The following is a 54,250-nucleotide window of genomic DNA, read 5'->3' on the forward strand; positions in this document are numbered from 1 at the left end:
TCGGGGCGCAATGATCCCGGCACGAGGCGCAGGAATTCGGGTATGTCGGGCAGGACACCCATGCATGTTGCCGTCCTCATGGGCGGCCCTTCGGCAGAACGAGAGGTCAGCCTCTCGACAGCACGCGGCTGCGCGGACGCCTTGCGGGGTGAGGGGTTCAAGGTGACCGAACTGGACGCCGGGGCAAATGGTGGCCCAGAATTGGTGGCGCGGCTGCAACAGGTTGCACCCGATGTTGTGTTCAATGCGTTGCATGGCCGTTGGGGCGAAGATGGCTGCATTCAGGGTCTGCTGGAGTGGATCCGAATTCCCTACACCCATTCAGGCGTGCTGGCATCGGCCCTTGCGATGGACAAGGCCCGGACCAAGGACGTGTATCGCAGCGCCGGCTTACCGGTGATGCAAAGCCGGATCGTTTCCAAGTCCGAGGCGATGGCCGGGCATATCCTGCCGTTGCCCTATGTGGTGAAGCCGAACAACGAAGGCTCCTCGGTCGGGATCTACATCGTGACCGAGGGCGAACCGCCGGTTCTGGCGGACACGATGCCGGACATGGTGATGGTCGAGACCTACGCACCGGGACGCGAACTGACCTGCACAGTACTGGGTGAGCGCGCTCTGGCGGTGACCGAGATACACATGGACGGCTGGTACGATTACGAGGCGAAATATGCCCCCGGCGGCAGCCGCCACTCGGTTCCCGCCGATCTTCCACCGGACATAACCGCCGCGTGCCAGTCCTTCGCTTTGCGGGCGCACAAGGCACTTGGCTGTCGGTCGATCAGTCGGACGGATTTCCGCTGGGACGACACGCGCGGGCTGGACGGCCTCATCCTGCTGGAGACGAACACGCAACCGGGCATGACGCCCACCTCTTTGACGCCCGAACAGGCCGAGCAGGCCGGTATCAGCTTTGGGGCGCTTTGTGCGCAACTGGTGGCGGAGGCGTCATGCGACCGGTGAAGATGCCCGCCCCCAAAGCCACGCGCGCAACCACGGACCCCGCGCCGTCACGTTGGCAGTACCGGATGCAGCGGCTGTGGCTGACCCCGTTGTTCCGGGCGATGGTTCGGACCGGAATACCCAGCTTTGGTTTTGTCATCCTGGTTACCTGGTACATCAATGACGACGCGCGCATCATCGCCATGGTCGATTGGTACGAAGGCACCGTGAGTGCGGTGCAGGATCGGCCCGAGTTCATGGTTTCCCTTCTGCGCATAGAGGGGGCTAGCGTAGACCTGCAGGACGATATTCAGGAGGCTTTGGCCATCGACCTGCCGCTGTCGCAGTTCAAGCTCGACATGGATGCCCTGCGCGACAAACTGGTCAGCCTGGACCCGGTTCTGGACGCCGAGGTGCGGGTTAAATCCGGGGGCGTGCTGCTGCTCAAGGTGACCGAGCGGACGCCCGCCGTCGCATGGCAGACCGATGGCGGGGTCGAGGTGCTGGACGCGACGGGCCACCGGGTCGCAACGCTTCAAAGTCTGGAAGCCGCCGGCGCGCTTCCCTTGATTGCGGGTCGCGGTGCGCAAGAGGTCGTCCCCGAGGCGTTGACGCTGATCGACGCCGCACGCCCGATCAATGACCGGCTGGTCGGTTTGAACCGGATTGGCAACCGCCGCTGGGATGTTGTGCTGACCGATAATCAGATCATCGCCCTGCCTGAAACGGCCCCCGTCGCCGCGCTTGACCGTGCGCTTGCGATGCATGCCGCCAAGGAGGTGCTGTCGCGCGACGTCCGTGTTGTCGACTTGCGAATTTCCGATCGCCCCGTCCTGCGTCTTTCGCTCGAAGCCCGCCAGGAGCTAAAGGGCATCCAGGATTTGGAACGTCTTTCACTTGACCATTCGGAGGGGGACCAATGAGCCGTCTGTTCCACGCACAGCGCGCGATGCGCCGCAAACGTCAGGCCGCCCTTCAGCGAGGCGTCGTTGCCATTCTGGACGTAGGCACCTTCAAGACCGCGTGCCTTGTCCTGCGCTTCGAGGAAAACACACCGCAGGGGGAAGGCGTCGGCCACATGGCCGGGCAGTCAAACTTCCGCGTCATAGGGGCCACCACGACCCGGTCGCGGGGCATTCGCAATGGCGAAGTAGATGCCATGCCCGAGACGGAGCGCGCGATCCGCACCGCGGTCCAAGGCGCGCAGAAGATGGCCAATGTCCGCGTCGACCACGTCATCGCGTGTTTTTCCGGCGGACGACCGACGTCCTGGCCCCTGTCAGGGGAGGTGATGCTGGATGCGGGGCCCTGCACCGTGCACGACGTAGGCCGTGTCCTGTCGTCGATCGACGCGCCTGACATCGGACCTGGGCGCGAGGTGCTGCACGCGCAGCCCGTGAATTTCGGCATCGATCACCGGACCACCTTGCGCGACCCGCGGGGCCAGACCGGAGAAATGCTGCGTGCCGACATGCACCTGCTGAGCGTCGACGCCCACGCGATCGAGAATCTGCTGACCTGTATCCACCGCTGCGACCTGGAACTGGCGGGCCTGGCCTCTGCGCCCTATGCCGCCGCCACCTCCGCGTTGGTCGAGGACGAAAAGGAACTGGGGGCCGCCTGTATCGACATGGGGGCGGGCACCACCGGCATCTCCATCTTCATGCGCAAGCACATGGTCTTTGCCGACACGGTGCCGTTCGGCGGCGCGCATGTGACCTCCGATATTTCGCAGGGCCTGCGGATTCCCGCTCAGATGGCCGAGATGATCAAGTGCCGCTACGGCGGGGTCCACGCCACGGGCATGGACGACCGGGAGTTGATCGCGTTGGAGGCCGACACCGGCGATTGGCACCATGATCGCCGATCCGTCACGCGAACGGAGTTGATCGGGATCATCCGCCCTAGGGTCGAGGAAATCCTTGAAGATGCCCGGGTACGCCTTGATGCGGCCGGGTTCGGTGACCTGCCTAGTCAGCGCATCGTGCTGACCGGCGGGGCTTCGCAGATACCGGGTTTGGACCAATTGGCGGGACGTATCCTGGGGAACCAGGTCCGTCTGGGTCGGCCCTTGCGTGTGCACGGATTGCCCGAGGCGGCCAAGGGGCCGGCCTTCGCGGCCTGCGTTGGCCTTTGTATGCAGGGGGCCGAACCGCAAGATGAATTCTGGGACTTCGATGCCGTGCCGGAGCGGACTTCTGGCCGGTCGATCCGCCGCGCGATGCGGTGGTTCAAGGACAATTGGTAGGCCGCTTCCAGGTGATTGCCGCATTTTTGCCGCAATTGGACAGTGGCGATTCGTTTTTTGGGTGACGTGCTGAATCAAAGGCGTTACATTCGCTGTAACAACGCGGGAAACGCGAAAACGGCCTGAGGCGGGCCCCAAGTACAGGTGGACAGAGCTATGACATTGAATCTCACCATGCCCGGCACGACCGCGGAGGCCGACTTGCGTCCGCGCATTACCGTTTTCGGTGTGGGCGGCGCGGGCGGCAATGCCGTTAACAACATGATCCAGAAGGACCTGGAGGGTGTCGAGTTCGTCGTGGCGAACACCGATGCGCAGGCGCTGGCCCAGAACGCCGCGCAGTCCCGCATCCAGCTTGGTGCCCGCGTCACCGAAGGTTTGGGCGCAGGTGCCCGCCCGCAGGTCGGCGCATCCGCAGCCGAGGAAACGATCGAGGAAATCGTAGACTGTCTTGCTGGCGCGCACATGTGCTTCATCACTGCCGGCATGGGCGGCGGTACCGGCACGGGTGCTGCCCCGATCATCGCGCAGGCGGCGCGTGAACTTGGCATCCTCACTGTCGGCGTCGTGACCAAGCCGTTCCAGTTCGAGGGCTCCAAGCGCATGCGTCAGGCCGAGGAGGGCGTCGAAGCCCTGCAGAAGGTCGTGGACACGCTGATCATCATTCCCAACCAGAACCTGTTCCGCCTGGCCAACGAGAAGACGACCTTCACCGAGGCGTTCTCCATGGCCGACGACGTTCTGTACCAGGGCGTCAAGGGTGTGACCGACCTGATGGTCCGTCCGGGGATGATCAATCTCGACTTTGCGGACGTCCGCTCGGTCATGGACGAGATGGGCAAGGCCATGATGGGGACCGGCGAAGCCGAGGGCGAGGATCGCGCCGTCGAAGCCGCCGAGAAGGCCATCGCCAACCCGCTTCTGGACGAGCTGTCGCTGTCTGGTGCCAAGGGTGTTCTGATCAACATCACCGGCGGTCACGACCTGACCCTGTTCGAGATGGACGAAGCTGCCAACCGCATCCGCAAGGAAGTGGACGAAGACGCCAACATCATCGTCGGCTCTACGCTGGATCCCTCCATGGAAGGCATCATGCGTGTCTCGGTCGTCGCGACCGGCATCGACGCGCAGGCCTCCAGTGCGGCCGAGCCGATGCCCCGCCGCCGCATGTCTGCCGAGCCTGTTGCCCGGACCGAGGCTCCCGCACCCGCTGAGGCTCCGGCCCCCGTTGTGGCCGAAAACCGTGTCGACGCCCCCGTCGCCCGCACCGAGCCGGAAGCACCAAGCTTTTTCGATGCGGTTGATCAGCACGAAGCCGAGGAGGCCGAGGCCGCAGATGATTTCTTCGGCCAACAGGATTCTGATGACCTTCCGGCTCCGGCTTATACACCGGCCTCGGCTCCTCCGCCCGTTCACGCGGCCGAGGCACCGCAAACCGCCTTCACCGCGCCGCGCCCCGCCGGTGGGCCGTCGCCCGAAGCCATGGACCGTTTGCGCGCCGCCGTCAGCAAGGGCGAGCGCGGCATCGCCGCAGACGCGCCGCGTGCGCCGCAGCATGGCGAAGGTCGCTTTGGCATCGGATCGCTGATCAATCGCATGACGGGTACCGCCGCTGACACGCCGGTTCATCGTCCTGCCGCCGGGCAACCTTCGGCCCGCGCGCCCGAAACTCAGGCTGCGCCCGAGGAAGATGAGCGCATCGAAATTCCCGCTTTCCTGCGCCGACAGGCCAACTGAAGCGGTTCCGAGGCCCAAGACGAAGCTGACGGCGGCCCTCCGGGGCCGCCGTTTTTCGTTCGGCTTCTGATATTTCTCGTCAACGTGTCTTCACTCTTGCCGGACAGTATAGGATTTTTCGCTGGTTTGACGGACTTCCAAGCGTCAGAAAGTATTGAATAAATATCGGAATTACGCCTTCTAGGCAGGTTTTCGCCCACGTGTGTTGCATGGCTGTTTCAGCCCGTAACAGGCGTTGAATTGCAGTGACGCGGCCTGTCGCATACCCAAAAATTGAGCAGAGGACCGTCCCTCTCGGGGCGCATAAATCGAACCAAGCTTGGGTGTAACCATGCAGACCACGATCAAGGACATCGTCCGTTTCGAAGGCACGGGCTTGCACGCCGGTCAGCCTGCGCGCCTGTCGGTACATCCAGCCCCTGCGCATCATGGTATCTGGTTCCGGCGAACCGACCTCGACGGCAATACGATGATTGCCGCGCGCCACGATGCCGTCGAGGCATCACCGCTTTGCACGCTTCTAGTGAACGAGGCCGGGGTGTCTGTATCCACGGTGGAACACGTCATGGCGGCGCTTGCCGGGTGCGGTATTCACAATGCAATCATCGATATCGACGGCCCTGAGGTTCCCATTCTTGACGGCTCGGCCGCGGGGTTCGTGCGCAAATTTCTATCGACCGGCGTGCGCCGTTTGAACGCACCCGTTCACGCGATCGAGGTGCTGCGCCGTGTCCACGTGGCCGACGGCATGGTTTCTGCAACGCTGACGCCGGCGGAAGAACTTGAGATCGACTTCGCGATCGATTTCGCCGATGCCGCCATCGGCCGTCAGCATAAGGTGCTGCGCCTGTCGAACGGGACGTTCGTGCGCGAACTTTGCGACAGTCGCACCTTTTGCCGCCAGGCCGATGTCGATGCGATGCGCGCTGCAGGCAAGGCGCTCGGTGGATCACTCGCCAATGCGGTGGTCGTTGATGGGGCCCGCGTGGTAAATCCCGAAGGCTTCCGCCACACCGATGAGGCCGTGCGCCACAAGATGCTCGACGCATTGGGCGATCTGGCGCTTGCCGGCGCGCCGATTCTTGGTCGCTATACCGGCGTCCGCGCGGGCCACGCGATGACGAACCGGGTTCTGCGCGCGCTGTTTGCCGACCCGCTGGCCTATCGAATCCGCACGTTGGCACCCGAAGAATGCCGTATCCTGCCCGGTGCCGGGTTGGAGCGTGATGTGTTCGCCCACCTCTAGGACCGGATTTCGCCGGTGCGGTGCTTCACAGCCCCCGGTTGCTGCACTAAGGTGCGCAGAGGTGCCTGCAAGGCACGGGGCAGGGAATGGAACGCATGACGGACCGGCAACGATTTCGCATCGGTAAATCACTGGCAACGCTTACCCTTTGTGGGGCGTTGGCCGCCTGTGGTGGAAGCGATGAAAAAGCCCTTGAAGACACCTCCGCCGAGACGATCTTCACCCGCGCCGAACTTGAACTGGCAAGCGGAGACGCGGACGACGCCGCGCGGCTTTTCGCGGAGATCGAGCGGCTCTATCCTTATTCCGAGTTTGCCAAGCGTGGCCTGATCATGCAGGCTTTCGCCTATCACAAGGATCGGGACTACGAGAATGCGCGCTCTGCTGCGCAGCGGTTCATCGATTTCTATCCCGCGGACGAAGATGCGGCCTATGCACAGTATTTGCTTGCGCTGTCGTACTACGATCAAATTGATCAGGTCGGGCGTGACCAGGGGCTGACCTTCCAGGCGCTACAAAGCCTGCGTACCGTAATTGAGCGGTATCCCGAGAGCGAGTACGCTCGCTCCTCGATCCTCAAGTTCGATTTGGCCTTCGACCATCTCGCCGCCAAAGAGATGGAGATCGGACGTTATTATCTCAAGCGACGCCACTTTCCCGCCGCCATAAACCGGTTTCGCGCCGTGGTGGAAGAATTTCAGACCACAACCCACACGCCCGAAGCGCTGCTTCGTCTGGTGGAGGCCTACCTTTCACTTGGCCTGACTGACGAGGCACAGACTGCCGGGGCAATTCTGGGGTACAACTTCCAGTCGTCGCCCTTCTATGACGATGCCTTCCGTCAACTGTCGGGGCAGGGACTCGCGCCCGAGGCGCGGGGAACCGGCTGGCTCAGCGATGTTTATCGCCGCACGATTCAAGGTCGTTGGTTGTAGCGGGTATGGCTGACCAGTCTCGCCAATCCGGTCTGTGGGCGTTAACTGAACGATATGCTTCGCAGCCTTGAAATTCGTGACATGCTCATCATCGACCGGTTGTCGCTGGACTTCCGGCCCGGTCTGAACGTTCTGACCGGAGAGACGGGCGCGGGCAAATCGATCCTGCTGGACAGTCTGGGCTTTGTGTTGGGGTGGCGTGGCCGGGCAGAACTGGTACGACAGGGTGCGGCGCAGGGCGAAGTTACTGCCAGCTTCGATCTACCTGCCGATCATCCAGCGCGCGCCGTTCTAACCGAGTACGAGATTGGTGCCGATGACGACGAACTGCTGTTGCGCCGCGTGAACAGCCGCGACGGGCGCAAGACGGCCTGGGTCAACGGCACTCGCGTGACAGGCGAGGTGCTGCGCGCCTTGTCCGACACTTTGCTGGAACTGCATGGGCAGCATGATGACCGCGGTCTGCTTGATGTTCGCGGACACCGGTCACTGCTTGATGACTTCGCCGGGTCCGACCTGACAACCGTGTCGCAAGCATGGTCGAGGTTGAGCCTTGCCCGGCGGACCCAGAAATTGGCTGAAGCCAAGCGCGACGAAGCCAAGAAAGAGGAAGACTTCCTGCGCCATGCCGTCGCCGAATTTGACGCGCTGGAGCCGGAGGCCGGCGAAGAGGCGGAACTTGATGCTCGTCGTCGGCTGATGCAGGGGGCCGAGAAGATCCGTGCCGATGTGGCCAAGGCACTGAACGCCATCGGGCCGCAGGGGGCGGAGGGGCAGATGCTCGATGCGACCCGTTGGCTGGAAGATGCAACGGACGATGCAGCCGAGACGCTAACCCCGGCCATTGACGCGCTGAACCGCGCGATGGTCGAATTGGGCGAGGCGCAGGCCGGGGTCGAAAGCTGTCTTGATGCGCTTGCTTTCAATCCAAGCGATCTTGAAGATGCAGAGGAACGGCTCTTCGCGATCCGCGCCATGGCCCGCAAGCATGGGGTGCAGCCCGATGACTTGCCGACGTTCGCGGCGGACCTGCGCGAGCGGCTCGACCTGCTGGACGCCTCCGAAGGCAGCCTGCCAAAGCTGAAGGCCGCCGCCGAAGCCGCGCAAGCCGCGTATGATGCCGCCGCCGCAGATCTGAGCGCAAAGCGCACCAAGGCGGCCAAGGCACTTGATGCCGCAATGGCAGGGGAACTGGCTCCACTCAAAATGGACCGCGCCACGTTCACGACCAATGTCACCCCCGCCACAGCCGGTCCCGAAGGGGCGGACGAAGTTGCATTCGAAGTCTCTACCAACCCCGGCGCGCCGTCCGGGCCGTTGAACAAGATTGCCTCTGGTGGCGAACTCAGCCGCTTTTTGTTGGCGCTTAAGGTCTGCCTGACGGGCGGTGAGCGCGCGCTGACGCTGATTTTCGATGAGATTGACCGTGGCGTGGGCGGGGCGACTGCGGACGCGGTCGGGCGCCGGCTGAAGGCATTGGCCGATGGCGGGCAGGTCCTTGTGGTGACCCATTCGCCGCAAGTCGCGGCCCTCGGGGCGCATCACTGGAGGGTGGAGAAGCGCGTGGAGAAGGATATCACCACCTCCACCGTTACTCCGGTTGCTGAAACCGAACGCCTGGATGAAATCGCCCGTATGCTGGCCGGTGACACGATCACCGATGCCGCCCGCGGGGCGGCACAGGCGCTTCTGGACGCGGCGGCCTGAAGGGGTGTTGCTCCAGCTGATCCTTGGCAGTGCACTCATCGTGGCGACGGCGGTGATGGTCGCCCCCGCATGGTGGGCGCTGGAGCTTATGCTGATCCGGATGAAGCCGTGGATGGCGCGCCCGCCGCATGGGATCAAGCTGATGGCGACGCTTTGCCTGACAATGCTCTGGTCGATGCTGATGGTCACCGGGGCGGTCTGGATCTGGGCTCTTGCACTGCTCGGGCTCGGTGTCTTCTCGACCCTCGAACTTTCGATCTATTTCGCGCTCGTGTCATTCACCACGCTGGGGTTCGGCGATGTCCTGCTGCCGGTGGAGTGGCGTATCCTGGGGGCTCTTTCGGCGGCGAACGGCCTGCTGATCTTCGGGATTCTGACCGCGATGCTGGTCGAGACGATGCGCCAGGTTCGTCAGTCGCAGCGTCTCGTGAACCTGCGGCGCGATCAGGCAGTCGACTAGACAAACACCGCGCGCGTACCCGCTCAGAGCAACCAGAGCGCCGCCAGACCTAGGAACGCGAAGAACCCGACGACATCCGTCACCGTGGTCACGAAGGCACCGGACGCCAGCGCGGGGTCGATTCCGACCTTTTCCAACGCCACGGGAATACCGACCCCGGCCAACCCCGCGACACCAAGGTTGATGACCATCGCCACGCCGATCACCACGCCGAGCATCGGGTTGCCGAACCAAACCACGCCGACGATCCCCATCACGATGGCGAAGGCGACGCCGTTGATCAGACCTGCAGCCACCTCTCGACGGATCACGCGCCAGACGTTTGCACCGGTCAGGTCGCGCGTCGCCAGCGCCCGCACCGCCACGGTCAGCGACTGCGTGCCAGCATTCCCGCCCATCGAGGCCACGATGGGCATCAGGACGGCAAGGGCCACGATTTCGGCGATGACCGCATCGAACTGCGCGATAACCAGCGATGCCAGGATCGATGTGATCAGGTTCACGCCCAGCCAAGGGAAACGCCGCCGCACGGTGCCCAGTACACGGTCCGACAGCGACCCTTCGCTGTCGACGCCGGCGAGGCGCAGGATGTCTTCCTCGGCTTCCTCGTCCAGCACGCTCATCGCGTCGTCGATCGTGATGACACCCAAGAGCCGGTCGTCCTCGTCCACGACCACGGCGGAAATCAGGTGGTACTGGTTGAAGGCATAGGCCACCTCGCTCTCGGGATCGGTGGCATAGAACGTCCGGAAGCTGTCTTCCTCGATGTCAGACAGCGGCACCTCACGCGCGGTCGACAGGATCTTGCCCAGAGTCACGTGCCCCACAGGCCGCATTCGCGGATCGGTCAGGATGACGTGGTAGAACTGCTCCGGCAACTCTTCGGCGGAGCGCAAGTAGTCGATGGCCTGGCCCACGGTCCAGAAAGACGGCGCGATCACCACCTCGCGCTGCATCAGACGGCCGGCAGAATACTCGGGGAAGGTCAACGCCCTTTCCACGGCAACCCGGTCGGCGTCGTCAAGTGCGCCGAGGATGGCCCCGGCCTGGCTTTGGTCGTCAAGGTTCTCGATCAGGTCGACGACGTCGTCGGTGTCCAGTTCGCGAACCGCTTCGGCTACGTCTTCGGCGGGCAGGGACGACAGGATCTCCTCGCGCAGACCCTCGTCCAGTTCCGACAGGATTTCGCCGTCGATATGACCGGACCACAGCTCGATCAGGGTCTGGCGCTCGAACTCGGTAATCTGTTCCAGAAGGTCGGCGATGTCCGCGCCGTGAAGTGGCTCCAGCAGATCGTCCAGCGCCATCGCGTCGCGGTCTTCCAACGCGCCCCGGACCAGTTTCAGGCGCGGCTGATCCAGCACGACTTCTTCGTCGAGCGTGTCGTCGTCCTGCACCTGGTCAACCTGATCCATTCGTCACCTCCGCGTTGGATTCAGATAGCGCGAGCAGGGGGCAAGGGGTAGCGGCGATTTCGCACGCGCGCTAAGCCCGTCGCATGACAACGCTCCTCCTTGGCCAGACGCTGGCCTTCACCGATGACCCGTTTCGCGCCGACCCCGTCGGATCGGTCACGCACCACACTCATGGGGCCGTGGCGGTGGACGCCGGGCGCATCACCGCCGTCGGTCCGGCAGAAACGGTGCGCGCGGCCTATCCGCAGGCGCAGATCATCGACCACGGTGACAACCTGATCCTTCCCGGCTTCATTGACGCACATGTGCATTACCCGCAGACGGCGATGATTGCCTCTTGGGGCAAGCGCCTGATCGATTGGCTGAATACCTATACCTTCCCGGAGGAAGCGCGCTTTCGCGACCCCGCCTATGCGGCCCGGACCGCCGATACCTATCTCGATCTGGCGCTGGACCATGGCACCACGTCGATGTGCAGCTTTGCGACTGTTCACCCTGTCAGTGTCGAAGCCATCTTCGAGGCGGCAGCACCGCGCGGCATGGCCGTCTGGGCGGGCAAGACCTGCATGGACCGCAACGCGCCCGATAAACTGCGTGACACGGCGCAGTCAGCCTATGATGACAGCAAGGCGCTGGCGGCGAAATGGCACGGGCAGGGGCGTGCGTCTTATGTCATCACACCTCGGTTCGCGCCCACGTCGACGCCGGAGCAGCTTTCTGCCCTTGGCGCGCTCTGGTCCGAACTGCCTGATTGCCTGATGCAGACACACCTGAGCGAGCAGGCGGACGAAATCGAATGGGTCCGCGATCTGTTCCCCGAGGCGCGCGATTACCTTGACGTCTATGAAACCCACGGCCTGCTGGGCGCGCGCGGGCTCTATGGTCATTCCATCCATCTGACCGACCGCGAAATCGCGCGCCTGACCGATGTGGGCGCGGCGGTCATCCATTGCCCCACCTCCAACACGTTCATCGGATCGGGGCTGTTCGACATGGGGCTGGCACGAACGATCCGCACTGGCCTCGCGACCGACACGGGGGGCGGCAGCAACTTCTCGATGTTGCGCACAATGGCGGCGGCCTATGAGATCGCGCAATTGCGGGGTCAGGCGCTGCACCCGGCGCAGTTGCTCTATCTGGCCACCGAAGGGTCGGCCCGCGCGCTTCATGCGACCGACATCGGACGGCTGATTGCGGGTGCCACGGCCGATCTCGTGGTCCTGGACCTCGCCTCAACCCCGGTGATCGCGCAACGACACGCGCAGGCCGACACCCTGTGGGAGGCGGTCTTTCCGACGATCATGATGGGGGATGATCGCGCCGTGGCCCAAACGTATGTCGCCGGCCGCGCGATGCTATAGGGTCTCTGGGGAGGGCACCCGGATGCCCACCCGCGTCTCGTCAGCTGCTGATGACCGCCACGCAGCTGTTCGTCTCTGCATCGAAACTTGTGCCCGGCGCGCAGGACTGCGTGATCTTCTCGGTCTTCATGCCCCCGCATTCATAGGCCTGTGCCAGACCGGGTGCTGCCACCATAACGGCTGCAAGAATCAATTTGTTTACCTTCATTGCGTCGTCTCCCTTTGGTTTCAGGCAACGCGACGATACCCCGAGAGTCGAAATCGACCAAATGCCAATAGGTCGCAGGACGTCAGCCCGTTACCACGGGCATGCACCCGCCGATTTCCGCGTCCCATTGCGTACCGCTTGTGCAGGTCATGTACGGATCATCGCGAATGACGCAATTCGGATGCTCGGCAAACGCGGCAAAGGGTGGGGCGAGCAGCAGCGTGGCAAGGGTCAAGGTCTTGAGCATGTGGTCCTCCGAAGCCGGTCATCCGGATCGTAGCACATTGCGTCCGTCCATCAAAAGGCGGCATCCCGAGATCGGGTCGTGGCAGTTCGTGATGCGAATTTGGTGACCTCCAGACGAAGATAGCCAATAGTCATTGCAAGCGAGAAGCAGTCGCGTCTCTTTTGCCGGGCGATTTCATAGTGCAGAAAGAATGAGTGCCGCTGATCCCAAAAACGTACCACCGACCAGAACCATCGAAGGCCAGTCGGGGACGTCGAGGTAAGATTTCTGTGGCTTCCTGGGGTTGAAGTAAACGGACACTGACGTTCCCCCATGCCGCTTTATGCCACGAAACTGCAATTGCAAAAGGCTGCGCAGATTGTGGGTAACGGAAATAATCCACGGGTTGAGGCAATCGTTTTCGTAACTCAACCCGTCGACGGAGTAGCTGTAGCGAACCACTGCTTTGTATTCGCGCTCATCAGGTGAAATGCCCCCGAATCCTGTGAGTTTGACCCCTTCCTCATGCAATTCGCCGATAACGCTTGGCCAACGGCTGAGACGGAACATGTGCACCAGCGAACACACACCGGCCAAAGCAAAATAAGCAGCAGCTGCGACAAGTATCGCATCCCTCTCACCCGAGAAAAGACGCTCCAGAAATGTATTCATGAGGTTGAGAAAGGAATTGTCATTGGATGATTGAAACCCCAAATGAAAAATGACTGCCGTTTCTTGAATTTTGCACCATTGGCGCTGCACAAGCGAGCTAATGCTACGATGCTGCGGATAAATTCGCCGTGAACGAGAATTACAGCTCCATTCTCTCTTGTGACTATAGCAAGGCAGGAATTCTTGGACCATGCCGGATTTGTCGAAGAACTCTCACGGGTTTCATGGTTCTTGAAACCGCAGATGCGATCTGCACCATCAAATGCAAAGGGGCACCCGAAGGTGCCCCGTTCGAAACCGTCCCGACGGGGGGCACGCGGCCTTAGCCGAAGACCCGCTTGAAGATCGTGTCGACGTGTTTGGTGTGGTATCCCATGTCGAACTTCTCCTCGATCGCCTCGACGCCCAGGGCCGCAACCACGTCCGCGTCGGCCAGCAGTTCCTCGCGGAAATCGGTCTTGTGCTCCCAGACCTTGAGCGCGTTGCGCTGTACCATGGCATAGGCGTTCTCGCGGCTTACCCCGGCCTGCGTCAGCGCCAGAAGCACGCGCTGCGACATGACGAGACCCGGAAACTTGTTCATGTTGTCCAACATGTTGTCCGGGAAGATCAGCATCTTGTCGATGACGCTGGTCAGGCGGGACAGCGCGAAGTCCAGTGTAATCGTGGTATCGGGGCCAATGTTGCGCTCGACGCTCGAATGGCTGATGTCGCGCTCGTGCCAGAGGGCGACGTTTTCCATCGCGGGGATCACGGCCATCCGCACCAGACGCGCCAGCCCGGTCAGGTTCTCGGTCAGAACGGGGTTCTTCTTGTGCGGCATCGCCGAAGAACCTTTCTGCCCCATGGAGAAGAACTCCGCCCCTTCCAGCACTTCAGTCCGCTGCATATGGCGAATTTCAGTGGCGACATTCTCGATCGAACTTCCAACCACGCCAAGCGCCGCGAAAAACGCTGCGTGACGGTCGCGGGGGATGACCTGGGTGCTGATCGGTTCGGGCTCCAGGCCCAGCTTGGCACAGACATGCTCCTCCACGCGCGGATCGACGTTAGCGAACGTGCCGACGGCACCTGAAATCGCACCGGTCGCAATCTCCGCGCGGGCCGTTTTCAGGCGTGTCAGGTTGCGGTCCATCTCGGCGTAGAAGCGCGCGAAGGTCAGGCCCATTGTCGTCGGCTCGGCATGGATTCCGTGCGACCGGCCTACGCGCAACGTGTCCTTATGCTCCATCGCACGACGCTTGAGCGCGGCCAGAAGCCCTTCCACATCTGCGATCAGGATGTCGGCTGCGCGCACCAGTTGAACATTGAAACAGGTGTCCAGAACGTCGGACGACGTCATGCCCTGATGCACGAAGCGCGCTTCGTCTGACCCGACATGTTCGGCCAGGTGGGTCAGGAAGGCGATGACGTCGTGCTTGGTCACAGCCTCGATCTCGTCGATGCGGTCAACATCGAACTCCACATCCTTGGCCTTCCACACGGCCTCGGCGTTTTCGCGCGGGATGACGCCCAAGTCGGCCATTGCGTCGCAGGCATGGGCCTCAATCTCGTACCAGATGCGGAACTTGGTCTGGGGGGACCAGATCGCAACCATTTCGGGGCGGGAATAACGGGGGATCATGGCGGCATCCTATGGCAACGGCATCGCGCGCGTCATAGGCTGCGCGCGACCTGCCCGCAAGGAAGCCCCGCAATGCGCCCGATCCCTGTCCGATGACCCCGCCCGAACGTCTGGCCGGCCTACTTGGCGACTGGCGCACGATGCGTGTCATCCGGCACCGAAACGGACCCACGGCGCGCTTTTACGGGATCAGCATCTGGACCCCGGAGGGCAGGGCACTTCGCTGTACCGAGCAGGGCACCCTGACCCAAGACGGCACATCGTTCGAGGCGCACCGCGAAACCCTGTGGCGGGCGACGCCGAAGACACTGGAAGTGGCCTTCGCCGACGGGCGTCCATTCCACACGATCGATGGGCCGGCGGCGCACCACGACTGCGCACCCGACACTTATGTGTTGTACTACGATTGGAGGAACTGGCCGCGCTGGACCGTGCGCTGGAGCGTCACTGGCCCGCGTAAGGATTACCGCGCGCTGACCCGTTACCTGCGGGTCTGAACGCTCAACCCGTGACGCATGTTTCGCCGGTTTCGCGCCACATCGGCACGTTCAGGGACATTTCGCACCGGGCCATGAAGGCGCGGCCCCCGACCGATAGGCAAAGCAACTCGCCCATCTCAACGCGGCCACCGGTAGAATCGGTGCAGTAACACTCGATCACGGGGCCTTTCTGGGCAACGGTCGCGCTGGGGAAGGCGGCAAGAAGCGTGGCAAGAAGTAACGGTCGCATGGGCGGGCCTCCTCACGCTGACCTTACCATACGCGCGGCCCTTGACCTAATGACGGGCGCGCCGCATCACGCAGGCATGATCCCCTCTGACCGACTTGACCAGATCCTTGCCCGCTTCGAATACCTCGAGGCGCGCCTCAACGATGGGCCTGACCCGTCGGAGATCGCCGCGCTGACCCGCGAGTATTCCGAGGCCAAGGCCGTCGCCGAACAGGTCCGCGCTTACAAAGCGCTTGAACGTCAAGCCGACGAGGCGCGCGCGATGCTGGCCGACCCTGAAATGGCCGAACTCGCCAAGCTGGAGCTGCCGGACCTGGAGCAGGCCATCGAGGAGGCGCAGGCGACGCTGCAAATCGCGCTTTTGCCCCGCGACGCGGCCGACGCGCGGCCGGCCATCCTCGAAATTCGCCCAGGCACCGGGGGTGACGAGGCCGCTCTCTTCGCGGCAGACCTTGAAAACATGTATCGCCGCTACGCCGAAGCACGCGGCTGGCGTGTAGAGGTGATCGACCGGCAGGAGACCGACCTTGGCGGTATCAAGGAGTTGGTTGCGCGGATCGAAGGGGAAAACGTCTTTGCCCGCCTCAAGTTCGAATCCGGTGTCCACCGGGTTCAGCGCGTGCCATCGACCGAATCCGGTGGGCGTATTCATACCTCCGCCGCGACCGTCGCCGTCCTGCCCGAAGCCGAGGAGGTCGACATCGACATCCCCGCCACCGACATCCGCATCGACACCATGCGCGCGTCGGGTGCAGGGGGGCAGCACGTCAACACAACCGACTCCGCCGTGCGAATAACTCACCTGCCGACCGGAATGATGGTCACTTCTGCCGAAAAATCCCAGCACCGCAACCGCGAGATCGCGATGAACGTCCTGCGGGCACGGCTATTCGAAGCACAACGCGCCGCCGCCGATGCCGAGCGCGCCTCGGATCGCAAGGCGCAGGTCGGCTCGGGCGATCGGTCCGAGCGCATCCGGACCTACAACTTCCCGCAGGGGCGGCTGACGGATCACCGCATCAACCTTACGCTGTACAAGCTCGACGCGGTGATGGCGGGTGACCTCGACGATATCATCGACGCCCTGACCGCCGACCTTCAGGCCCAGCTTCTGGCCGAGATGGGCACATGAGCGAAACCGACGTCGCCCGCGCCCTGCAAGTGGCGCGCCAGCGGCTGGAAATGGTGGGCGTGCCCGATCCTGCACGCGACGCCTCCGCGCTGTTCGTGGCGCTAGCCGAGACGACCGTGGGCAGCGGTGATACCATGCCCACCGACATCGCCGAAGTCTTCGAGCAGGCCGTGCAACGCCGTCTGCGACGTGAACCAGTCTCGCACATCACGGGAAAACGTGCCTTCTGGATGCACGATTTCATCGTTACCGCTGACGTCCTTGACCCGCGCCCGGATACCGAAACGCTGGTGGAGCAAGCCATATCGCGCCCTGTCGGACGTGTGCTCGACCTTGGTACGGGGTCCGGGTGCATCCTCGCGTCAATACTCTACGAGCAACCTGACGCGACGGGAATCGGTACGGACGTTTCCGATGCGGCGCTTGCGGTCGCGGAACGAAACATGGCCGTCGCTGGCGTCGCGGAGCGTACCAGCCTAGTGAAATCCGACTGGTTCGCTTCCGTCGGGGGCCGGTTCGACCTGATTGTGTCCAACCCGCCGTATATTGCCGCGGATGAGATGGCCGGGCTCTCGCCCGAAGTCCTGCACGAACCTCAGATTGCGCTTACTCCCGGTGGGGATGGACTGGATGCCTATCGCACCATCACCGGTGACGCCCTGGCCCACCTGTCACCTGGCGGTCGCCTCCTGGTTGAGATCGGAGCCGGGCAGGGTGTGGCTGTCTCGACGCTCTTTCGGGCGGCAAAGCTGAGGAATGTGAAGGTTTTTGATGACATGAACGGCAAAAATCGCGTCGTTTCGGGGGAAAACCTGTAATAGTGCTACGAATCTACTTGTAAGCACCGCTCCGGCGACCCATAACATCGTCAGCATCTACGGTTGACGCGTAATCGACGCGGCCCGGATGCGAAGCCCGACCAATCCGGACCCCCTCGACCCGCGACGCACGTGGGCAGGGTCCACGGCAAAGATCAGCGGAACCCATCACGCATGAGAAGTAGCAAGTCCCGTTCGCGGAACAAGAACCGTAACCGAAACCAGCAGGGTGGCGGAAACATCATCAATCGTGTCTTCGACAGCTCCGGCCCCGAAGGCAAGGTGCGCGGTACGCCCGCCCAGATCATCGATAAATACAATCAGTTGGCGCGTGACGCCCAATTGTCCGGTGATCGCGTGGCAGTCGAGAATTTCCAGCAGCATTCGGAGCATTACACCCGTATGCTGGCCGCTGCGCAGAAGGAAATCGACGCGCGGCAGCAGCAAAGCAACCAGCAGCAAAGCAACCAGCAGCAGGGCAACCAGAATGGTGGTCAGTCCGGGCAGCAGTCCGGCGGAAACCAGAATGCCGGTGGCCATGGTGGACCACAGGGTTCGGCTCAGTCTTCGGGCGGTAATGACGGCACGACAAATGCGCCGCAGGGCAATCCGCAGGGTGGCAATCGCCGACGGGAACGGGATCGTGGTGGCGACAAGCGTCAGGATCAGCAGCAGGACACCCGTGCCGAGTCTCAGGACGTCGCAGAAAAGTCCGAGGTGATCGACATGCCTGTCGCCGACAGCGGACCCGTGGATACTCCCGAACAGCAGGAATCGAAAGCCGAGAAGCCCAAACGGACTCGCACCCGCAAGAAGGCACCAGCCAAAGACACGGCCAAGGATGCGCCTAAGACTGCGGGCGAAACTGGCGAGTTGCCTGCGTTCATCGATCCGGCAGAGCCTGCCGCCGAAAGTTGAGCCCCACGCCAAGAAACGAAAGCCCGGATCTGTTTCCGGGCTTTTTTGTTTAACGGCGGTCGCGATCAGACCTTCGCGACTTCCCGCGCGAAGGCACACCATCCCTCCAACGGTACTTGCTCGGCACGGTCGGTGGGCTTGATCCCCGCCGCCAGAAGACGGTCCTCCACATCGGGTACAAGGCCCTTGAGCGCCGCGCGCAGCATCTTGCGTCGCTGGTTGAACCCCTTGGCAACGACACGCTCCAGAACCGTCGCATCGGCGTCGAACCGGGGCGCAGATAGGGCCGTGAGGTGAACGACCGCCGAATGGATCTTGGGTGGCGGGCTGAACGCTTCGGGCGGCAGGGTCATCGCGATTCGTGTGTCGCAGCGCCATTGCGACAGAATGGCCAGCCGCCCGTAGGTCTTGGACCCGGGGGCCGCCACGATCCGCTCCGCCACTTCCTTCTGGAACATCAGGGTGAGGCTCTCCCACGGCGGGGGCCAGCTTGCGGGCGTCAGCCAGCGCACCAGAAGCTCGGTGCCGACGTTATAAGGGAGGTTTGCGCAGACCCGCCACGGCGGCGTCAGATGCGCTGAGACGTCCATCTTCAGCGCATCGGCGTTCACTACCTCCAGCCGTCCGGGATAGGCCGAGGCGATCTCGGCCAGCGCGGGCAGGCAACGGGCGTCCTTCTCGATGGCAAGCACCTTCGCGGCCCCTTCGGCCAGCAATCCACGCGTCAGCCCACCTGGACCCGGCCCAACCTCCAGCACCTGCGCGCCCTCCAGCGACCCGCCGGTTCGCGCGATACGCGCCGTCAGGTTGAGGTCCAGCAAGAAGTTCTGACCCAGCGATTTCTTGGCGCGCAGGTCATGGGTCGCGATCACGTCGCGCAGCGGGGGAAGATCGTCAATCTGGCTCATGAAACAGCAGGTAACGTCCTCGGCCCGCCAAGGTAAGGGGCCACGTGGGGGCCGAGTCAGTCCTTGCTCCCGAACAACGCACCGATCGCGCGGTCCGTTACCGCGCCCCGCCCCGCCGCCTCCAGGATGACTGCGCCTTCCACAAAGGTCAGCAGCGCGGCCGCCGAGCCTTCCGGATCAGGCAGGCCCTGCGGCAGGTGAGCCGCGACCCAGCCGTGAAACCCGTCGAGGATCGCACCCGCCAAGGCTTGACGCTCGGGGTCCGACAGCACCTCCAGCCAGATGCGGAAATGGCCCGCGGCAGCAGGTGCACGGATCACCATCAGAACCTGACCGGCCAGCGTCGCCATGTCGTTGGCCGGCCCCGGCGGCAACGCGGTATCCAGCCGCGCCGACAAGTCGGCAGCCACGACGCCCAGCGTTTCTACGATCAGCTCCTCCTTGGTCCCGAAATGATAGATCAGCATCCGATCGCTTGTGCCGGCGGCGCGTGCCATGGGCCGCAGACTCGCCCCGGCCAGCCCTTGGTCCAGCAGATGCGCCGCCAGTCGTGGCAGCAGGGTTTCCTTAGAGAGACCTGTCATGACGAAAGCTTGTAGCACTTACTACAATATTGTAGTACGTAGCGACTGCTACATAATTGGAGTTCGACCATGACCCTCTTCGACATCCTTGCCCTCCTCGGGGCTGTCTGTTTTGTCTCGTTTCTAGCGCTCCTGCTCTTGCAGCGCGCCCCGACAAGTTGGCTTTGGCCAGCTGGGTTGAGCCTTGCATTTCTTGCTTGGTCCCTGATGGCCGTGGCGTCGGAAGGGCCGTGGGGCTTTTGGATCGAAAGCAGCCAGAATGCCTGGGGCGTCCAGATCTGGTTGGATCTTCTTCTGGCAATCGGCGCTTCGCTTGTCTTCCTCATCCCCGCGGCGCGGGCGGAAGGGATGAAGCCGATGCCATGGGCGGCGTTGGTCCTTTGCACCGGGTCCATCGGACTGATGGCGATGGCCGCCCGCGTCATGTGGCTGCGGCAGCGCCGACCCTAGACCGCCGTGCGGCCATGTCCCAAGCCATGTGGATGGCGGCGACGATCGAAGTCGGGTCGGCCAGGCCGTGCCCCGCGATGTCGAAGGCGGTCCCATGGTCGGGTGATGTCCGGATGTGGGGCAGGCCCAGCGTCACGTTGACCCCGCCGGCAAAATCCACCGTCTTGATCGGGATAAGCGCCTGATCGTGGTACATGCACACGGCCGCGTCGTAGTTCGAACGCGCGGCCGCGTGGAACATAGTGTCGGCGGGCAGGGGGCCGAAGCACCCCAATTCGGGGGCGAGCTTTGCCACAAGCGCCGCGATCCAATCGACCTCCTGCCGGCCCATGGTCCCGCCTTCGCCCGCGTGCGGGTTCAGCCCGGCAACCGCGATGCGCGGCACTTTGATCCCGAAATCGCGGCGCAGGCCCGCATGGGTCACGCGCAGCACCGTTTCGAGTGCCGTTGGCGTCAGCTCCGCCGGGACCTGGTCAATGGCGATATGGATCGTCGCGGGCACGACGCGCAGTTCACTACAGGCCAGCATCATCACGACGTCGACATCGCCTGCCAGTGCCGCCAGGTATTCGGTGTGTCCGGGGTGGGGGAAGTTTGCGCCGTCCTTCAACGCTTTCTTGTTGATCGGCGCGGTCACGACTCCTGACGCGACGCCCGTTCTGGCATAGTCCACCCCCCGCGCGATGGCCGAGATTACGCCCGCTGCCTGCCGGGGATCGGGCCGACCGGGCACGGCGGGGCCGGGAATGTCGTGCGGCAGCACACAGAGCGCGTCCAGAGTGGCCTGGTGCGGCGCGTCGATCACCCGGATCGCGACGCCGTGACCCGCGAAATGGTCCGGATTGCCCAGTGCGAAAAACGGCACGTCCCCGATCAGCGCGCGTGCCTTGGCCACGACCTCCGGTCCGATGCCCGCCGGCTCCCCGCAAGTGATGACGAGCGGTGGCCTATTGCTCGATGATGGCATCGGCGCGCAACTCGTCCAGATAGCTGTCCGCGTAGTTGCCCAGCCGCTGATTCAGCAATTGCTGTCCCAAGGATTCGAACGCCTCCTCCGAAGGCTCTATCACACGTCCGCACATCATTACGAAGCGCAAGTATCCGTCCCGAGTCAGCAGCGTCGAGGCCTCGCCCTCGTCAAGCTTCGCCAATTCCTGTCGGAGGTCAGCGGGAATCTCTGAAGTCGGCAGCACGGCCCGCGTCAGCGTCCCCTCGGGCGCGTTCAGCGCCACCCCGTAAAGATCATCACAGACATCCACCCGGTCACGTAACCGGTCCGCCGCAGTGAGCGCCTCTGCGGTGCGACCGCCGGCGATCAGGTATTCAGCGTAGTCGATCGACAGTGTTTCGGGTAACGTCGTACCGGTCTCCTCCAGGTCACGCAGCAGGAATAGCCCAATGAAGGAGCCCAGGTTCACGGGGTCGGACACTTCGCCCGGTCCCAGCGTCAGCACCTGGCTGGCGATCTGGGGTGAGAGCTCGGCGAGCGAGAGGTAGTTCAGCCGCCCACCCGAGGGGGCGGTGCGCGATTTCGAATAGGTGCGGGCGGCCTGTTCAAAGGCGGCCTGTCCGGAAATGGTATCCGACAGACGCTGCGCCAGGGCCTGCACCTCGGGTTGGGTTTCGGGGGTTAGCGGCAGGGCGATTTCCGATATCAGGACGCGCACGCCGCCCGATCCGCCGCGCGCCAGCGCCCGCTCGACTTCGGTGTCTGTGGGGCGGGCCCGCGGGCCAAACCTCTGCTGGATCAGTGTCCGCCAATAGATATTGTTGCGCACGAAGTCGCGGAATGTCTCGGGGGCCAGACCGTTCTGTTCCAGCACCGCGATAAACTGGTCGGGCTCCAGATTGGCGCGGCTGGCGAATTCGACCATGCCCACGTCCAGTTGGTCCGGCGTGATCTGTATCCCCGCCGCCCGAGCGGCCTGAACCTGAAGCGTCTCGTCGATCATCACATCCTTGGCACCCTCGAAATCCGAGTTGGGCGCACGCAGCAGGGCGAAAAATTGTGCCCGTTGCTGGACTTGGAAGTTGGTGATCGCCTGTCCGTTAACGGTCGCGGCGGCGGCAAAAGGTTGCTGCGCCAGTACGGGGCTCGCCCCCAATGCCAGGGTCAGCATCACCGCCAGTGTCGCCAGAAATCGTTTCATTGCCCGCCCTCTCATATTCCGCAGCGTCGCCGCCGTTTGCTCCGGTCATCCGCACCGAAGCCTGCCAGTTCCACGCCCAGCCCGAACCGTGTGGACGATTGCAGTGTCGTCGTCGAGGTGAAGCGCCGCTCCACGTCGAAATCAACCGTGACGCAATCCGACCGATAAGTCAGGCCAAGGCCAGCGCTGCTGGCGTCGTTGGTGACGAAGTCATATCGCCAGTTCACCCGCCCCGTCCAGTCGCTGCCCAGATCGCGGGTGGCATCCAGCGCCCATTCCGACGTGTCGATGGGCCGACCCGCGCCCGCATCGGCTTCCAGCCATGTATATCGTGTCTCCAATCCATGTCGGGCACCTGTCCATCGCAGGATCGTCTCCGAGCGGGAGAAATCCAACCCGTCCGACACCAGCGCCCGTTGCATAAAATGGAACCGTCCGTCGTAGTCGGTACTTGCCGATATCAACCAGTCTGAGGACGTGCCACCGAGGCCCGTGCCGGAACGGAACTGTCCGCCATCGCGATTGCGCCATACGCGCCCAATCGTCGCGCCAACGGTCCAGCCCGAAGGGTCGTAGCGGGTATAACCGATGCCGATGTTAAGGCGGTTGCCCAACTCCCGCGTGTCACGCCCTGCAAAGCGCGAGACGGAGAACAGGTTTCCTTCGTCAAATTCGGGCGTCAGGCTGTCTTCGTTGGGGGTGGGGCGTCGGTCATTGGGCGCGAAGATCAACTGCGCGACCGGTTCGATAACGTGGCGCACGCCGTTCTGTCCGGCGCGTGCCAACGGCAAACGCACCTCCAAGCCGCCATAGGGGACGGCCCGCACGAAGGTTTCGTCCGGGAAAGTCGCGTCTTGGCGCACATTATAGGCATCGATGTGCAGCCCCGCGATGCCGGTCCACAGCAGGCCGGCATCCGTGGTCCGTGAGCGCCGCCAGTCGACCGCTGCCGAAGCGCGGAGCACGTCGCGCGCGGCGTTGTCCGGCCCGCCGAAGGGCACTGTGTTCGCGTCCCGGCGACGCGCATGCGCTTGCAGGGTCCACACCAATTGCCCGCCGATCACCGGCTGGGGCACGCGTCGCTGACGTTCGACCGTGATGACGGGCGTAGGCTGAAACCGGTTCCGTTCGCCTGCGCGCAGGGTATTGAAGGCGATGATCTCGGCCATGAAACGGTCTTCCCGGTCGAACCGGGTGATCGCCAGCCGGCTGGCCAGCCGGTCCTTTTCTTCGATGTCATAGTTCAGCAGGTAATCGTCGTCGCTGGTCAGCTCTATGTCGAACTCTAACCGGTAGTCGCGCGGCAATTCGAATGAGCCGTCTGCGAAGAGGTATCCTCGTATTTCACCCGGTCGCAACTGGTCGCGCGACAGGGCCCCTTCGACTTCGATGTTGCCGTTGTCGAAAGCCTGCCGGTACCGGAAGCCGAGACTCTGGGTTTCGGTATTCGTGACGAAGGGTGTCAGCGTCAGATCCCTGGACGGGCCGAGCGTAAAGAAATACGGGACTGCCACGCCCGTGCCTAACAGGTCGTCCGAGCTGAAACGCGGCGCAAGGAACCCCGTTGAGCGGCGCAGGGTCGGGTCGGGCAGGCGCAATCGGGGAAACCAAGCGACAGGCACCCCCGCCACGTCGAAGCGCGCCCCTTCGAAGTAGAGTTGCTGGGCTTCCTTATCGTGCACGATCCGTCGTGCCCGGATCTGCCAGAGCGGCACCGGGTTCGCCGCGCAGACCTCGCAAGAGGAGGCTACGGTCTGGTAAAGCTGCGTATACCGTCCCTCCGCGCCGGTTGCGACTTCGGTGGCGGCGATCTGCAATTTCTCGTTGAGAACCAATCGCGCGCCGCGCAGGACCGAGCTGCGCAGGTCCGACGACAGCGACGCGAAATCCGCCACCAGGATCGAGTCCGGTCCGTCCAGCAAGGTCAGTGGCCCGTCAACAACCACGCGATCCTCGCCCCGTTGATAGGTCACCCGCGCCGCGCGCAGAATTCGCCCGTCGGAATAGATTTCAACATTCCCCGAAGCGACCAGCTGCCCTTCATCGAAATCGATCCGGTCCGCCACAAGCGTCGCCGGGGCCTGTTGCGCCAAGGCCGGTCCCATCATGGAAAAAACCGTCATGACCCAGATCAGAAGTGCCGCACACCAGCGCATCAGCCGTCTTCCTTGTGCAGAATAATACCCGAAGCCACCAGGATTGCCGCGATCGGAGGTGTCCATGCCGCCAAGGCAATGGGCAATTGTCCATTCTCGCCAAGAATCTGCGCGAAGTTTCGCAAAAAGAACACCCCGAACCCCAGAAGCAGCGCAGTCAGCACCATCAGGCCTGAACCGCCTGCCCGTGTTTGCCGCATGGAAAAGGCTGCCCCGATCAGAACCATCGCGGCCAGCATCAGCGGCGTTGCCAACTCCATCTGCAACCACACGCGGTGCTTGAGGCCCGAGAAGCCTGCTGCGTCCAGCTGCGCGATGAAGGCCGGCAACTGAAAGATCGGGATCGAAGAAGGGACGCCGAAGCTGTCACGTATCTGGTCCTGTGTCAGGGTCGAGGGGAGGGTCGCGATCGCCACTGTCTTGGCATCACGCTCCGGGTTGTCTGACGTGCGCAGCGGCCACATTTTTGCGTTTTCCAGAAGCCATTCGCCCCGGCTCAACTCGGCCCGACCCGCCTCGATCCGCTGCACGGGGGTACCATTCCCGTCGAAGGCGAGGAAGGTCGCGTCGAACAGGACCGCACCGTCCAGCGAGGACCGCGCCGCGCGGATCACCGTCTGTCCCGATCCGTCGCCCTGTCGCAGCCAGACACCTTCTTCGCTGACCGACAGTACGCTGCTGACGTCGGTTTTCCAACGCGTGATCTCGCGCTCGTACTGCGCCTGGGTCGCGGCAACGATGGGGTTCACGACCAGCAAGACCGCAATTCCAAGCAGCATCGCGGCGGCGACAGGGGCCATCGCCGCGTGCAGGGCAGACCGGCCCGATGACCGTATCACCACCATTTCGGACGATCTTGACAGCGACAGAAAGAGCGCCAGCGCCGAGAGTATCACGATCAGCGGCAGGATTTGGTAGAGCGCGCCCGGCAGGTTCAGCATGGCCAACCGGAAACCGTCCGTAAAGCCAGCGCCGTCACCGTCCAACCGGCGCAATTGCTCCATCAGGTCAATCGGCAGCAGCAGGCCGGTGAAGACGAGGGCAACAAGCACGTTCAGCCACAGGAAGCGCTTGGCAAGATAAAGCGAAAGTATCATGTCGCTGCGCCCCGTCCGAACAGGTAGGGCCCCCGCGTATCCCGCCACACCAACCCTGCCCCCAGGGCGAGGGTCATCAGGCCTGGCATATAGATCGTCCACCAAAGGTCGGAATCGCTTCGCGCCGCGTTCTCGACCACGTTGGCTAGCATCTTCAATAAAATCGCGGCGACAACCACCGCCATGATTTGCCGCCAGAGACCAAGCCGGGAATACCCACCCAACACCATGAAGCCCAACGCCATCAGCGGTAAAGCGAAGGCAAACAGCGCCTCGGCAAAGCGGGCGTGGCCCTCGAAGATCAGCTTGGCGGCGTCCTCGCCCGTCAGACTTTGCGTCGCGCGATCCGCACGCAGAAGGGTCAGGGTCGACAGATCCCTCGGGTCGGGCCGGCCCGCGACCCCGCTTCCTGCCAGTCCTGCCAGATCATAGGCGAAATCGTCGAAGGTGGTGACCACAAGGCTGAGGTCCGCCGTTTGCAACGTCTGTGCCATGCCATCAAACATCACCAGCCGCGTGCCGGTATCCGCCCGGACCAGGATGGCGCGTTCGGCGGTGTAGGACGTTCGCATCGTCTCGCTACGCCGGTCCTGCAGGAAAAGGCCAAGCAATTCGCCCTGCGGCGTAATCTCGCGCACGTAGACGGTAACACCGGTGCCGGGGTGCAGGAATTCCCCCTCCTTCAGGAGACGGCTCGTAATATCGCGCGACAATTCCGCCGACCGCTCCAACAGGGCTGCGCGCGACGCGGGCACCAGCACATGCGCAAGGATGCTGACCATCACGCCTACGACTAACCCGAACATCAACACCGGACGCGCCAATCGCCAGGGCGACAGGCCTGTTGTTTGCGCGACGATCATCTCACTGTCGGACGAAAAGCGATTGATGCCGTAAAGGGCCGCAACCAAGGCCGATACCGGCAAAACGGCATAGATCACGTTGGGCAAGGCCAGAGCAGTGAACTCGATGAATGTCACCAGATTCGATCCGCCCGCAATCAGCCTGTCGAACAGACCGATGGCGCGGTTCACCCAGTATACGGCGACCAGCACAAGACTGAAGAAGCCGAAATAGATCAGCAACTGCCCCGCGAGGTATCGGTCGAAAAGTCTCAAGCGTCCCCCCAGGATGCGATCCTGCCCCTTAATAGCCGGGTTGACCGGCGCATCAAAGCCCGGATTGTCCGATTGCCTGTGGAAAAGACGATGATTGCGCGCCAATCGGCACACCGTCTGGAAAGTCCCCGGGGGGGCGTCTAGGGTCCGCCGGAACTTAATTTCGGAGTACCCCATGACCGCACCCGCCACAGTCAGTTTTGTCGCCACCGATCTGGACGATTTGGCCGACTTCGAGGGCGTGATCGCCTGTTTCGTCGCCGCCGATGGCACCATGGGGGCCGAGGCCCGGCGCCTGAGCCGCCTGTCCAAGGGGGCCGTCAAGCGCGCCGTCGAAAGCCCCGCCTTCGACAAGCTGGACACGGGCGATGTGCTGGAACTCGGCTTTCCATCGGGGTTGGCGGCCACGACGCTCGCCGTGGTCAAGTTGGACCGACGTCCGCATATGATGAAGGCGATGGGTGCAGGTGCGGGCCTTGCCAAGCTGCGCGGCTCGCGCGCGCTTCTGATCATGGGCGGGACGATGCGCCGGCTGTCCGACGTTGTGCTTGGTGCGACGCTGCGCGGCTATGAGTTTGCCGACCACAAGACCGCCGAGGCAAAACCCGCCGCCGACGTCACGGTGATGATCGCCAAGCCCGATGAGGCCGAGGCCGCTTTTGACGACGCAAGGGCCCTGGCCGAGGGCGTATTCCTGACCCGCGACTTGGTGAACGAGCCGTCGAACGTGCTGACCACAACCGAATTCGCAAACCGGCTGGAGTCGCTGACCGACCTGGGCATCAAGGTCGAGGTGCTGGAGGAGGCCGAACTGGAAAAGCTTGGCATGCGGACACTGCTGGCCGTTGGCCAAGGGTCCGAGTCGCCCTCCAAGGTCGTCATAATGCAGTGGGATGGCGGCGGTGAGGAGGCCCCCTTCGCGCTGGTTGGCAAGGGCGTCGTGTTCGACACCGGTGGCATCAGCCTCAAGCCCGCCGCCGGTATGGAGGACATGACCATGGACATGGGCGGCGCGGGCACCGTTGCCGGCGTCATGCACACGATTGCGCGACGCAAGGCACGGGCCAACGTCGTGGCTCTGATCGGCCTGGTCGAGAACATGCCCGACGGCAAGGCGACGCGCCCCGGTGATGTGGTCCGTTCGATGAAGGGCGACACGGTCGAGATCATCAACACCGACGCCGAGGGCCGCCTCGTTCTGTGTGACGTGATGTGGTATGCGCAGGATCGGTTCAAACCGACCGCGATGGTTGACCTCGCCACGCTGACGGGCGCGATCATTATCGGTTTGGGTCACGAGAATGCGGGTGTCTTTTCCAACGATGACGCGATCTGCGACGCCTTTTTGAAAGCCGCCAAAAACACGGGTGAGGGGGCCTGGCGCATGCCGCTTGGCGAGCCTTATGACAAGCTGCTGAAGTCCCGCGTTGCGGATATGAAGAACATCGGCGGCCGGCCCGCCGGGTCGGTCACGGCGGCGCAATTCCTTCAGCGCTTCGTCAAGGACGACACGCCTTGGATCCATCTCGACATCGCTGGTGTTGCCTCGATCTCCGGCGGGACGACACTCGCGCCCGGTGGGGCTACCGGCTGGGGCGTGCGTGCTCTCGATCGGCTGATCCGTGACCGGTTCGAGGTCGACCCCGATGCAACCCCCGATGCCTGAGCGCGGGGACTGACATGGGCGAAGCCTATTTCTACCACCTGACGCGCAACGCTGTCGACGTCACGCTTGCTACGCTGCTCAATCGCAGTTTGGCGCAGGCGTGGCGCGTCGTGGTGCGCGGCGGCGACGCTGGGCGTCTGGAATGGCTGGATGAGCGTCTATGGCAGGGCGATGGCTTCCTTCCTCATGGCCTTGCTGGCGGGCCGCACGACGCGCGCCAGCCCATCCTGCTTACGACCGGCGCGGGCGAGAGCCGCGATTGCCTTATGGCCGTCGACGGGGCCGAGGTCGCCCCGGACGAGGTCGCGACTATGAAACGCACCTGCATCCTTTTCGACGGCACCGACGGAGACGCTGTCAGTCGCGCCCGCGTTCAATGGAAAGCTCTTACAGATGCGGGTTGCGCGGCGCGCTACTGGTCAGAGGAGTCCGGCAAATGGGAAGAGAAGGCGTCGAAGAATGTCGCGGAATGATCTTGAACATATTGAAGTCGCCAACGGTACAAGACATGAACTCCGCAAAGAGGCAATAGAACGGCCTTCTTGGAATGCTGCCTGTGTTCGCCAGCTTCGCGCGCAGGGAAACCTACGCTGCAACCCATGATCTCTAATTTATCTTTTTCGGCCTGAACTTATTCAGTCTGGCTGCCTCGCTTGGACAGCTCTCCCAGCAGTTTCGACAACTGACTGGCCTGGTCAGAGGTTAGTCGCTCGCCAATAACTTTCTGTAGAATGTCACCGTAGACACGCCACATGAGCATGCGTATTTCCTTGCCGGATTCCGTAATTTTCAGTTGCTTGCCGCGTTTATCATCCTCACAGTCGATCGTCTGCAAATACCCTTCCTTTTCAATGCGCGAGATCAGGCGGGAGATTCCGTATTGTGGAAGTAAAAGGCTCTCTTGCAGCTCGAATGGGCGCAGGCCGTTGGGATCAGCGCGCTCCAACTCAAGCAAAACGTCATACCAAGTCAGCGGCGGCAGGCGATTGCCTTTCAGGGCTTCCTCGATCGCCGAGTAAGTCGAGTCATAGGCGCGAGCAAGGCTGATCCATGCGCTCGTGGTTTGGTCGTCAGGCTTTACCATATAGACAATCTACATGCACATGCATTGACATGCAAGATACCCTTTGTTAAATTGCATGCAGTTGCATGTATAGGGGTTGAGCCATGTTGATCCTGAACCGAAACGATTTGGCGACACTTCTTCTCAGGGTAGCGCTCGGCGTGGTGCTTCTCGCACACAGCGTATATCTAAAGCTCTTTGTCTTTACCCTGCCCGGGACGGCACAGTTCTTTATGAGCATTGGTCTGCCCGGCTTCTTGGCGTATATTGTGTTCGCTGTTGAAGCAGTCGCTGGCATCATGCTTGTACTTGGAATCCAATCACGCTGGGCCGCACTGACCACCATTCCGGTATTGATCGGTGCAACATGGGCGCATTGGGCTAATGGATGGATGTTCGCCTACGAAAATGGCGGCTGGGAATATCCGTTGTACCTCACATTACTTGCTTTCGTTCAATTTCTTTTGGGGGACGGCGCTTTTGCACTTCTGAGATCGACTCCTATTTCATTTTTCCATGCAAGGGGTGAGGTGTAAATCATGTCACTACATCTTATGAGTCATGCACTCTGCCTCTATGTACAAAGAGTAGCGATCTCGCTGGCTGAGAAAGGCGTCCCGTTCAAGCGGACTTACATTGACCTTGCCAACAAGCCTGAATGGTTTCTCTCCATTTCGCCGCTTGGAAAGACACCCATCTTGGTCGTCGGTGATCAGCCGATCTTTGAACCCGTGGCGATTTTAGAATATCTAGAAGAGACACAGGACATTCCATTGCACCCTGCTGATCCTATTGCCCGCGCACAACATCGCGGTTGGGTTGAATTCAGCTCATCGATCTTGAACGATATTGCGAAATTCTATGCGACACGGGAACCTAAGATATTTGATGATGCGATCAGTTCCTTAGGGCAGAAGTTCGCTCGAATAGAAGAAAGGTTAGGAGGTGGCCACTATTTCGAAGATGATAGGTTTACTATGATCGATGCTGCATTTGGCCCCATTTTCGGTACTTCGATACCTTCGACAAGGTGAGGGGCTTCGGTATTTTGAATGATAAACCCAAAGTCAAATCGTGGCGCATGGCCCTAGCGATTCGTCCGTCTGTGAAGTTCGCTGTTGGGCCTGATTATCCAGAATTGCTTTGGTCGTTCCTACTCAATAGAAATTCCCACCTGACTTCGATCATGCAGGGCAGGTAGGGTTTTTCCCATAAACCGGACGTGTAGTGAACCGCCCGCTTCAATTGATCTTTGCGATCATAGGGGTTTGCACGCGTATCTTGTCATGCCGTCCGTAAATACTTCAGTACTTTCCAAGCTGAACTTCGGCCAAAGTTGGCATTGGCCATTTTCTTCGGTCTTTCCCTAGGTCTAGCGAAGCAAACCGAGGCTACTTGTCACTGTAATCCTTCGCCGCCAATGATGCTGCTTCAGTGCGTCTTCACTTACAAGTCTCGCTGCCAAATACCGCCTGATATCATTTTCTAAAACACATCGGACTCGGCCTGTTGCAGCGGAGTGTCATAGGTTCATATTAATGCCAGCCCGCTGCAATATCTCCATTAGACCAAAGCTTTTATATGGCTATTAACCCTCAAACGTATATGGCTGAGACTCGCTTCCATCGCGCCGCTTGAAGATTACCGTTTCCCCATCAAGGTCTGGAACGCTACAATATTCCTGGCCTGCCAAGAATTCCGGCTCTGAATAATTACTGCAGATCTCTCGACTGTCGGCTATGTAAGTTCCAACAATTTCCTCACCGCGGATAGTTCCACCGACGGTTCCATCTGAGTTAAAAAGAAAAACTGTTTGGTTGTCCGCAACCAACAGTTTTCCAATGAATGGATCAACCGCCGTTGAGCTTGGGGTGGTCGGCGTGCATGCACTTAAAGAGACGATTGACGCGGTTACTAGCAGTGGTATCGATTTCATCGACTTCCCCTACATTTTCCTATAAATAGCAACAGGACGTGTAGCTTAGACCAAAATGTAATTCGATCAAAATCAAACTGCGTAGCGTGGCAATCGCCGGAAGATCAATCCGCGCCTATCGGATCAGGCGGAGAGTGTCGTTCTCGATCTCGATTTTTCCGAAGCCGTTCAGATACGACATCCCCAAAAGGCTGATGCCCAGATCGCCGTTGCCCACGATGGCGCGAACGTCGGTGTCCACCATGTCGCCGACCTTCACCTCGTCGAGGAAGACCTGCGCCGTACGGATGACGCCGTTCGCCGTCTGTGCGCGACCCATGTATGCAAGGTCGCGCAGGTCCAGACCCACGCTGCGCGCATCGTCTGCCGACAGCACGATGTCTGATGCGCCGGTGTCGACGACGAAATCCACCAATTCTCCGTTGATGCGAAGAGTCATGTAATAATGTCCGTCGAACCGGCGGGGGATTTCGATCACGGTGCCGCCATCGCCGGAGACATAGGTTTGCGACGGTACAAGCGTTTGCTGGATGTTATCCCAGTTTCCAAAGGCCAGGGCCGCGGCAAGGAAGATGAAGAACCAAATCGCGGCCTGTTGCGCGACTTGGCCCATGCGATGGCGATTGGCGACGAAATACGAAACCCCGATCACGAGGCCGAACAGCGTTAGATATATCAGGGTGGCGGTGGTATCTCCGGTCATGCCCTCAATCTAGGGAGCGTGGCGGCAGTTACCAGACCGGAAGATCGCGAAGTCCGTCCAGAACGAACTGAACCGAAAGCGCCGCCAGCAACATGCCCAACAGGCGCGTGGCCACGTTGATGCCCGTGTGTCCCAGCAGCCGCTCCATCGGACTAGCCAATTGGAAGAACGCGAACACGACCGTGATCACCGCCAGCATCACGCCGATTGCTTGCGCCGAGCCGATGGCGCTGGCGTCGTCGGTGAGCAGGATCATCGTCGCAATTGCCCCCGGACCCGCGATCAGCGGAAGGGCTAGGGGGAATACCGAAGGGTCCGCGGTATGCTCTTCCGCGCGACCTTCGCGTTTGGGCTGGCGCTTCTCGAACAACATCTCCAGCGCCGTCAGGAACAGGAGCAATCCGCCCGCGATCCGGAACGCGGGCATCGAGATGCCAAGAAATGTCAGGACCGATTCCCCAAGCATCGCGAAAACCACCAGAATCCCGGTCGCGATCAGGCAGGCTCGTATCGCAATCGCCCGCCGCGCCTTGGCCGTCATGCCGGCGGTCATGGCGATGAAGATCGGGGCCAGCCCGATCGGGTCAATCACCACGAAGAGGGCGGTGAAGGCAGTAATTGCTTCGGTCGTCGTCATTCTGGACTACTCCCCTTCGTAATAAGCCGGTCAAACACGGGCCATATGCATGTCACACAGTCTTTTCGGCCTTCTCAAGGGTTTCCAGCGCAGCCATCCACAGCGACTCCGCGCGGTCGGCGGCCTGCATGACTTCGGCGTACTTCTTGTTCCAGGTCTCCAGCTCGCCCTGCCGGCCGTCATCATAAAGCGCCGGATCCGCCAGCTTTTTGGCCAGTTTATTGCGCATATCGTCGATTTTCTGAACCCGCGCCTCGGCTTTACGCGCCTCCGAGCGCAGCTCCAGGACCTTGTCCCGGCTCACGGGCTTCTTGTCCTTTTCCTTCTGTGGCTTGGCAGGCTTTTCCTCACCGGCCAGCAACAGTTTGCGATAGCTTTCAAGGTCGCCGTCATACGGCCCCACGGTGCCGCCCTTCACCAGCCAGAGCCGGTCCGCGACCAGGCTCAGCAGGTGCATGTCATGGCTCACCAGAACGACCGCGCCGGTATAGGCGGTCAGCGCTTCCACCAGCGCCTCGCGGCTTTCGATGTCGAGGTGGTTCGTCGGCTCGTCCAGGATCAGCATGTGCGGCGCATCAAGGGTCGCCAGCAGCAACGACAACCGCGCTTTCTGACCACCCGAAAGCCTGGCCACCACCGTGTCGGCCTGATCCACGCCCAGCCCGAACCCGGCCAGCCGGGCGCGCAATTTGGGTGGGGCCTCGTCGGGGCGTTCGCGCTTCAGGTGCTCCAAGGGCGTCTCGTCGATGAAAAGCTCGTCCACCTGATGCTGGGCGAAGTAGCCTATCCTCAACTTCTTCGAGGCGATCCGCTTGCCGTCAATCGTGACAAGTCTGTCTGACAAGAGTTTGGAAAGCGTGGATTTGCCTTCCCCGTTGCGCCCCAGAAGGGCAATGCGGTCGTCTTGGTCAATCCGAACATTCAATCGTTGTAGCACCGCAGTGCCGTCATAGCCGGTCGATGCCGCATCCAGACGCAGGATCGGCGGCGACATTTCTTCTGGCTGGGGGAAGGTAAAGACCGTGCGCGCGGCGTCTTCGGGCGCACGGATTGTCTCCATCTTTTCCAGCATCTTCACCCGGCTCTGGGCCTGCTTGGCTTTGGAGGCCTTTGCCTTGAACCGATCGACGAAGCTTTGCAGGTGTGCCCGGCGCACCTGTTGCTTGGCGGCCTCGGCGGCCAGTCCCGCTCGCTTTTCGGCGCGGGCACGGACGAATTGGTCATACGTTCCAGTGTAATACGTTAGCCCCTTGTCCTCTAGGTGGAGGATTCCGCCGACGGCGCGGTTCAGCAATCCGCGGTCGTGGCTTATTATGATGACCGTGTGCGGATACTTGGCCAGATAGCTCTCCAGCCAAAGCGCGCCCTCCAGATCAAGGTAGTTCGTCGGCTCGTCCAGCAGCAGCAGGTCGGGCTGGGCGAACAGAACCCCGGCAAGTGCGACACGCATCCGCCAGCCGCCTGAATAATCAGAGCAGGGCCGCTGTTGCTCGTGAACTTCGAAGCCCAAACCCCTGAGAATACTGGAGGCGCGGGCCTCGCCCGACCATGCGTCAATATCCTGAAGCCGGGCTTGCACCTCGGCGATGCGGGTCGGGTCGGTCGCCGTCTCCGCCTCGGACATCAGGGAAGCGCGCTCCTCGTCGGCATCCAGAACCGTCTGCAACACGGTCACCTCGGACGACGGCACCTCCTGCGCGACGCCGCCGATGCGGGCCCGGCTGGGCAGAGAGATGTCGCCCGCATCCAGCGCAAGCTGGCTGCGGATCAGGCGAAAGAGCGTCGTTTTGCCGGTGCCATTACGCCCGACGAGGCCAACCTTGTGGCCTTCGGGAATGGCGGCGCTTGCCCCTTCGAAAAGGGAGCGGCCGGCGACGGAATAATTAAGGTCGGTGATCTGAAGCATAGTCGTGCCATGACGCCCGCCGGGCGCGCCGTCAACACCCTGTTCCCTTTGTCCCGTGCCCCTGCTAGAGGCGCGGCAAATTCACACTCAGAGGAGACCGACATGGCCCTGGAACGCACATTCTCGATCATCAAGCCCGACGCCACCAAGCGTAACCTGACCGGCAAGATCGCCGCCAAGTTCGAAGAGGCCGGCCTGCGGATCATCGCGTCCAAGCGCATCCAGCTGTCCCTGGCGCAGGCCGAAGCCTTCTACGGCGTCCACAAGGATCGTCCGTTCTTCGGCGAGCTGACCGAGTTCATGATCTCCGAGCCGATCGTCGTGCAGGTCCTTGAAGGTGAGAACGCCATCGCCAAGAACCGCGAAGTCATGGGCGCAACGAATCCCGCCGACGCCGCCCCCGGCACGATCCGCAAGGAATTCGCTCTGTCCATCGGCGAAAACTCGGTCCACGGGTCCGACGCCCCCGAGACCGCCGCAGAAGAGATCGCGTTCTTCTTTTCGGGTCTTGAACTGGTCGGATGATCCGTTCGCGATAACCATGACAAAGGCACCCCTCGGGGTGCCTTTCTTAGTTCCGGGCAAAAGCGCTCCGGCGATTGCCTTGGGGTACGCGCGGGCGTAGCGGGGCGGAATGTCGGATCCGCTTTCACACCACCTCAAACGTACAATGATCTTGGGCCTGCCACTGGTCGGCAGCCAGGTCGGCCAGATCCTGATCGGGTTGACCGACACGCTGATGCTGGGGCGGTACTCGGTCGAAGCGCTTGCTGCCGTAACGATCAGTCATTCGGCGTTCTTTACCCTGTTCGTGCTTGGCTCCGGTTTTGCGGTAGCTTGCATGCCGATGGCCGCGGGCGCTCTGGGGCAGGGGGACGAAACGCAGGTGCGCCGCATAGCGCGCATGGGGCTCTGGCTGTCGTTCCTGACCGGGATGGCGATGCTGCCGCTCTTCTTCTGGTCGGAAAGTATTCTGCTGGTGCTGGGGCAGACCCCCGAAGTCGCGGCGGGCGGACAGGACTATTTGCGCATCGCGGGCTGGGGCATGGTGCCCGCCTTGCTGCTGGCGACGTTCCGCAGCCACTTGTCGGCGTTGGAACGCACACGCATCGTGTTCTGGGCGACGATGCTGGCGGCGGCGCTGAACGTCGTGGTGAACTGGCTGCTGATCTTCGGCAACCTAGGTTTCCCCGAGATGGGGCTGCGCGGTGCCGCGGTGGCGTCGCTGGGGGTTCAGGTTCTGTCGGCGGGTGTTCTGGCCGTCTATGCGGCGCGCGGCCCCGACATGGCGGGGTTCGAGCTGTTCAAGAACCTGCACCGTCCCGACTGGCCGATCTTCGGCGACATCTTTCGTATGGGGCTGCCGATCGGGCTGACCCATGTGTCGGAGTCGGGACTGTTCGCCGCGTCGGCCTTCATGATGGGCTGGCTCGGCACGGTCGCGCTGGGTGCCCATGGTATCGCAATCGGCGTCGCGGCCCTGACGTTCATGATCCACATGGGACTGAGCCAGGCGGCGACGGTGCGCGTGGGGCGCGCCTGGGGGCAGGGGGATGCCCTGGGGTTGCGCCGCGCGGCACTTGCGGCGGCGATCCTGTCGGCTGTCGCGGTGGCAGGGTCTCTGGTGCTGTACTTGGGCTTCGGCGAGTGGATCGTGGGCCTGTTCCTGGACCGCACGGACCCTGATGCGCCCGCGATCCTGCTGCTGGGCACGACTTTGATGGCTCTGGCTGCGCTGTTCCAACTGGTCGACGCGGGGCAGGTGATGGCGCTGGGGTTTCTGCGTGGGGTGCACGACACGCGGGTGCCGATGATCTATGCCATCGTCGCCTATTGGCTGGTCGGCATCCCGGTCAGCTATCTGCTGGGGTTCGTCCTGGACCTCGGCCCGGAGGGTATCTGGCTGGGTTTGGTTGCGGGCCTGCTCGCGGCGATGGCAGCGCTGATGACCCGGTTCGTCCGGATCACCAAGCCCGTGCTTTCTACATTGAAAAGCTGACGCCGCAGCCGCAGCTGCTGGATGCGTTGGGGTTCTCGATGGTGAAGCGCGCGCCTATCAATTCCTCGGTGAAATCGATGGTGGCACCGCCCAAGAACGGCAGAGAGACGTCGTCAATCACGACCTTCTCGCCGTCGCCTTCAAGCACGGTGTCGCCGTCGGCGACGTCGTCCAGCTCGATCTGGTACTGAAATCCAGAGCATCCGCCGCCCTCGACGGCCACGCGCAGGGCTTTGCCCTGCTTGCTGGCACCGATTTCGGACAAGCGCTCAAAGGTACGGTGGGTCACGCGGGGGGGAAGGGCCAGGTCCATGATCGCCTCGGGGCTGTGCATTGGGTTCATGGCAGATATATGGGGGCCGACCGCGCTTTCCAACCGTGCAATTCGAGCGAGCATCCATGTCCGTCCCCTACGCCAGCGATCCCGCCCGCACCCGGGGCCGATTGTACCCCGAGGAGGAGAGCCGGCATCGCTCCCCTTTCCAGCGTGACCGTGACCGGATCATCCATTCCAGCGCGTTCCGCCGCCTCAAGCACAAGACGCAGGTCTTCATCGAGCATGAGGGCGATTACTTCCGCACCCGCCTGACCCATTCGATCGAGGTGGCGCAGGTGGCGCGCACCCTTGCCAAGCACCTGGGCCTGAACATGGAGCTAACCGAAGGCGTGGCACTGGCGCACGACCTGGGCCATACGCCGTTCGGCCACACCGGGGAGGAGGCGCTGGACCGGTTGATGGCCCCCTATGGCGGGTTCGACCACAACGCGCAGGCCCTGCGGATCGTCACCCGGTTGGAGCGGCATTACGCGGAATTCGACGGGCTGAACCTTACCTGGGAAACGCTGGAGGGCATCGCCAAGCACAACGGCCCGGTCCATCCCCCGGTGCCTTATGCGCTGGCGGAATATGACGCGCAGCACGATCTGGAACTGCACACACATGCAAGCGCGGAGGCCCAGGTCGCAGCCCTGTCCGACGATATCGCCTATAACAACCATGACCTGCACGACGGGTTGCGGGCGGAGCTGTTCTCGACGGACGAACTGGCCGAACTCCCTGTCCTGCGGGAGTGTTTTGCCGAGGTAGACGCGATCTACCCCGACCTGAACTACTACCGTCGTCGCCACGAGGCGTTGCGCCGGTTCTTTGGCGTGCTGGTCGAGGACGTGATCGACGTAACCGAACGCAACCTGGCCGATCTGGCCCCGCAGAGCGTCGAGGACGTGCGCGCGGCAGGGCGGATGATGGTGCAGTTCTCGCCCGGTCTGTGGTCTGACCTGAAGACGATCCGCGCCTTCCTGTTCGAGCGCATGTACCGCGCGCCAGCGGTGGTGGAAATGCGCAAGCAAGTGACGCAGGTCGTCGACGACCTGTTTCCCTTCTTCATCGCGAACACCGATCAGTTGCCCAAACAATGGCGCAAGGACGTCGAGGAGGCCGCCGGCGAGACCGAGTTGGCGCGCATCGTGTCCGATTACATCGCGGGGATGACGGACCGTTTCGCGCTCCAGTGCCACGAGCGGTTGATCGGCTGACCGGCAAGGTGCACCCGGCGCAGATCGCGAAGCTTATTTGCGCAGGTTGAGGCGGCGCGCGGGCGGCGCTAATGGGGTGCAACTCCAAAGGACCGACCGCGATGAACCTCTTTTCCGATATCCGTACCCTGACTGTCGATGCGCTCGCTGAACTGGCGCGCGAGGGCGTGATCCCCGAGGGATTGTCGACCGATGCCGTCGCGGTCGAGCCGCCGCGCGATGCGGCCCATGGCGATATGGCGACCAACGCCGCGATGGTTCTGGCCAAGCCTGCAAGGATGAAGCCTCGCGACATCGCCGAAGCGCTCGCCGCCAAGCTGGTCGCTGACCCGCGTGTGGCCGTGGCCGATGTGGCGGGGCCGGGGTTTCTGAACATCCGCCTTGAGGGCGCGGTCTGGACTGGTGTGGTCCGGACCGTGCTGGAGGCGGGTACGGATTTCGGTCGGTCGAACATGGGAGGCGGGGATAAGGTCAACGTAGAATATGTGTCGGCCAACCCGACGGGCCCGCTGCACGTGGGTCACACGCGCGGCGCGGTCTTCGGCGATGCACTCGCCAGCCTGTTGGACTTCGCTGGCTACGGCGTGACACGCGAATACTACATCAACGACGGTGGCGCGCAGGTCGATGTGTTGGCCCGGTCGGTGTACCTTCGCTACTTGGAAGCGCACGGCAAGGACGTGGAGTTCCCCGATGGAACCTACCCCGGTGACTACCTCAAGCCCGTGGGCGAGGCGCTTAAGGCCAAGGTGGGCGACGCTTATCTGGGCAAGGGCGAGGACGTCTGGCTGGAGGACGTTCGCAACTTTTCCACCGACGCCATGATGCTGCTGATCCGCGACGACCTTCGGATGCTGGGCGTCGAGATGGACGTCTTCTCGTCCGAAAAAGCGCTCTACGGAACCGGCAAGATCGAGAGCGCTATCGAATCCCTCAACGCCAAGGGTTTGATCTACCGCGGCACACTGGAGCCGCCCAAGGGCAAGTTGCCGGAAGATTGGGAACCGCGGGAGCAGATGCTCTTCAAGTCGACCGAATACGGTGATGACGTCGATCGTCCGATCCAGAAATCCGATGGGGGCTGGACCTATTTCGCGCCCGACATCGCGTATCATTTCGACAAGGTAAACCGCGGCTTTGATATGCTGATCGACGTGTTTGGGGCCGACCATGGCGGCTACGTCAAGCGCATGAAGGCGGCTGTCGCCGCGCTGTCGGACAAAAAGGTGCCGCTGGACATCAAGCTGACGCAGCTGGTCAAGCTGACGCGGGGCGGTGAGCAGCTCAAAATGTCCAAGCGGGCAGGGACGTTCGTTACCCTCGCCGACGTGGTCGAGATGGTCGGCCGCGACGTGACCCGATTCGTCATGCTGACCCGCAAGAATGATGCACCGTTGGACTTCGACATCGACAAGGTGCTGGAGCAATCCAAGGACAATCCGGTCTTTTACGTGCAATATGCACACGCTCGCGTGGCATCTGTTGTGCGCAAGGCTGTGGATCATGGCATCATTGTGTCCGACGCCGCGCTGGCGTCTGCGGACCTGTCACATCTGAGCCACGCCTCCGAACAGGCGCTGGCGGCCAAGGTCGCCGAGTGGCCGCGCCTTGTCGAGATTGCGGCGCGCACCCACGAGCCGCACCGTGTGGCCTTCTATCTATATGATCTGGCGTCTGCACTGCATGCGCATTGGAACCGCGGCAACGATGATTCGACCTTGCGATTCATCCAGGATGACGTGGTTGCCAGTGCCGCCAAGATCGCTCTCGCCCGCTCCGTCGCGATTGTAATCGCGTCCGGCTTGGGTATCTTGGGAGTTGAACCCGCCCAAGAGATGCGCTGAGAGTCGTTAACGACCGACAGAGCGCCAGCGGGTCAGAGCAGAGGCGGGCAGCGGGGCCAACCCCGCGCCCATGAGTGGCAGTTACATAACCCGCAGGGCGACGCCGTCCTGCGTGGTGGAGGGCGGGCATATGGCGGATCTTGACTATTACGGTGCCGACTACGGCGCGGAGCAGCCTTCGCGGTTCATGGATGCCGCGCGCAACTTCGGTTTCGCGAACTGGGCCGGGGCGATAACCTCGCTGGGTCTGACGGCTGGCTTGGCCGCTTGGGCGGTTGATATGACGGTCCGAGACGTCTCGGGCGTTCCGGTCATCGCAGCGCTTGAGGGCCCCATGCGCGAGGCACCCGAGAACCCCGGCGGCAAGGTCGCCCCGTTTCAGGGCCTGGCGCTGTCGGACATCACTTCGGGCGGACCCGCCGCCCCGGCACCTGACCGCATCGTTCTTGCACCGCCGCCTGTATCGCTGGACGCGCCGGCGCTGTCGGAGCGGATGGCGGCAACCACTGCCCAGACCGAGTTGCAAAACGCCGAGACCGATTTGCAAATCGCGGAGGCCGATCCGGAGCGCACCGAACCCGAATTGGTCGCCAGCATTCAGATGGCCCTGGCCGAGGCTGTTGGGGACGGAGTCGTCGTTGGAGCCAGCGCTCCTGCCGCGCAGGTTGTTCCGCCCGCGCCCGCATCGACCGAGCCCCAGACCCCCGTCGTGGCAGAGGTCGCTGCAATTTCCCCGTCCGGGCCCGGTGTCGCGCGATCCGCGCGGCCGCAGTCCCGTCCGGCTGGCCTGAGCCGCGCAGTGGCACAGGCACCGGTGACCTTGCCGACCGATGCTCCGGCGCAGGAGGCCGGGACGCAGGTTGCTTCACTGGATGCGACTGTCCCCTCGTCCCGTGACGTGGACGGCAGCACGCTGACACCTGGCACGCGCGTGGTGCAATTGGGTGCCTACGACAGCGAATCCGCCGCACGCGGCGAGTGGGACCGGATGGAAGCCAGGTTCCGCGATTACATGCGCGGCAAAGGCCGCCTGGTCCAAAAGGCGACCTCGGGCGGGCGCGACTTCTGGCGTCTGCGGGTGGTCGGCTTCGAAGATGGCGGTGAAGCGCGTCGCTTCTGCGCCGAGCTTCTTGCCAAGGATGCCGCCTGCATCCCGGTTACTATCCGCTGATCCCGTGGCCGGGGCCTTCATCTTCGGGTGCGAAGGCCCCGATCTGACGGCCCGCGAAGCCGCTTTCTTCCAAGGTGCGGATCCCTGGGGATTTATCCTGTTTGCCCGCAACGTCGACACGCCCGATCGGCTGCGCGCGCTGACTGCGGCGTTGCGCGACAGCGTCGGGCGCGACGCACCAATCCTGATCGACCAGGAGGGCGGTCGGGTGCAGCGCCTTGGCCCGCCGTTCTGGTCGAATTGGCCGCATCCGCTGACGCAGATGGCTGGGGCATCGGACCCGGTGCGCGCGATGTTCCTGCGCGCCACGCTGATCGCGCGTGAATTGCGTGATGTCGGGATCGACGTGAACTGCACGCCAACCGCCGATATCGCCACGGAAGATACACATCCTTTTCTTCTATCCCGCCTGTACGGGGACAGCGTTGAGACCGTCGTTGCCCGCGCCCGCGCGAACGCTGAAGGGTGCCTACAGGGCGGGGTCTTGCCGGTGATGAAGCACATTCCGGGCCATGGACGTGGCACGGTCGACAGCCATCTTGGCCTGCCGACGGTTGATACGGGATTGGAGGAGTTGCGCGAAACCGACTTCGAGGTCTTCCGCCGGTTGAACGACCTGCCGCTCGGCATGTCGGCGCATGTGGTCTACTCTGCCATCGATGATGCGCCGGGCACGATTTCGGCCGCCGTTCTGGCCGAAGTGCGGGGTGCCATCGGGTTCGACGGGCTGTTGATGACCGACGACATCAGCATGGGTGCACTGCCCGGCGACATGGCGGCGCGGTGCACCGGCTCCATCGCGGCGGGATGTGATATGATCCTGCATTGCAACGCTGACTGGAGCGACATGCAGAGCGTCGCCGCCTGCACGCCCCGACTGGAAGGTCGCGGACTGGCGCGGGCAAAGCGGGCGCTGGCGATGCGGGCGGATCCCGTGGAACTTGACATCGAAGCGGCCCGCGCGGAACTTGCATCCCTCAACTCCTGAGGGGCGAGCTTGACCGAAGAATTTACCGAAGGCCCGGCGCGCGACCCGGACCCCGATGTCGTTGCCGCACGTCTGGCGGCCGAGGCACTGATCGTTGACGTCGACGGGTTCGAGGGGCCGTTGGACGTGCTTTTGATGTTGGCGCGGACGCAGAAAGTAGATCTGCGGACCATCTCGGTGCTCCAACTGGCGCGACAATACCTGGTTTTCGTGGAAAAAGCGCGGGAATTGCGGTTGGAGCTGGCCGCCGACTACCTTGTTATGGCGGCTTGGCTGGCCTTCCTGAAATCCCGCCTGCTGCTGCCCCCTGACCCCGAGGAGGAGGGCCCGTCAGCCGAGGATCTTGCCGCCCACTTGGCGTTTCAGCTTGAGCGTCTGGAGGCGATGCGAAAGGCAGCAGCCCGTCTGATGGCCCGCGATCAACTGGGGCGGGACATTTTCGCGCGTGGAGAGCCACAGGGGCTGGAAAGGTCGCGCAAGGTGGTTTGGACCGCGACGATTCTGGACCTGATGCAGGGCTATGCCCGCCTGCGCACGCGCGACGATTTCCGCCCCTTCGTAATGGATCGTGATGGTGTGTTCACAATGGAGGAGGCGTTGGAACGCCTGCGCCCGCTGATCGGGGCGGTCGGCACATGGACCGACTTGACCATGTTCCTGCCAGAGGGTTGGGACGCAGACCCCGCGCGGCGACGGTCGGCCACGGCCTCGACCTTTGCTGCCACGCTTGAATTGGCCAAGAACGGCAAGTTGGAGATGCAGCAGGCCGACATGTTCGGCCCCATCCAAATCCGGGGGCGTGCATGAGCGATACTTCACAGACTGATGCCCCCCAGACCGATACACTGTTTGAGGCTCCGCCGCTGGCCGAGCAGGAAAGAATGGTTGAGGCGATCCTGTTTGCCTCCTCCAGTCCGGTTACCGTGGGCGAATTGCACGCACGCCTGCCCCACGGCTGCGACGCGCCTGCTGCGTTGGAGCAGCTGGTGAAGCGCTATGACGGACGTGGGGTACGGATCGCGCGCGTGGGCGATGCGTGGGCAATCCGTACGGCCGCCGACCTTGCGTTCCTGATGACGCGGGAGACGGTTGAGACGCGAAAGCTGTCGCGTGCCGCGATCGAGACCCTGGCCATCGTGGCCTACCATCAGCCCGTCACCCGCGCCGAGATCGAGGAAATCCGGGGCGTGTCCGTCAGCAAGGGGACGATTGAACAACTGCTGGATCTGGATTGGATCAAACTGGGCCAGCGGCGGCAGACACCCGGTCGCCCCGTGACCTTCGTGGTCACGCGCGGTTTCCTCGATCACTTTGGCCTCGGCTCACCGCGGGATCTTCCGGGTTTGAAGGAGTTGCGTGCTGCAGGTCTGCTGGAAAGTACGCCTCCGCCGGACGAAGTCGACGACACTGACGAAGACGCATCGACGGACGATATGTTCGAACGGTCCCCCCCCGAAGAGAAGAGATGAAATGCTCCAAATGATCCTTAGACGGCTCGTGTTCCTGGTGATCGGCAAGGCGGCCGGCGGCCAAGCGGCGAAGAACGTCCGCTTGGTGGACAAGGCGACGCGGATGGCCCGACGTTTGGACCGCTAGCCCTTCTTCTTGGACTTGTAGAGCCCGGCGCGCTCCATTTCCTTGGTGGCGATCCGTCCCAGCCAGATCACGAAGATGCCGAAGGCCAGCAGACCACCACCGGCGAGGACGATCTGCGTGCGGTCCGAGCTCACGGAGGCAAGGCCCCCCATCTCGCCGACCCACACCATGGCAAGTGTGCCGGGTGCCAACCCCACGAGTGTCGCCACGAAGTAGGGCCACGATGTGATCGCGGTCAGCCCCAGAAGCCAGTTCTGCACGGTGAACGGCAGGATCGGCGTCAGGCGGAGCAGCATCACGAAGACGAATCCGTTGTCCGATATCGCGTGGTCGGCAGCCCGCACCTTTGGCCCATCGATCCGCCGCATCATGGGCCCGCGCAGCCAGTGCCGGGAGATGTAGAATGGCGCGATGGCCCCCAGGATGCTGCCGAGCATCGACAGGGGAAAGCCCCACCATCCGAACGCCAGCCCGCCCACGACGGACATCGCGGCGGCGGGCAGGGGGAGGATGACGACAACGATGTAGATCAACACGAACACGACCGCCCCGAGCGCGCCGTGCGATTGAACCCAGTCGCGCAGAATCGGCACCCATTCGCCCCAGGGCAGCAGCCACATCGCAAAGGCGATGAAAACTAGTAAGGCGGGCCAGAGCCAGACGTGCCACGCTTTGAGCGCGTGATCGGGGGGTGGGGGGGTGACGGTCATCCTCCATGAGGCCTAGGGCCTGAGGGGCTGTCTCGCAAGACCGCGCTAATCCCCTCCGATAGTTATCCAGTGCAGCAATGCGCCTGGATCGGCCGGAAGCGCCTCGGCCGTGTCCCCTGTGAATTCCCGCAGCGCCTCAAGGTTCATCGGGTTGACCCCCACCAGAACGTCCGCGCCGGCCTCCAATGCGGCGGCGATGACGGGGCGAAACCCACGTCCCGCCGCCTCCTGCTTGCCGAACTTGTTGACGATAAGAAGGTCCACGCCCTGCGCCAGTCGGGCTTCGGCGGCCGCGACAGCGGTCTCCAGCCCCTCTGCGTCCAGACGGCAGCCGCGGGCCTCGCGGCCCAGCGACTGGCTGATGCGGATTACAGGCCCGTCGGGCAGCACAATGGCATCCATGTCACAGCGTGCGCAGCCGGGACGATCCGAGTTGACCTGAACGATACCGGCGAGGCGTAGGCCCGTCGCCGCCGCCTGCGTCGCGATCTGGTGGAGCAGCGGATCCAATTCACCGCGACCCTCGGTCATGGTATAGGCGAGGCGCATGGCGCTAAATTCCATGCATGACGCCGTCGCGCAAGCCTTGACGGCGGAGCCTGCGCAGGGGACGGATGGATCATGTCTGAAAAATTCCCACAAATCGAACCTCTGGGCGAGGGAGCCCTGTTGGTCCGGTTCGCACCCCGACTGGACGACGCGGCCAATCGCGCCTGCGTATCCTTCCGCGCCGCGCTGGAAGCCGAGCCCATAAAGGGCGTGACCGAAACCGCCTCCTCGTTGGGGTCGGTGTTGGTGCGCCACGACGGCACGGACGTGCGTGCTGCCTTGAATGACAGGTTGGGCGCGCGCGACTGGGCCTCCGTGACGCCGCCACAGCGCAGGTTATGGTCGGTACCGTGCAGCTATGGCGGCGATGACGGTCCGCAGCTTGCCGAGGCGGCATCGATGGCCGGGATGACCGAGGATGATGCCATCGCATCCTTGTCCCAGGCCCGGGTGCGTGTGCTGGCGCTGGGATTTGCACCTGGGATGCCCTACCTCGGCATTTTACCCGAAACCTGGAATCTGCCGCGCCAGACCGGGCTGACCCCCAAGGTGCCCGAGGGGGCCCTGGTCGTGGCGGTGCGGCAGTTCGTGATGTTCGGGACCGAGGCTCCGACCGGTTGGCGGCAGGTCGGGCGCACGCTTTTCGGTTGTTTCGAACCGACGCGGGAGCGGCCCATCGCGCTGTCGCCGGGTGACGAAGTAATGTTCCCCTCCGTCTCTCCTTCCGAATTGCGCGCGCGCGCCGAGGCGGATCGCGATCGCCATGGCGGTGCCACATGGGAGGTTCTGTCGTGATCGAAGTATTGTCCTGCGGACCGATGGTCACGATTCAGGATCGCGGTCGCCCGGGCCACCTAAGCCAGGGTTTGGCGCAAGGCGGGGCGGCCGATCGGCGCGCCCTCGACGAGGCCGATGCCTTGCTGGGTGGGGCCGGGGCCGGGATCGAGACGCCGGGATCGCCGATCCGGTTGAGGTTCGACAAGGAGATGACCGTCGCGCTCACCGGCGCGCCGATGAAGGTCACGGTCGGGGATCGCGCGCTTGCCTGGAATACCGCCCAAACCCTTGCCGCTGGCGAGGTGCTGGACCTGAGGCCTTCGGGGCAGGGGGTCTATTCCTACATTCATGTCGCGGGGGGATTTCAGACCGAGGAGGTCATGGGCAGTCGCGCCGCCCACCTGATCGCCAGTATCGGGCGGGTGCTAGAGGCCGGGGATCGTCTGCCATGTGCGCAATCCTCGGGTCGGGCCCAGAAAGTGGCCGCTACGGATCGGCTGGGTGGGGGGGAGCTTCGTCTCGTGCCCACACCGCAGACGCGGCTGTTCCCAGAGGCCGAGCTGGAGCGGTTTCTGGCGACTGCGTTTATCCGTGATGTGCGGGGCAACCGTCAGGGCGTCAAACTGTCGATGCAGGGCGCGGGGTTTGCCACCGAAGGACAGCTGAACCTTCTGTCTGATTTCATCCTGCCGGGCGACGTTCAGATGACTGGTGACGGCGTTCCCTATATCCTTGGGCCGGAGTGCCAGACGACCGGCGGCTACCCCCGGATCGGCACCGTGATCTCGGCCGATCTGCCGCGCGCGATGCAGGCCGTGCCGGGCGCGCGGCTGACCTTTAGGTTTGTCACCCCCGAGGAGGCCCGCGCGGCGCGGCCCGCCAAGCCCGTTGTCACCCCGCTGGTGCGCGACCCGTCCGAGGTGCCGGATCTTTTGACCAAGCAACTGATAAGTGGAGTGATCTCCGCCCAGGGGGAGGACGCATGATGCGCGTCGACCTGAATGCGGACATGGGCGAGAGCTTTGGTGACTGGCGGATGGGCGACGATGAAGCGCTGCTGGGTATCGTCACCTCGGCCAACGTGGCTTGCGGGGCTCATGCGGGCGACTGGGACGTGATGGCGCGCACCATGACCATGGCGCGCAACCGGGGCGTTGGCATCGGCGCGCATCCCGGCTTTCCTGACTTGCAGGGGTTTGGGCGCAGACGCCTGGCTATGCCGCTCGACAGTCTTGCAAATCTCGTGACTTGGCAGTTCGGCGCGGCGCGCGGCATGGCCGCGTCGCTTGACGCGCAGGTGCGACATTTCAAGTTGCATGGCGCGATGGCGAACATGGCGTCCGAGGACGTGAAGATGGCCAAGGCCGCCTATCAGGCCGCGCTGCGCGTCGATCCGAATATCATCCTGCTGGTGCTTGCGGGCACCGCGCAGGAGGCCGCCGCGCGGGAACTGGGTGCGTCCTGGGCCGGTGAGATATTTGCCGATCGGGGCTACAACGACGATGCCACGCTGGTGACGCGGGGCCAGCCGGGTGCCATGGTGCACGACCCCGAGGAAGCGGCGGCGCGGATGGTTGAGTTCGTCAAGGCGGGCGCGATCATCGCCAACTCGGGTGCGAAAATCCCGGCGGCCTGCGACTCCATTTGCCTGCATGGGGATGGGCCCGAGGCGGTCGCGATTGCGCGCGCCGTTCGCGCCGCGCTGGAGGCCAAGCAGGTCACGCTGGCCCCGATGGCCGCGCGCACGGCCTGACGCGCGCCATTGCCGAACGCCGCCACGGTGGTCGGCAGACGCGTTTTGGGAGTGGTTTGCCCGGTTCCGGGCGCAAGACGCCAAACCCCCGGTTTCGCGGTGCGGCCCTCCACCATCAGCGCAGGCGCGGCGGCGAGGCCGGGTCGCGGCTGGGTCCGCGCGCGTCTGGTTGCGGCATATCGATCCGCAACCCGTGGCGAGCGAGCGTTGCCGCCAGGGGCTGTTGCGCCCGAAGGAACGTGACGTCGATCTGCCCCGCATCCAGCCCAGAAAAAATCAGCGCTTCGGACACGGCGCGGGCGAGGTCCGGCTCCGCCCCCGGCACGGTATCGACAAACCCCAGAACGTGCCCCTTGGCTCCGCCGTCATAGGTCACGCCGGCAAGATAGCCCGTTCGGGCCAGACCCACGGCAAGGCCCAGTTTTGCGTCCAACGCCGTAAGCAGGGCATCGGGCAGGGCACCGGGGGAGGTGACTTCCTCGATTTTCTGCTCTGCCTCCTCGGGCGCGTGGGCCAGTGTCTCGGCGAGCCAGGTCATCGCCGACGGGTCCAGCAATTGCGCCGACGGGGCGTCGTCGAGGTTGATGCCCAGACCTAGGCCTTCGGTTGCCAACATCGCGGCCAGACGCCGCCCAGACAGCGTGGCTGCGTCCGCCACTCCGGCAAAGGCTGTCAGCCGTTCGGGCAGATCGAACGCAAGCGCATAGCGCGTGCCCTCCACGTCAAAGAGGCGGGGTGTGATGACGTCGCCTTCCTCGGTATCGAGCAGCAGGTGCAGCTCCGCCTCGGCGAGCCGTTCGAAAAAGGTCAGGCGCGCGGAATCGGTGCCGGTTGCCTCGGCATGGGCATGGGCGCGGTCGAGGGGGGTTGGGTCGGTCATCGGGTCAGCGCGTCCTGAATGGCGGTTCGGAGAGTGGGCAAGACATCGGTCTCGAACCACGGGTGGCGTTTGATCCATCCGGTATTGCGCCAGGACGGATGGGGCAAGCAGAAGACCCGCGGTGCCAGCGCGCGCCAGTCGCGCACCCGATCGGTGACGCGGCCCTTGCCCAAGTGCCAGTCCTGCGCATAGCCGCCGATCAAGAGCCTGACTTGTGGTTGTCCGACGTGCGCCAGCGCCGCGTCCCGCCAAGTGGCGGCGCAGAGGCGCGGTGGCGGCAGGTCTGATCCTTTGAGGTCATAGCCCGGAAAGCAAAACCCCATCGGCACGATGGCCACGTGATCCTTGTTCCAGAAGGTTTCTTCACCGACTCCCATCCAGTCTCGGAGGCGCACGCCCGATGGGTCGTCGAAGGGTTTGCCGGATGTGTGCGCGCGCAGGCCGGGTGCCTGCGACGCTACAAGAATGGGCGCGCCGGGGCGGAACCAGACCACGGGTTTGGGGCGATGCGCGGTATGCGTTGTTACAAAACGCTCGGAGCACAGGCGGCAGGATTCGAGATCTTCGGGAAGCGGCATGAAGGAGAGGTAGGGCCGTTCAGTGGGCTCGATAACCTTCGCACGAAAAGATTCTTGAGTAGGGGACGGAAAAGTACATGAAACAAGGGAAAGATGGAGTGCAGCATGCGGACACCCCCCGTCGAGCAGGCGCGTCGGCGATTGGCGGCCTTGGTCGGTTGGTCAAGCGTCCTGCAGAGAGGTAGCCGTAGGATAACCGACGCGGTCGCGGAGCAGGATCAATCGCTTTCCATTTCGGCTTGGAGGCTCCTCCAGTCCCCGCTGAAATGACGTGTCCGCCAACCACGCGTGGACGACGCAGGCGTTGCCGAATGCGATCCCGGATACAAAGTTGTGGATAAATTGAAACATCAGGTGATCGTTTACATGGATGTAGGTTCCGTCCTGCAATGTGCGGACAAAGACTAGCATCGATCCGGCTTCCGGCAGACTGCGAAATACCTCGATCGCAGATTGCGGGATCAGATCGAAATTTCGTCGGGGGCCGGCGAACATCAGGCGATAGGCTTGAAATACCGCAGTATGTGTCTCTAGGTTATTCAGGGTTTTACGGTCTTTCAAGGGACCGCCACCGAGTAGTTTGGGGTGGGCGGCCCGAGGGGTCTCTGCAGTCGCCCGGGCCAAGTTGGACGGAAAGAAGCGCGCTGTGCATGCAGGGAACGGGGCCGGGACCTCGCCTTGCGCGGTCCCGGAGAAGTCGATCTTCTGTAAAAGACCGCAGTTCGAAACGTCGTTCGCGATAGTGGTTCCGTCAGGATATTCTGTGAACCCGGCAATTGGTCAGGGGTCATCGCAGGAGTGATTTGGGTTTGGCCCATAGGCTGGATAAGCCTTCTGGTGCTTCAGGGCGGCCGTCGAAATGGCTCAGGTTCTCGGGCGGGAGGGAGGTTTCGCCGACCGCGCCCTCCTCGTGGATGAGTCGCAAACCTGGGCCATGGCCATAGCCGTCGGACTCGCCGAAAAGCAGATGTGTTCCTTGCGTATGCCCATACCGCAGGGCTGCAATTAGCGACAATTCGTCCAAGTCGACCCGCAGGAGACAGCACATCTTCTTCCGGGCTGGACCGGCCAAATGGCGTCATCGAGATCGGGGATGCCACCAATGCAGGACCGGGTGCCCGGCCAAGAGGGCTCGTCTTTGCGTGAATGGTGAAGCAGATGGATCGCATCGCGCTCACTATCCGTCTGCTTTAGTGGAGTTGGAGGCTTCGGTTTGCGATAGACGGTCCGAAAAGGCATGGAGCATCGGTGTGACAGGGAGTGAATTGATTACTCCGCTGGTTGACGAGAGGAATCGGCGAAAATTTGGCGCACGTTCCCGTTGACAGCCCACCGGCTCACGCTTACCTACCGCTCGTTGGCACTCCCACAGGGTGAGTGACAATACAGGGAAACTTTAAGCTGAAAGGCTATCGCAATGGCTTTCAAACCGCTGCATGACCGCGTCCTGGTCCGTCGCATCGAATCCGAGGACAAGACCAAGGGTGGTCTGATCATCCCCGACACCGCCAAGGAAAAGCCCGCCGAGGGCGAGATCATCTCCGTGGGTGAGGGCGCGCGCAAGGACTCCGGTGAGCTGATCGCGCCGGCAGTGTCCGCAGGTGACAAGGTGCTGTTCGGCAAGTGGTCGGGCACAGAAGTTCAGATCGACGGTGAAGACCTGCTGATCATGAAGGAATCGGACATCCTCGGCATCATCGCCTGAGCCGACGTTCTATCCCTCCAACATATTCAAACTTAGGAGAATACCATGGCCGCTAAGGACGTGAAATTCGACACCGACGCCCGCAATCGCATGCTGAAAGGCGTCAACATACTAGCCGACGCCGTCAAGGTCACGCTGGGCCCCAAGGGTCGCAACGTGGTTCTGGACAAGTCGTTCGGTGCCCCCCGTATCACCAAGGACGGTGTGTCGGTCGCCAAAGAGATCGAGCTTGAAGACAAGTTCGAGAACATGGGCGCGCAGATGGTCAAGGAAGTTGCCCAGCGTACCAATGACGAGGCCGGGGACGGTACCACCACCGCGACGGTTCTGGCCCAGGCCATCGTCAAGGAAGGCATGAAGTCGGTTGCCGCTGGCATGAACCCGATGGACCTCAAGCGCGGCATCGACTTGGCTACGATCAAGGTCGTCGAGGCCATCAAGGCAGCCGCCCGTGACGTGACCGACAGCGACGAAGTCGCGCAGGTCGGCACCATCTCGGCAAACGGTGAGAAGGAAATCGGTCGTCAGATCGCGGATGCGATGCAGAAAGTCGGCAACGAGGGTGTCATCACCGTCGAAGAGAACAAGGGTCTCGAGACCGAAACCGATGTCGTCGAAGGCATGCAGTTCGACCGCGGCTACCTGTCGCCGTACTTCGTGACCAACTCCGACAAGATGACCACCGAACTGGAAGACGTGATCATCCTGCTACACGAGAAGAAGCTCTCGTCGCTGCAGCCGATGGTTCCCCTTCTGGAGCAAGTGATCCAGTCGCAAAAGCCTCTTCTGATCATCGCCGAAGACGTCGAAGGCGAGGCCTTGGCCACGCTCGTCGTCAACAAGCTGCGCGGTGGACTGAAGATTGCCGCCGTAAAGGCACCGGGCTTCGGCGACCGCCGCAAGGCCATGCTGCAGGACATCGCGATCCTCACCGGTGGTCAGGTCATCTCCGACGATCTGGGCATGAAGCTTGAGAATGTTGGCATGGACATGCTGGGCACCGCCAAGCGCGTCTCGATCACCAAAGACACCACCACGATCGTGGACGGTGCCGGTGAAAAGGCCGAGATCGAAGCCCGCGTGGCCCAGATCCGCGGTCAGATCGAGGAGAGCTCCTCGGACTACGACAAGGAGAAGCTGCAGGAGCGGGTCGCCAAGCTGGCCGGTGGTGTGGCTGTCATCCGCGTTGGCGGCATGACCGAAGTCGAGGTCAAGGAGCGCAAGGACCGCGTCGATGACGCGCTGAACGCGACCCGTGCGGCCGTGCAGGAAGGCATCGTCGTCGGCGGTGGTGTTGCCTTGGTTCAGGCTGGCAAGCACCTCGAAGGTCTGACCGGTGACAACAGCGACCAGAACGTCGGTATCTCGATCGTGCGCAAGGCTCTTGAAGCCCCGCTGCGTCAGATCGCCGAGAACGCTGGTGTCGATGGTTCGGTTGTTGCGGGCAAGATCCGCGAGAGCGACGACCTGAAGTTCGGCTTCAACGCGCAGACCGAAGAATATGGCGACATGTTCAAGTTCGGCGTCATCGACCCGGCCAAGGTTGTCCGCACCGCTCTGCAAGACGCGGCCTCGATCGCCGGTCTGCTGATCACCACGGAAGCCATGGTTGCCGACAAGCCTTCCAAGGAAGGTGCCGGCGGCGGCGGTGGCATGCCCGACATGGGCGGCATGGGCGGCATGATGTAAGTCGATCTTTCGACTGAACATATGCCGATACGGCACAAGCGAAGGCCCCCGATCGGGGGCCTTCGTCATGTCTGGGGAAGGGGGCTCATCAGGGCTTCGAAATAGCCGGGCAGAAGGGCATCGAAACGTGCGCGGCCTTCTGTTGTCGGACTGATCTCGCTGCGCCGCCCGTCGGTCTTGTCTGCCAGGCGGGTCACGAGGCCGTTTCGCTCCATCGTGACGAGCATCTTCGACAGAACTGGGCGCGACACATCCAGCCGCGCCGCGATTTCCGCGGGTGACAGCGCATCCCGCCCAGGCTCCCGCACGATCACCATGATGGTGAGAAACTGCGCCTGCGAGAATCCGTGACTGGACAGGAACCGTTCGATCCGGCGCAGTCTCAGGCTGGCGTCTCGCAGCGCGTTGAGTTGCGACAGGATCGCGTCAGGGTCGGCTCCACCGGTCGCTGGTCCGAAGCCTGCGATCATATCCAAGTCGGGCAGATCCCTGAGAAAGAACATCAGGCCGCGGGCCGCATCGGCCATATCTGTACTGGTTCGGCCAGCCATTCCTCGTAGGCGGCGAAGACCTTCGCCACGTAGGGCTGATCGTAATGTGACTTCAGGGCCGCATCATCCACCCACCTCTCTTCGAGGTAGAGCGCCATGTCGCCGTCGTCCCCTTCGTTAAGTTCGAACCGCAAGCAGCCGGGTTCGGCGCGGGTTTGTGCGAGGATACCGAGGATGGCATCGAATGCGGCTTGCCGGTGAAGCGGTTTTGGAAGAATGCGGGCGACGAGGGCGAGTTCTGACATGGAATTTTCCTATATAGTTATCATGGTAACCATATCGGATTGAATACCAAGCGTGTCAACGCCCGCTTCATTTCCCCAAGCACGATCTTGCCGCGTGGCGGGCGCTCGGCTAGCTAGGCCGGCAACGCACACACGGGGGTCCGCATGTATCGCGTTTGGAATTTCGTAACCAATTATTCTCTACTTTTGATAATTGGCGCGCTCATCGCGCTGGTCTGGGCCAATACTTACGCGCACAGCTATCATGTGTTCGTGGATTATCCATTGTGGTTCAATGACTTCATCGGAGTTGACCTGCGCCACTGGGCAGAGGTTTTGGGTGAGGACGCGGAAAGCTTCGGTCACGCGGAAACCGCCAAGGTCCTCACGACGCATTTCCTCGTCAATGATATCCTGATGGCCTTTTTCTTCGCGATTGCGGGCAAGGAAGTCTGGGAAGCGGTCATCCTGAAAAACGGATCGTTGCGGGGCAGAAAGGCCGCGACACCGCTTTTCGCGACCGCCGGCGGCATACTCGGTCCGATCAGCGTCTACCTCGGCCTTGCCTGGCTCCTTGGGCCGGAAAAGTTCGGTATGGTTGCCAACGGCTGGGCCATCCCGACGGCCACGGACATTGCGTTCAGCTACCTTGTGGGCCGTCTCGTTTTTGGCGCGGGCCATCCCGCGGTTCGTTTCCTATTGCTTTTGGCGATTGCGGATGACGCGGCCGGCCTGATCATCTTGGCGATTTTCTATCCATCGGGCGAACTCGCTCCGGTCTGGCTGTTGCTTTCGGCCGCCGCCTCAGTCGGTGTCTACGTGCTGTTCAACTGGCTGCCGCGCAGAATGGATGCGGGCGATCAGCTTCGACTCCGGTCTACCTGGGTGCGCAACAAGCTCTCGTGGTGGCCGTATCTGATCGCGGGTGGCCTATCGTGGTTCGGGTTT

Annotated in this window: 59 protein-coding genes and 1 pseudogene (1 of these 60 running past the window's edge); 34 read left to right on the top strand and 26 right to left on the bottom strand. The window is 62.7% G+C overall.

Annotated elements, in window-relative coordinates:
• The first annotated feature begins 60 nt into the window (after positions 1 to 60).
• From BLV27_RS09030 to BLV27_RS09065, 8 genes are all read left to right on the top strand, one after another.
• Positions 61 to 963, top strand: coding sequence for a D-alanine--D-alanine ligase (locus BLV27_RS09030; RefSeq protein ID WP_244504598.1), 903 nt, complete (start codon positions 61 to 63; stop codon positions 961 to 963).
• Positions 951 to 1,865, top strand: a complete 915-nt coding sequence (locus tag BLV27_RS09035) for a cell division protein FtsQ/DivIB (RefSeq protein WP_092645108.1) — start codon at positions 951 to 953, stop codon at positions 1,863 to 1,865. Before BLV27_RS09030 ends, BLV27_RS09035 begins: the two co-directional genes overlap by 13 nt.
• The gene (ftsA, locus tag BLV27_RS09040) at positions 1,862 to 3,190 is read left to right on the top strand and encodes a cell division protein FtsA (RefSeq protein WP_092645110.1); all 1,329 of its coding nucleotides are present in this window, start codon (positions 1,862 to 1,864) and stop codon (positions 3,188 to 3,190) included. The genes BLV27_RS09035 and ftsA overlap by 4 nt, the downstream gene beginning before the upstream one ends.
• A 156-nt stretch (positions 3,191 to 3,346) precedes the next feature.
• On the top strand, positions 3,347 to 4,927 hold the full coding sequence (gene ftsZ, locus BLV27_RS09045) for a cell division protein FtsZ (RefSeq protein WP_092645112.1): 1,581 nt from the start codon (positions 3,347 to 3,349) through the stop codon (positions 4,925 to 4,927).
• A gap of 331 nt (positions 4,928 to 5,258) precedes the next feature.
• Complete coding sequence (gene lpxC, locus BLV27_RS09050) at positions 5,259 to 6,173, top strand: UDP-3-O-acyl-N-acetylglucosamine deacetylase (protein ID WP_092645114.1); 915 nt, start codon at positions 5,259 to 5,261, stop codon at positions 6,171 to 6,173.
• 95 nt (positions 6,174 to 6,268) lie between these two features.
• Positions 6,269 to 7,108 (top strand): outer membrane protein assembly factor BamD, encoded by an 840-nt coding sequence (locus BLV27_RS09055; RefSeq protein WP_092645284.1) that lies wholly within the window; start codon positions 6,269 to 6,271, stop codon positions 7,106 to 7,108.
• A gap of 54 nt (positions 7,109 to 7,162) precedes the next feature.
• Positions 7,163 to 8,815 carry a DNA repair protein RecN gene (gene recN / locus BLV27_RS09060; protein WP_092645116.1) on the top strand — a complete coding sequence of 551 codons (1,653 nt, stop codon included), beginning with the start codon at positions 7,163 to 7,165 and terminating at the stop codon, positions 8,813 to 8,815.
• Between the two features lie 4 nt (positions 8,816 to 8,819).
• Positions 8,820 to 9,275, top strand: coding sequence for an ion channel (locus tag BLV27_RS09065; protein WP_092645286.1), 456 nt, complete (start codon positions 8,820 to 8,822; stop codon positions 9,273 to 9,275).
• A 23-nt stretch (positions 9,276 to 9,298) separates the two neighbouring features.
• Here the strand turns inward: BLV27_RS09065 and mgtE are convergent, their stop codons facing one another.
• Positions 9,299 to 10,690 (bottom strand): magnesium transporter, encoded by a 1,392-nt coding sequence (mgtE, locus tag BLV27_RS09070; RefSeq protein ID WP_092645118.1) that lies wholly within the window; start codon positions 10,688 to 10,690, stop codon positions 9,299 to 9,301.
• Between the two features lie 83 nt (positions 10,691 to 10,773).
• Between mgtE and guaD the strand changes: the two genes are divergently transcribed.
• Positions 10,774 to 12,051 (top strand): guanine deaminase, encoded by a 1,278-nt coding sequence (guaD, locus tag BLV27_RS09075; RefSeq protein ID WP_092645120.1) that lies wholly within the window; start codon positions 10,774 to 10,776, stop codon positions 12,049 to 12,051.
• 40 nt (positions 12,052 to 12,091) lie between these two features.
• Here guaD and BLV27_RS19320 read toward each other — a convergent pair whose 3' ends face one another.
• From BLV27_RS19320 to purB, 4 genes are all read right to left on the bottom strand, one after another.
• Positions 12,092 to 12,259, bottom strand: a complete 168-nt coding sequence (locus tag BLV27_RS19320) for a hypothetical protein (protein WP_170831398.1) — start codon at positions 12,257 to 12,259, stop codon at positions 12,092 to 12,094.
• A gap of 82 nt (positions 12,260 to 12,341) precedes the next feature.
• Complete coding sequence (locus BLV27_RS19020; RefSeq protein ID WP_139176580.1) at positions 12,342 to 12,506, bottom strand: adenylosuccinate lyase; 165 nt, start codon at positions 12,504 to 12,506, stop codon at positions 12,342 to 12,344.
• Between the two features lie 174 nt (positions 12,507 to 12,680).
• Entirely contained in the window at positions 12,681 to 13,157 is a 477-nt protein-coding gene (locus BLV27_RS09080) for a DUF3592 domain-containing protein (RefSeq protein ID WP_092645122.1), read from the bottom strand.
• A 322-nt stretch (positions 13,158 to 13,479) separates the two neighbouring features.
• Positions 13,480 to 14,781: an adenylosuccinate lyase gene (gene purB, locus BLV27_RS09085; protein ID WP_092645125.1), complete on the bottom strand. Its 1,302-nt coding sequence runs from the start codon at positions 14,779 to 14,781 to the stop codon at positions 13,480 to 13,482.
• A 92-nt stretch (positions 14,782 to 14,873) separates the two neighbouring features.
• On the opposite strand from purB, the gene BLV27_RS09090 reads away from it, so the two are divergent.
• Entirely contained in the window at positions 14,874 to 15,278 is a 405-nt protein-coding gene (locus BLV27_RS09090; protein WP_092645127.1) for a DUF6314 family protein, read from the top strand.
• Between the two features lie 4 nt (positions 15,279 to 15,282).
• Here BLV27_RS09090 and BLV27_RS09095 read toward each other — a convergent pair whose 3' ends face one another.
• Positions 15,283 to 15,510 carry a hypothetical protein gene (locus BLV27_RS09095; RefSeq protein ID WP_092645129.1) on the bottom strand — a complete coding sequence of 76 codons (228 nt, stop codon included), beginning with the start codon at positions 15,508 to 15,510 and terminating at the stop codon, positions 15,283 to 15,285.
• Between the two features lie 76 nt (positions 15,511 to 15,586).
• Here BLV27_RS09095 and prfA point away from each other — a divergent pair, with 76 nt between their 5' ends.
• The 4 genes and pseudogenes from prfA (at position 15,587) to BLV27_RS09110 (ending at position 18,378) form a co-directional block, all read left to right on the top strand.
• The gene (gene prfA, locus BLV27_RS09100; protein WP_092645288.1) at positions 15,587 to 16,642 is read left to right on the top strand and encodes a peptide chain release factor 1; all 1,056 of its coding nucleotides are present in this window, start codon (positions 15,587 to 15,589) and stop codon (positions 16,640 to 16,642) included.
• Entirely contained in the window at positions 16,639 to 17,460 is an 822-nt protein-coding gene (gene prmC / locus BLV27_RS09105) for a peptide chain release factor N(5)-glutamine methyltransferase (protein ID WP_092645131.1), read from the top strand. The genes prfA and prmC overlap by 4 nt, the downstream gene beginning before the upstream one ends.
• A 174-nt stretch (positions 17,461 to 17,634) precedes the next feature.
• Positions 17,635 to 17,823, top strand: a pseudogene (locus BLV27_RS19685) (DUF4167 domain-containing protein); the annotation flags it as partial.
• A 39-nt stretch (positions 17,824 to 17,862) separates the two neighbouring features.
• Positions 17,863 to 18,378 (top strand): hypothetical protein, encoded by a 516-nt coding sequence (locus tag BLV27_RS09110; RefSeq protein ID WP_244504610.1) that lies wholly within the window; start codon positions 17,863 to 17,865, stop codon positions 18,376 to 18,378.
• Positions 18,379 to 18,443: 65 nt separating this feature from the next.
• On the opposite strand, the gene rsmA is transcribed toward BLV27_RS09110, so the two are convergent.
• Together rsmA and BLV27_RS09120 are read right to left on the bottom strand one after the other, a co-directional pair.
• Positions 18,444 to 19,286, bottom strand: a complete 843-nt coding sequence (gene rsmA, locus BLV27_RS09115) for a 16S rRNA (adenine(1518)-N(6)/adenine(1519)-N(6))-dimethyltransferase RsmA (protein ID WP_092645135.1) — start codon at positions 19,284 to 19,286, stop codon at positions 18,444 to 18,446.
• Positions 19,287 to 19,342: 56 nt separating this feature from the next.
• Entirely contained in the window at positions 19,343 to 19,870 is a 528-nt protein-coding gene (locus BLV27_RS09120; protein ID WP_092645137.1) for a TetR family transcriptional regulator, read from the bottom strand.
• Between the two features lie 69 nt (positions 19,871 to 19,939).
• Here BLV27_RS09120 and BLV27_RS09125 point away from each other — a divergent pair, with 69 nt between their 5' ends.
• Positions 19,940 to 20,320 carry a hypothetical protein gene (locus tag BLV27_RS09125; protein ID WP_092645139.1) on the top strand — a complete coding sequence of 127 codons (381 nt, stop codon included), beginning with the start codon at positions 19,940 to 19,942 and terminating at the stop codon, positions 20,318 to 20,320.
• Here the strand turns inward: BLV27_RS09125 and pdxA are convergent.
• Genes pdxA through lptF form a run of 5 tightly spaced genes read right to left on the bottom strand, consistent with a single transcriptional unit; the run spans position 20,292 to position 26,841 of the window.
• On the bottom strand, positions 20,292 to 21,287 hold the full coding sequence (pdxA, locus tag BLV27_RS09130; protein ID WP_092645141.1) for a 4-hydroxythreonine-4-phosphate dehydrogenase PdxA: 996 nt from the start codon (positions 21,285 to 21,287) through the stop codon (positions 20,292 to 20,294). The two genes, BLV27_RS09125 and pdxA, sit on opposite strands and share 29 nt — an antisense overlap.
• The gene (locus tag BLV27_RS09135) at positions 21,268 to 22,470 is read right to left on the bottom strand and encodes a peptidylprolyl isomerase (protein WP_170831399.1); all 1,203 of its coding nucleotides are present in this window, start codon (positions 22,468 to 22,470) and stop codon (positions 21,268 to 21,270) included. Before BLV27_RS09135 ends, pdxA begins: the two co-directional genes overlap by 20 nt.
• A gap of 11 nt (positions 22,471 to 22,481) precedes the next feature.
• Entirely contained in the window at positions 22,482 to 24,626 is a 2,145-nt protein-coding gene (locus tag BLV27_RS09140) for an LPS-assembly protein LptD (protein WP_170831400.1), read from the bottom strand.
• Positions 24,626 to 25,723 carry an LPS export ABC transporter permease LptG gene (lptG, locus tag BLV27_RS09145; protein WP_092645147.1) on the bottom strand — a complete coding sequence of 366 codons (1,098 nt, stop codon included), beginning with the start codon at positions 25,721 to 25,723 and terminating at the stop codon, positions 24,626 to 24,628. The genes BLV27_RS09140 and lptG overlap by 1 nt, the downstream gene beginning before the upstream one ends.
• The gene (gene lptF / locus BLV27_RS09150; protein ID WP_170831401.1) at positions 25,720 to 26,841 is read right to left on the bottom strand and encodes an LPS export ABC transporter permease LptF; all 1,122 of its coding nucleotides are present in this window, start codon (positions 26,839 to 26,841) and stop codon (positions 25,720 to 25,722) included. Before lptF ends, lptG begins: the two co-directional genes overlap by 4 nt.
• 175 nt (positions 26,842 to 27,016) lie before the next feature.
• On the opposite strand from lptF, the gene BLV27_RS09155 reads away from it, so the two are divergent.
• Complete coding sequence (locus tag BLV27_RS09155) at positions 27,017 to 28,507, top strand: leucyl aminopeptidase (protein WP_092645151.1); 1,491 nt, start codon at positions 27,017 to 27,019, stop codon at positions 28,505 to 28,507.
• A 14-nt stretch (positions 28,508 to 28,521) separates the two neighbouring features.
• Positions 28,522 to 28,980: a DNA polymerase III subunit chi gene (locus BLV27_RS09160; protein WP_092645153.1), complete on the top strand. Its 459-nt coding sequence runs from the start codon at positions 28,522 to 28,524 to the stop codon at positions 28,978 to 28,980.
• Between the two features lie 158 nt (positions 28,981 to 29,138).
• Here BLV27_RS09160 and BLV27_RS09165 read toward each other — a convergent pair whose 3' ends face one another.
• On the bottom strand, positions 29,139 to 29,591 hold the full coding sequence (locus BLV27_RS09165) for a MarR family winged helix-turn-helix transcriptional regulator (protein ID WP_092645155.1): 453 nt from the start codon (positions 29,589 to 29,591) through the stop codon (positions 29,139 to 29,141).
• An 83-nt stretch (positions 29,592 to 29,674) separates the two neighbouring features.
• Between BLV27_RS09165 and BLV27_RS09170 the strand changes: the two genes are divergently transcribed.
• On the top strand, positions 29,675 to 30,106 hold the full coding sequence (locus BLV27_RS09170; RefSeq protein ID WP_092645157.1) for a DoxX family protein: 432 nt from the start codon (positions 29,675 to 29,677) through the stop codon (positions 30,104 to 30,106).
• A gap of 3 nt (positions 30,107 to 30,109) precedes the next feature.
• On the top strand, positions 30,110 to 30,604 hold the full coding sequence (locus BLV27_RS09175) for a glutathione S-transferase family protein (protein ID WP_244504599.1): 495 nt from the start codon (positions 30,110 to 30,112) through the stop codon (positions 30,602 to 30,604).
• A gap of 554 nt (positions 30,605 to 31,158) precedes the next feature.
• On the opposite strand, the gene BLV27_RS19025 is transcribed toward BLV27_RS09175, so the two are convergent.
• The 4 genes from BLV27_RS19025 to BLV27_RS09190 form a co-directional block, all read right to left on the bottom strand.
• Positions 31,159 to 31,506 (bottom strand): hypothetical protein, encoded by a 348-nt coding sequence (locus BLV27_RS19025; RefSeq protein ID WP_139176581.1) that lies wholly within the window; start codon positions 31,504 to 31,506, stop codon positions 31,159 to 31,161.
• 115 nt (positions 31,507 to 31,621) lie between these two features.
• Positions 31,622 to 32,209, bottom strand: coding sequence for a retropepsin-like aspartic protease family protein (locus BLV27_RS09180; protein WP_092645159.1), 588 nt, complete (start codon positions 32,207 to 32,209; stop codon positions 31,622 to 31,624).
• A 28-nt stretch (positions 32,210 to 32,237) separates the two neighbouring features.
• Positions 32,238 to 32,846, bottom strand: a complete 609-nt coding sequence (locus BLV27_RS09185; RefSeq protein ID WP_092645161.1) for a MarC family protein — start codon at positions 32,844 to 32,846, stop codon at positions 32,238 to 32,240.
• A 52-nt stretch (positions 32,847 to 32,898) separates the two neighbouring features.
• Complete coding sequence (locus BLV27_RS09190) at positions 32,899 to 34,752, bottom strand: ABC-F family ATP-binding cassette domain-containing protein (RefSeq protein ID WP_092645163.1); 1,854 nt, start codon at positions 34,750 to 34,752, stop codon at positions 32,899 to 32,901.
• A 102-nt stretch (positions 34,753 to 34,854) separates the two neighbouring features.
• Here BLV27_RS09190 and ndk point away from each other — a divergent pair, with 102 nt between their 5' ends.
• Both ndk and BLV27_RS09200 read left to right on the top strand, forming a co-directional pair.
• Positions 34,855 to 35,277, top strand: coding sequence for a nucleoside-diphosphate kinase (gene ndk / locus BLV27_RS09195; RefSeq protein ID WP_092645165.1), 423 nt, complete (start codon positions 34,855 to 34,857; stop codon positions 35,275 to 35,277).
• Between the two features lie 109 nt (positions 35,278 to 35,386).
• Positions 35,387 to 36,751 carry an MATE family efflux transporter gene (locus BLV27_RS09200; protein WP_092645167.1) on the top strand — a complete coding sequence of 455 codons (1,365 nt, stop codon included), beginning with the start codon at positions 35,387 to 35,389 and terminating at the stop codon, positions 36,749 to 36,751.
• On the opposite strand, the gene BLV27_RS09205 is transcribed toward BLV27_RS09200, so the two are convergent.
• Positions 36,735 to 37,058, bottom strand: a complete 324-nt coding sequence (locus tag BLV27_RS09205) for a HesB/IscA family protein (RefSeq protein ID WP_092645290.1) — start codon at positions 37,056 to 37,058, stop codon at positions 36,735 to 36,737. The genes BLV27_RS09200 and BLV27_RS09205 overlap by 17 nt on opposite strands.
• 92 nt (positions 37,059 to 37,150) lie before the next feature.
• On the opposite strand from BLV27_RS09205, the gene BLV27_RS09210 reads away from it, so the two are divergent.
• The 7 genes from BLV27_RS09210 (at position 37,151) to BLV27_RS20030 (ending at position 43,886) form a co-directional block, all read left to right on the top strand.
• Complete coding sequence (locus BLV27_RS09210) at positions 37,151 to 38,287, top strand: deoxyguanosinetriphosphate triphosphohydrolase (protein ID WP_092645169.1); 1,137 nt, start codon at positions 37,151 to 37,153, stop codon at positions 38,285 to 38,287.
• Positions 38,288 to 38,388: 101 nt separating this feature from the next.
• Positions 38,389 to 40,131, top strand: a complete 1,743-nt coding sequence (gene argS / locus BLV27_RS09215) for an arginine--tRNA ligase (RefSeq protein WP_092645171.1) — start codon at positions 38,389 to 38,391, stop codon at positions 40,129 to 40,131.
• A 130-nt stretch (positions 40,132 to 40,261) separates the two neighbouring features.
• Complete coding sequence (locus BLV27_RS09220; RefSeq protein WP_170831402.1) at positions 40,262 to 41,302, top strand: SPOR domain-containing protein; 1,041 nt, start codon at positions 40,262 to 40,264, stop codon at positions 41,300 to 41,302.
• Entirely contained in the window at positions 41,271 to 42,290 is a 1,020-nt protein-coding gene (locus BLV27_RS09225; protein ID WP_092645175.1) for a glycoside hydrolase family 3 N-terminal domain-containing protein, read from the top strand. The genes BLV27_RS09220 and BLV27_RS09225 overlap by 32 nt, the downstream gene beginning before the upstream one ends.
• 9 nt (positions 42,291 to 42,299) lie before the next feature.
• Entirely contained in the window at positions 42,300 to 43,097 is a 798-nt protein-coding gene (locus tag BLV27_RS09230) for a segregation and condensation protein A (RefSeq protein ID WP_244504600.1), read from the top strand.
• A complete protein-coding gene (scpB, locus tag BLV27_RS09235) occupies positions 43,094 to 43,759 on the top strand; it encodes an SMC-Scp complex subunit ScpB (RefSeq protein WP_092645178.1) in 666 nt (221 codons plus the stop codon). Before BLV27_RS09230 ends, scpB begins: the two co-directional genes overlap by 4 nt.
• A gap of 1 nt (position 43,760) precedes the next feature.
• Positions 43,761 to 43,886: a hypothetical protein gene (locus BLV27_RS20030; protein WP_280140301.1), complete on the top strand. Its 126-nt coding sequence runs from the start codon at positions 43,761 to 43,763 to the stop codon at positions 43,884 to 43,886.
• Here the strand turns inward: BLV27_RS20030 and BLV27_RS09240 are convergent.
• Together BLV27_RS09240 and BLV27_RS09245 are read right to left on the bottom strand one after the other, a co-directional pair.
• Entirely contained in the window at positions 43,883 to 44,596 is a 714-nt protein-coding gene (locus BLV27_RS09240; RefSeq protein ID WP_092645180.1) for a TVP38/TMEM64 family protein, read from the bottom strand. The genes BLV27_RS20030 and BLV27_RS09240 overlap by 4 nt on opposite strands.
• A 45-nt stretch (positions 44,597 to 44,641) precedes the next feature.
• The gene (locus BLV27_RS09245; protein ID WP_244504601.1) at positions 44,642 to 45,160 is read right to left on the bottom strand and encodes a DUF2478 domain-containing protein; all 519 of its coding nucleotides are present in this window, start codon (positions 45,158 to 45,160) and stop codon (positions 44,642 to 44,644) included.
• 57 nt (positions 45,161 to 45,217) lie between these two features.
• Between BLV27_RS09245 and BLV27_RS09250 the strand changes: the two genes are divergently transcribed.
• From BLV27_RS09250 to BLV27_RS09260, 3 genes are read left to right on the top strand one after another with little or no spacing between them, the layout of a single operon-like run.
• On the top strand, positions 45,218 to 45,940 hold the full coding sequence (locus BLV27_RS09250) for a 5-oxoprolinase subunit B family protein (protein ID WP_092645182.1): 723 nt from the start codon (positions 45,218 to 45,220) through the stop codon (positions 45,938 to 45,940).
• On the top strand, positions 45,937 to 46,908 hold the full coding sequence (locus BLV27_RS09255; RefSeq protein ID WP_244504602.1) for a 5-oxoprolinase subunit C family protein: 972 nt from the start codon (positions 45,937 to 45,939) through the stop codon (positions 46,906 to 46,908). The genes BLV27_RS09250 and BLV27_RS09255 overlap by 4 nt, the downstream gene beginning before the upstream one ends.
• Positions 46,905 to 47,675: a LamB/YcsF family protein gene (locus BLV27_RS09260; RefSeq protein WP_092645186.1), complete on the top strand. Its 771-nt coding sequence runs from the start codon at positions 46,905 to 46,907 to the stop codon at positions 47,673 to 47,675. Before BLV27_RS09255 ends, BLV27_RS09260 begins: the two co-directional genes overlap by 4 nt.
• A gap of 115 nt (positions 47,676 to 47,790) precedes the next feature.
• Here the strand turns inward: BLV27_RS09260 and BLV27_RS09265 are convergent, their stop codons facing one another.
• The 3 genes from BLV27_RS09265 to BLV27_RS09275 form a co-directional block, all read right to left on the bottom strand.
• Positions 47,791 to 48,555 carry a hypothetical protein gene (locus BLV27_RS09265; protein ID WP_092645188.1) on the bottom strand — a complete coding sequence of 255 codons (765 nt, stop codon included), beginning with the start codon at positions 48,553 to 48,555 and terminating at the stop codon, positions 47,791 to 47,793.
• Positions 48,552 to 49,133: a uracil-DNA glycosylase family protein gene (locus tag BLV27_RS09270; protein ID WP_092645190.1), complete on the bottom strand. Its 582-nt coding sequence runs from the start codon at positions 49,131 to 49,133 to the stop codon at positions 48,552 to 48,554. Before BLV27_RS09270 ends, BLV27_RS09265 begins: the two co-directional genes overlap by 4 nt.
• A 162-nt stretch (positions 49,134 to 49,295) precedes the next feature.
• On the bottom strand, positions 49,296 to 49,694 hold the full coding sequence (locus BLV27_RS09275; RefSeq protein ID WP_139176582.1) for a hypothetical protein: 399 nt from the start codon (positions 49,692 to 49,694) through the stop codon (positions 49,296 to 49,298).
• An 856-nt stretch (positions 49,695 to 50,550) separates the two neighbouring features.
• On the opposite strand from BLV27_RS09275, the gene BLV27_RS09280 reads away from it, so the two are divergent.
• Both BLV27_RS09280 and groL read left to right on the top strand, forming a co-directional pair.
• Positions 50,551 to 50,838, top strand: a complete 288-nt coding sequence (locus BLV27_RS09280; RefSeq protein ID WP_092645194.1) for a co-chaperone GroES — start codon at positions 50,551 to 50,553, stop codon at positions 50,836 to 50,838.
• Between the two features lie 45 nt (positions 50,839 to 50,883).
• On the top strand, positions 50,884 to 52,527 hold the full coding sequence (groL, locus tag BLV27_RS09285) for a chaperonin GroEL (protein WP_092645197.1): 1,644 nt from the start codon (positions 50,884 to 50,886) through the stop codon (positions 52,525 to 52,527).
• A 65-nt stretch (positions 52,528 to 52,592) separates the two neighbouring features.
• Here the strand turns inward: groL and BLV27_RS09290 are convergent, their stop codons facing one another.
• Entirely contained in the window at positions 52,593 to 53,054 is a 462-nt protein-coding gene (locus BLV27_RS09290; RefSeq protein WP_170831403.1) for a MarR family winged helix-turn-helix transcriptional regulator, read from the bottom strand.
• On the bottom strand, positions 53,030 to 53,323 hold the full coding sequence (locus BLV27_RS09295; RefSeq protein WP_092645202.1) for a putative quinol monooxygenase: 294 nt from the start codon (positions 53,321 to 53,323) through the stop codon (positions 53,030 to 53,032). The genes BLV27_RS09290 and BLV27_RS09295 overlap by 25 nt, the downstream gene beginning before the upstream one ends.
• Positions 53,324 to 53,467: 144 nt before the next feature.
• On the opposite strand from BLV27_RS09295, the gene BLV27_RS09300 reads away from it, so the two are divergent.
• On the top strand, positions 53,468 to 54,250 hold the 5' portion of the coding sequence (locus BLV27_RS09300) for a Na+/H+ antiporter NhaA (RefSeq protein WP_092645204.1). It continues 516 nt past the right edge of the window; only the first 783 of its 1,299 coding nucleotides appear in the window; its start codon is at positions 53,468 to 53,470; its stop codon lies off the right edge, out of view.

The organism is Jannaschia faecimaris, from assembly GCF_900107415.1.
Lineage (GTDB): Bacteria > Pseudomonadota > Alphaproteobacteria > Rhodobacterales > Rhodobacteraceae > Jannaschia > Jannaschia faecimaris.

What these genes read in the sequence shown, in the direction of transcription:
- BLV27_RS09030 (WP_244504598.1), top strand. Translation starts at nt 61, where the DNA reads ATGCATGTTGCCGTCCTCATGGGCGGCCCTTCGGCAGAACGAGAGGTC.
- BLV27_RS09035 (WP_092645108.1), top strand. Translation starts at nt 951, where the DNA reads ATGCGACCGGTGAAGATGCCCGCCCCCAAAGCCACGCGCGCAACCACG.
- ftsA (WP_092645110.1), top strand. Translation starts at nt 1,862, where the DNA reads ATGAGCCGTCTGTTCCACGCACAGCGCGCGATGCGCCGCAAACGTCAG.
- ftsZ (WP_092645112.1), top strand. Translation starts at nt 3,347, where the DNA reads ATGACATTGAATCTCACCATGCCCGGCACGACCGCGGAGGCCGACTTG.
- lpxC (WP_092645114.1), top strand. Translation starts at nt 5,259, where the DNA reads ATGCAGACCACGATCAAGGACATCGTCCGTTTCGAAGGCACGGGCTTG.
- BLV27_RS09055 (WP_092645284.1), top strand. Translation starts at nt 6,269, where the DNA reads ATGACGGACCGGCAACGATTTCGCATCGGTAAATCACTGGCAACGCTT.
- recN (WP_092645116.1), top strand. Translation starts at nt 7,163, where the DNA reads ATGCTTCGCAGCCTTGAAATTCGTGACATGCTCATCATCGACCGGTTG.
- mgtE (WP_092645118.1), bottom strand. Translation starts at nt 10,690, where the DNA reads ATGGATCAGGTTGACCAGGTGCAGGACGACGACACGCTCGACGAAGAA.
- guaD (WP_092645120.1), top strand. Translation starts at nt 10,774, where the DNA reads ATGACAACGCTCCTCCTTGGCCAGACGCTGGCCTTCACCGATGACCCG.
- BLV27_RS19320 (WP_170831398.1), bottom strand. Translation starts at nt 12,259, where the DNA reads ATGAAGGTAAACAAATTGATTCTTGCAGCCGTTATGGTGGCAGCACCC.
- BLV27_RS19020 (WP_139176580.1), bottom strand. Translation starts at nt 12,506, where the DNA reads ATGCTCAAGACCTTGACCCTTGCCACGCTGCTGCTCGCCCCACCCTTT.
- BLV27_RS09080 (WP_092645122.1), bottom strand. Translation starts at nt 13,157, where the DNA reads ATGAATACATTTCTGGAGCGTCTTTTCTCGGGTGAGAGGGATGCGATA.
- purB (WP_092645125.1), bottom strand. Translation starts at nt 14,781, where the DNA reads ATGATCCCCCGTTATTCCCGCCCCGAAATGGTTGCGATCTGGTCCCCC.
- BLV27_RS09090 (WP_092645127.1), top strand. Translation starts at nt 14,874, where the DNA reads ATGACCCCGCCCGAACGTCTGGCCGGCCTACTTGGCGACTGGCGCACG.
- BLV27_RS09095 (WP_092645129.1), bottom strand. Translation starts at nt 15,510, where the DNA reads ATGCGACCGTTACTTCTTGCCACGCTTCTTGCCGCCTTCCCCAGCGCG.
- prfA (WP_092645288.1), top strand. Translation starts at nt 15,587, where the DNA reads ATGATCCCCTCTGACCGACTTGACCAGATCCTTGCCCGCTTCGAATAC.
- prmC (WP_092645131.1), top strand. Translation starts at nt 16,639, where the DNA reads ATGAGCGAAACCGACGTCGCCCGCGCCCTGCAAGTGGCGCGCCAGCGG.
- BLV27_RS09110 (WP_244504610.1), top strand. Translation starts at nt 17,863, where the DNA reads ATGCTGGCCGCTGCGCAGAAGGAAATCGACGCGCGGCAGCAGCAAAGC.
- rsmA (WP_092645135.1), bottom strand. Translation starts at nt 19,286, where the DNA reads ATGAGCCAGATTGACGATCTTCCCCCGCTGCGCGACGTGATCGCGACC.
- BLV27_RS09120 (WP_092645137.1), bottom strand. Translation starts at nt 19,870, where the DNA reads ATGACAGGTCTCTCTAAGGAAACCCTGCTGCCACGACTGGCGGCGCAT.
- BLV27_RS09125 (WP_092645139.1), top strand. Translation starts at nt 19,940, where the DNA reads ATGACCCTCTTCGACATCCTTGCCCTCCTCGGGGCTGTCTGTTTTGTC.
- pdxA (WP_092645141.1), bottom strand. Translation starts at nt 21,287, where the DNA reads ATGCCATCATCGAGCAATAGGCCACCGCTCGTCATCACTTGCGGGGAG.
- BLV27_RS09135 (WP_170831399.1), bottom strand. Translation starts at nt 22,470, where the DNA reads ATGAAACGATTTCTGGCGACACTGGCGGTGATGCTGACCCTGGCATTG.
- BLV27_RS09140 (WP_170831400.1), bottom strand. Translation starts at nt 24,626, where the DNA reads ATGCGCTGGTGTGCGGCACTTCTGATCTGGGTCATGACGGTTTTTTCC.
- lptG (WP_092645147.1), bottom strand. Translation starts at nt 25,723, where the DNA reads ATGATACTTTCGCTTTATCTTGCCAAGCGCTTCCTGTGGCTGAACGTG.
- BLV27_RS09155 (WP_092645151.1), top strand. Translation starts at nt 27,017, where the DNA reads ATGACCGCACCCGCCACAGTCAGTTTTGTCGCCACCGATCTGGACGAT.
- BLV27_RS09160 (WP_092645153.1), top strand. Translation starts at nt 28,522, where the DNA reads ATGGGCGAAGCCTATTTCTACCACCTGACGCGCAACGCTGTCGACGTC.
- BLV27_RS09165 (WP_092645155.1), bottom strand. Translation starts at nt 29,591, where the DNA reads ATGGTAAAGCCTGACGACCAAACCACGAGCGCATGGATCAGCCTTGCT.
- BLV27_RS09170 (WP_092645157.1), top strand. Translation starts at nt 29,675, where the DNA reads ATGTTGATCCTGAACCGAAACGATTTGGCGACACTTCTTCTCAGGGTA.
- BLV27_RS09175 (WP_244504599.1), top strand. Translation starts at nt 30,110, where the DNA reads ATGTCACTACATCTTATGAGTCATGCACTCTGCCTCTATGTACAAAGA.
- BLV27_RS19025 (WP_139176581.1), bottom strand. Translation starts at nt 31,506, where the DNA reads ATGAAATCGATACCACTGCTAGTAACCGCGTCAATCGTCTCTTTAAGT.
- BLV27_RS09180 (WP_092645159.1), bottom strand. Translation starts at nt 32,209, where the DNA reads ATGACCGGAGATACCACCGCCACCCTGATATATCTAACGCTGTTCGGC.
- BLV27_RS09185 (WP_092645161.1), bottom strand. Translation starts at nt 32,846, where the DNA reads ATGACGACGACCGAAGCAATTACTGCCTTCACCGCCCTCTTCGTGGTG.
- BLV27_RS09190 (WP_092645163.1), bottom strand. Translation starts at nt 34,752, where the DNA reads ATGCTTCAGATCACCGACCTTAATTATTCCGTCGCCGGCCGCTCCCTT.
- ndk (WP_092645165.1), top strand. Translation starts at nt 34,855, where the DNA reads ATGGCCCTGGAACGCACATTCTCGATCATCAAGCCCGACGCCACCAAG.
- BLV27_RS09200 (WP_092645167.1), top strand. Translation starts at nt 35,387, where the DNA reads ATGTCGGATCCGCTTTCACACCACCTCAAACGTACAATGATCTTGGGC.
- BLV27_RS09210 (WP_092645169.1), top strand. Translation starts at nt 37,151, where the DNA reads ATGTCCGTCCCCTACGCCAGCGATCCCGCCCGCACCCGGGGCCGATTG.
- argS (WP_092645171.1), top strand. Translation starts at nt 38,389, where the DNA reads ATGAACCTCTTTTCCGATATCCGTACCCTGACTGTCGATGCGCTCGCT.
- BLV27_RS09220 (WP_170831402.1), top strand. Translation starts at nt 40,262, where the DNA reads ATGGCGGATCTTGACTATTACGGTGCCGACTACGGCGCGGAGCAGCCT.
- BLV27_RS09225 (WP_092645175.1), top strand. Translation starts at nt 41,271, where the DNA reads ATGCCGCCTGCATCCCGGTTACTATCCGCTGATCCCGTGGCCGGGGCC.
- scpB (WP_092645178.1), top strand. Translation starts at nt 43,094, where the DNA reads ATGAGCGATACTTCACAGACTGATGCCCCCCAGACCGATACACTGTTT.
- BLV27_RS20030 (WP_280140301.1), top strand. Translation starts at nt 43,761, where the DNA reads ATGCTCCAAATGATCCTTAGACGGCTCGTGTTCCTGGTGATCGGCAAG.
- BLV27_RS09240 (WP_092645180.1), bottom strand. Translation starts at nt 44,596, where the DNA reads ATGACCGTCACCCCCCCACCCCCCGATCACGCGCTCAAAGCGTGGCAC.
- BLV27_RS09245 (WP_244504601.1), bottom strand. Translation starts at nt 45,160, where the DNA reads ATGGAATTTAGCGCCATGCGCCTCGCCTATACCATGACCGAGGGTCGC.
- BLV27_RS09250 (WP_092645182.1), top strand. Translation starts at nt 45,218, where the DNA reads ATGTCTGAAAAATTCCCACAAATCGAACCTCTGGGCGAGGGAGCCCTG.
- BLV27_RS09260 (WP_092645186.1), top strand. Translation starts at nt 46,905, where the DNA reads ATGATGCGCGTCGACCTGAATGCGGACATGGGCGAGAGCTTTGGTGAC.
- BLV27_RS09265 (WP_092645188.1), bottom strand. Translation starts at nt 48,555, where the DNA reads ATGACCGACCCAACCCCCCTCGACCGCGCCCATGCCCATGCCGAGGCA.
- BLV27_RS09270 (WP_092645190.1), bottom strand. Translation starts at nt 49,133, where the DNA reads ATGCCGCTTCCCGAAGATCTCGAATCCTGCCGCCTGTGCTCCGAGCGT.
- BLV27_RS09280 (WP_092645194.1), top strand. Translation starts at nt 50,551, where the DNA reads ATGGCTTTCAAACCGCTGCATGACCGCGTCCTGGTCCGTCGCATCGAA.
- groL (WP_092645197.1), top strand. Translation starts at nt 50,884, where the DNA reads ATGGCCGCTAAGGACGTGAAATTCGACACCGACGCCCGCAATCGCATG.
- BLV27_RS09290 (WP_170831403.1), bottom strand. Translation starts at nt 53,054, where the DNA reads ATGGCCGATGCGGCCCGCGGCCTGATGTTCTTTCTCAGGGATCTGCCC.
- BLV27_RS09295 (WP_092645202.1), bottom strand. Translation starts at nt 53,323, where the DNA reads ATGTCAGAACTCGCCCTCGTCGCCCGCATTCTTCCAAAACCGCTTCAC.